Origin of the sequence: Shewanella sp. BC20 (assembly GCF_003129585.1) — a bacterium.
Lineage (GTDB): Bacteria > Pseudomonadota > Gammaproteobacteria > Enterobacterales > Shewanellaceae > Shewanella > Shewanella seohaensis.
Genome location: NZ_NHRI01000011.1, coordinates 115,343 through 170,834, shown reverse-complemented (window position 1 = coordinate 170,834; position 55,492 = coordinate 115,343). Strand labels below are relative to the sequence as shown.

At 48.4% G+C, this 55,492-nt stretch carries 46 protein-coding genes and 1 pseudogene (1 of these 47 only partly in view); 21 read left to right on the top strand and 26 right to left on the bottom strand.

Features of this window, described 5'->3' with window-relative positions; genetic code table 11:
• Positions 1 to 121 precede the first annotated feature (121 nt).
• Positions 122 to 775, top strand: a pseudogene (locus CBX96_RS13020) (multidrug transporter); the annotation flags it as partial.
• 173 nt (positions 776 to 948) lie between these two features.
• Positions 949 to 2,505 carry an EAL domain-containing protein gene (locus tag CBX96_RS13015; protein ID WP_109286996.1) on the top strand — a complete coding sequence of 519 codons (1,557 nt, stop codon included), beginning with the start codon at positions 949 to 951 and terminating at the stop codon, positions 2,503 to 2,505.
• A 62-nt stretch (positions 2,506 to 2,567) separates the two neighbouring features.
• Here CBX96_RS13015 and CBX96_RS13010 read toward each other — a convergent pair whose 3' ends face one another.
• The 4 genes from CBX96_RS13010 to CBX96_RS12995 form a co-directional block, all read right to left on the bottom strand.
• Entirely contained in the window at positions 2,568 to 3,968 is a 1,401-nt protein-coding gene (locus tag CBX96_RS13010; RefSeq protein WP_258294599.1) for an ammonium transporter, read from the bottom strand.
• A complete protein-coding gene (locus tag CBX96_RS13005; RefSeq protein WP_089068421.1) occupies positions 3,965 to 4,303 on the bottom strand; it encodes a P-II family nitrogen regulator in 339 nt (112 codons plus the stop codon). The genes CBX96_RS13010 and CBX96_RS13005 overlap by 4 nt, the downstream gene beginning before the upstream one ends.
• Positions 4,304 to 4,598: 295 nt before the next feature.
• Positions 4,599 to 5,579, bottom strand: a complete 981-nt coding sequence (locus CBX96_RS13000) for a ketopantoate reductase family protein (RefSeq protein ID WP_109286995.1) — start codon at positions 5,577 to 5,579, stop codon at positions 4,599 to 4,601.
• A complete protein-coding gene (locus CBX96_RS12995) occupies positions 5,579 to 5,941 on the bottom strand; it encodes a VanZ family protein (RefSeq protein ID WP_011623900.1) in 363 nt (120 codons plus the stop codon). Before CBX96_RS12995 ends, CBX96_RS13000 begins: the two co-directional genes overlap by 1 nt.
• 162 nt (positions 5,942 to 6,103) lie before the next feature.
• Here CBX96_RS12995 and CBX96_RS12990 point away from each other — a divergent pair, with 162 nt between their 5' ends.
• Positions 6,104 to 6,589: a YajQ family cyclic di-GMP-binding protein gene (locus CBX96_RS12990; protein ID WP_011623899.1), complete on the top strand. Its 486-nt coding sequence runs from the start codon at positions 6,104 to 6,106 to the stop codon at positions 6,587 to 6,589.
• A gap of 90 nt (positions 6,590 to 6,679) precedes the next feature.
• On the opposite strand, the gene CBX96_RS12985 is transcribed toward CBX96_RS12990, so the two are convergent.
• The 4 genes from CBX96_RS12985 to CBX96_RS12970 all read right to left on the bottom strand — a co-directional run bounded on the left by CBX96_RS12985 (position 6,680) and on the right by CBX96_RS12970 (position 9,804).
• Positions 6,680 to 8,077 carry an MFS transporter gene (locus tag CBX96_RS12985; protein WP_011623898.1) on the bottom strand — a complete coding sequence of 466 codons (1,398 nt, stop codon included), beginning with the start codon at positions 8,075 to 8,077 and terminating at the stop codon, positions 6,680 to 6,682.
• A 149-nt stretch (positions 8,078 to 8,226) separates the two neighbouring features.
• Entirely contained in the window at positions 8,227 to 8,547 is a 321-nt protein-coding gene (locus CBX96_RS12980; protein ID WP_109286994.1) for a hypothetical protein, read from the bottom strand.
• A gap of 69 nt (positions 8,548 to 8,616) precedes the next feature.
• On the bottom strand, positions 8,617 to 9,204 hold the full coding sequence (locus CBX96_RS12975; RefSeq protein ID WP_011623896.1) for a peptidylprolyl isomerase: 588 nt from the start codon (positions 9,202 to 9,204) through the stop codon (positions 8,617 to 8,619).
• Between the two features lie 33 nt (positions 9,205 to 9,237).
• Positions 9,238 to 9,804: a YajG family lipoprotein gene (locus CBX96_RS12970; RefSeq protein ID WP_041412552.1), complete on the bottom strand. Its 567-nt coding sequence runs from the start codon at positions 9,802 to 9,804 to the stop codon at positions 9,238 to 9,240.
• A gap of 136 nt (positions 9,805 to 9,940) precedes the next feature.
• On the opposite strand from CBX96_RS12970, the gene CBX96_RS12965 reads away from it, so the two are divergent.
• The 9 genes from CBX96_RS12965 (at position 9,941) to CBX96_RS12925 (ending at position 18,253) form a co-directional block, all read left to right on the top strand.
• A complete protein-coding gene (locus CBX96_RS12965) occupies positions 9,941 to 10,504 on the top strand; it encodes a porin family protein (protein ID WP_109286993.1) in 564 nt (187 codons plus the stop codon).
• A gap of 255 nt (positions 10,505 to 10,759) precedes the next feature.
• Positions 10,760 to 11,791 (top strand): DUF2804 domain-containing protein, encoded by a 1,032-nt coding sequence (locus CBX96_RS12960; protein ID WP_109286992.1) that lies wholly within the window; start codon positions 10,760 to 10,762, stop codon positions 11,789 to 11,791.
• A gap of 44 nt (positions 11,792 to 11,835) precedes the next feature.
• Entirely contained in the window at positions 11,836 to 12,699 is an 864-nt protein-coding gene (locus tag CBX96_RS12955) for a sterol desaturase family protein (RefSeq protein ID WP_109286991.1), read from the top strand.
• Positions 12,700 to 12,896: 197 nt separating this feature from the next.
• Positions 12,897 to 13,532, top strand: a complete 636-nt coding sequence (locus CBX96_RS12950) for a hypothetical protein (protein ID WP_109286990.1) — start codon at positions 12,897 to 12,899, stop codon at positions 13,530 to 13,532.
• A gap of 168 nt (positions 13,533 to 13,700) precedes the next feature.
• Positions 13,701 to 15,098: a UDP-N-acetylmuramate:L-alanyl-gamma-D-glutamyl-meso-diaminopimelate ligase gene (mpl, locus tag CBX96_RS12945; protein WP_109286989.1), complete on the top strand. Its 1,398-nt coding sequence runs from the start codon at positions 13,701 to 13,703 to the stop codon at positions 15,096 to 15,098.
• A gap of 1 nt (position 15,099) precedes the next feature.
• Positions 15,100 to 15,759, top strand: coding sequence for a flavin prenyltransferase UbiX (locus CBX96_RS12940; protein ID WP_109286988.1), 660 nt, complete (start codon positions 15,100 to 15,102; stop codon positions 15,757 to 15,759).
• A 7-nt stretch (positions 15,760 to 15,766) separates the two neighbouring features.
• Entirely contained in the window at positions 15,767 to 16,297 is a 531-nt protein-coding gene (hpt, locus tag CBX96_RS12935; protein WP_011623888.1) for a hypoxanthine phosphoribosyltransferase, read from the top strand.
• A 250-nt stretch (positions 16,298 to 16,547) separates the two neighbouring features.
• Positions 16,548 to 17,486 (top strand): ABC transporter ATP-binding protein, encoded by a 939-nt coding sequence (locus tag CBX96_RS12930; protein WP_109286987.1) that lies wholly within the window; start codon positions 16,548 to 16,550, stop codon positions 17,484 to 17,486.
• Positions 17,483 to 18,253, top strand: a complete 771-nt coding sequence (locus CBX96_RS12925) for an ABC transporter permease (RefSeq protein WP_011715945.1) — start codon at positions 17,483 to 17,485, stop codon at positions 18,251 to 18,253. Before CBX96_RS12930 ends, CBX96_RS12925 begins: the two co-directional genes overlap by 4 nt.
• Positions 18,254 to 18,343: 90 nt before the next feature.
• Here CBX96_RS12925 and CBX96_RS12920 read toward each other — a convergent pair whose 3' ends face one another.
• From CBX96_RS12920 to rluA, 3 genes are all read right to left on the bottom strand, one after another.
• Positions 18,344 to 22,210, bottom strand: coding sequence for a S8 family serine peptidase (locus tag CBX96_RS12920; protein ID WP_109286986.1), 3,867 nt, complete (start codon positions 22,208 to 22,210; stop codon positions 18,344 to 18,346).
• 206 nt (positions 22,211 to 22,416) lie between these two features.
• Complete coding sequence (gene asnC / locus CBX96_RS12915; RefSeq protein WP_011073571.1) at positions 22,417 to 22,878, bottom strand: transcriptional regulator AsnC; 462 nt, start codon at positions 22,876 to 22,878, stop codon at positions 22,417 to 22,419.
• A 95-nt stretch (positions 22,879 to 22,973) separates the two neighbouring features.
• Positions 22,974 to 23,651 (bottom strand): bifunctional tRNA pseudouridine(32) synthase/23S rRNA pseudouridine(746) synthase RluA, encoded by a 678-nt coding sequence (rluA, locus tag CBX96_RS12910; RefSeq protein WP_109286985.1) that lies wholly within the window; start codon positions 23,649 to 23,651, stop codon positions 22,974 to 22,976.
• 187 nt (positions 23,652 to 23,838) lie between these two features.
• Here rluA and CBX96_RS12905 point away from each other — a divergent pair, with 187 nt between their 5' ends.
• Together CBX96_RS12905 and CBX96_RS12900 are read left to right on the top strand one after the other, a co-directional pair.
• Positions 23,839 to 25,755: a U32 family peptidase gene (locus CBX96_RS12905; protein WP_011625287.1), complete on the top strand. Its 1,917-nt coding sequence runs from the start codon at positions 23,839 to 23,841 to the stop codon at positions 25,753 to 25,755.
• Between the two features lie 141 nt (positions 25,756 to 25,896).
• Positions 25,897 to 26,271, top strand: coding sequence for a PH domain-containing protein (locus tag CBX96_RS12900; protein WP_011623880.1), 375 nt, complete (start codon positions 25,897 to 25,899; stop codon positions 26,269 to 26,271).
• A gap of 62 nt (positions 26,272 to 26,333) precedes the next feature.
• Here the strand turns inward: CBX96_RS12900 and CBX96_RS12895 are convergent, their stop codons facing one another.
• Positions 26,334 to 28,595, bottom strand: a complete 2,262-nt coding sequence (locus CBX96_RS12895) for a toxin-antitoxin system YwqK family antitoxin (protein WP_109286984.1) — start codon at positions 28,593 to 28,595, stop codon at positions 26,334 to 26,336.
• 146 nt (positions 28,596 to 28,741) lie between these two features.
• On the opposite strand from CBX96_RS12895, the gene CBX96_RS12890 reads away from it, so the two are divergent.
• The gene (locus CBX96_RS12890; protein ID WP_109286983.1) at positions 28,742 to 29,071 is read left to right on the top strand and encodes a cupin domain-containing protein; all 330 of its coding nucleotides are present in this window, start codon (positions 28,742 to 28,744) and stop codon (positions 29,069 to 29,071) included.
• Positions 29,072 to 29,095: 24 nt separating this feature from the next.
• Here CBX96_RS12890 and CBX96_RS12885 read toward each other — a convergent pair whose 3' ends face one another.
• From CBX96_RS12885 to CBX96_RS12870, 4 genes are all read right to left on the bottom strand, one after another.
• Entirely contained in the window at positions 29,096 to 30,268 is a 1,173-nt protein-coding gene (locus CBX96_RS12885) for an AAA family ATPase (RefSeq protein ID WP_109286982.1), read from the bottom strand.
• A gap of 59 nt (positions 30,269 to 30,327) precedes the next feature.
• On the bottom strand, positions 30,328 to 31,491 hold the full coding sequence (locus CBX96_RS12880) for a membrane dipeptidase (protein WP_109286981.1): 1,164 nt from the start codon (positions 31,489 to 31,491) through the stop codon (positions 30,328 to 30,330).
• Between the two features lie 110 nt (positions 31,492 to 31,601).
• On the bottom strand, positions 31,602 to 32,045 hold the full coding sequence (locus CBX96_RS12875) for a SufE family protein (protein ID WP_109286980.1): 444 nt from the start codon (positions 32,043 to 32,045) through the stop codon (positions 31,602 to 31,604).
• Positions 32,046 to 32,112: 67 nt separating this feature from the next.
• On the bottom strand, positions 32,113 to 33,360 hold the full coding sequence (locus tag CBX96_RS12870) for a SufS family cysteine desulfurase (protein WP_109286979.1): 1,248 nt from the start codon (positions 33,358 to 33,360) through the stop codon (positions 32,113 to 32,115).
• A 269-nt stretch (positions 33,361 to 33,629) separates the two neighbouring features.
• On the opposite strand from CBX96_RS12870, the gene CBX96_RS12865 reads away from it, so the two are divergent.
• Positions 33,630 to 35,330 carry a methyl-accepting chemotaxis protein gene (locus CBX96_RS12865; RefSeq protein WP_109286978.1) on the top strand — a complete coding sequence of 567 codons (1,701 nt, stop codon included), beginning with the start codon at positions 33,630 to 33,632 and terminating at the stop codon, positions 35,328 to 35,330.
• Between the two features lie 109 nt (positions 35,331 to 35,439).
• Here the strand turns inward: CBX96_RS12865 and CBX96_RS12860 are convergent, their stop codons facing one another.
• The gene (locus CBX96_RS12860) at positions 35,440 to 37,089 is read right to left on the bottom strand and encodes a DEAD/DEAH box helicase (RefSeq protein WP_109286977.1); all 1,650 of its coding nucleotides are present in this window, start codon (positions 37,087 to 37,089) and stop codon (positions 35,440 to 35,442) included.
• Positions 37,090 to 37,484: 395 nt separating this feature from the next.
• On the opposite strand from CBX96_RS12860, the gene CBX96_RS12855 reads away from it, so the two are divergent.
• The 4 genes from CBX96_RS12855 to cyaB all read left to right on the top strand — a co-directional run bounded on the left by CBX96_RS12855 (position 37,485) and on the right by cyaB (position 43,131).
• Positions 37,485 to 38,531 carry a DUF3626 domain-containing protein gene (locus CBX96_RS12855; protein ID WP_109286976.1) on the top strand — a complete coding sequence of 349 codons (1,047 nt, stop codon included), beginning with the start codon at positions 37,485 to 37,487 and terminating at the stop codon, positions 38,529 to 38,531.
• A gap of 247 nt (positions 38,532 to 38,778) precedes the next feature.
• Complete coding sequence (cydD, locus tag CBX96_RS12850; protein WP_109286975.1) at positions 38,779 to 40,716, top strand: cysteine/glutathione ABC transporter permease/ATP-binding protein CydD; 1,938 nt, start codon at positions 38,779 to 38,781, stop codon at positions 40,714 to 40,716.
• Positions 40,713 to 42,464 carry a cysteine/glutathione ABC transporter ATP-binding protein/permease CydC gene (gene cydC / locus CBX96_RS12845; protein WP_109286974.1) on the top strand — a complete coding sequence of 584 codons (1,752 nt, stop codon included), beginning with the start codon at positions 40,713 to 40,715 and terminating at the stop codon, positions 42,462 to 42,464. The genes cydD and cydC overlap by 4 nt, the downstream gene beginning before the upstream one ends.
• Before the next feature lie 52 nt (positions 42,465 to 42,516).
• Positions 42,517 to 43,131 (top strand): class IV adenylate cyclase, encoded by a 615-nt coding sequence (cyaB, locus tag CBX96_RS12840; protein ID WP_109286973.1) that lies wholly within the window; start codon positions 42,517 to 42,519, stop codon positions 43,129 to 43,131.
• Between the two features lie 51 nt (positions 43,132 to 43,182).
• On the opposite strand, the gene CBX96_RS12835 is transcribed toward cyaB, so the two are convergent.
• From CBX96_RS12835 to CBX96_RS12795, 8 genes are all read right to left on the bottom strand, one after another.
• Positions 43,183 to 43,362: a helix-turn-helix domain-containing protein gene (locus CBX96_RS12835; protein WP_011623867.1), complete on the bottom strand. Its 180-nt coding sequence runs from the start codon at positions 43,360 to 43,362 to the stop codon at positions 43,183 to 43,185.
• 95 nt (positions 43,363 to 43,457) lie between these two features.
• A complete protein-coding gene (locus CBX96_RS12830; RefSeq protein ID WP_109286972.1) occupies positions 43,458 to 44,192 on the bottom strand; it encodes a DUF599 domain-containing protein in 735 nt (244 codons plus the stop codon).
• A gap of 647 nt (positions 44,193 to 44,839) precedes the next feature.
• On the bottom strand, positions 44,840 to 45,916 hold the full coding sequence (locus CBX96_RS12825; protein WP_219930418.1) for an LPO_1073/Vpar_1526 family protein: 1,077 nt from the start codon (positions 45,914 to 45,916) through the stop codon (positions 44,840 to 44,842).
• Entirely contained in the window at positions 45,888 to 46,085 is a 198-nt protein-coding gene (locus CBX96_RS12820) for a hypothetical protein (protein WP_109286970.1), read from the bottom strand. The genes CBX96_RS12825 and CBX96_RS12820 overlap by 29 nt, the downstream gene beginning before the upstream one ends.
• Positions 46,086 to 46,796: 711 nt before the next feature.
• The gene (gene putA, locus CBX96_RS12810) at positions 46,797 to 49,991 is read right to left on the bottom strand and encodes a bifunctional proline dehydrogenase/L-glutamate gamma-semialdehyde dehydrogenase PutA (RefSeq protein WP_181382201.1); all 3,195 of its coding nucleotides are present in this window, start codon (positions 49,989 to 49,991) and stop codon (positions 46,797 to 46,799) included.
• A gap of 258 nt (positions 49,992 to 50,249) precedes the next feature.
• Positions 50,250 to 50,798 (bottom strand): TIGR04211 family SH3 domain-containing protein, encoded by a 549-nt coding sequence (locus CBX96_RS12805; RefSeq protein WP_164717988.1) that lies wholly within the window; start codon positions 50,796 to 50,798, stop codon positions 50,250 to 50,252.
• 194 nt (positions 50,799 to 50,992) lie between these two features.
• A complete protein-coding gene (locus CBX96_RS12800) occupies positions 50,993 to 52,282 on the bottom strand; it encodes an inorganic phosphate transporter (protein ID WP_086902064.1) in 1,290 nt (429 codons plus the stop codon).
• Positions 52,283 to 52,307: 25 nt separating this feature from the next.
• Entirely contained in the window at positions 52,308 to 52,988 is a 681-nt protein-coding gene (locus CBX96_RS12795; RefSeq protein WP_011623862.1) for a TIGR00153 family protein, read from the bottom strand.
• Positions 52,989 to 53,219: 231 nt separating this feature from the next.
• Here CBX96_RS12795 and CBX96_RS12790 point away from each other — a divergent pair, with 231 nt between their 5' ends.
• Positions 53,220 to 54,731 (top strand): inorganic triphosphatase, encoded by a 1,512-nt coding sequence (locus CBX96_RS12790; protein WP_109287000.1) that lies wholly within the window; start codon positions 53,220 to 53,222, stop codon positions 54,729 to 54,731.
• A 53-nt stretch (positions 54,732 to 54,784) separates the two neighbouring features.
• Here the strand turns inward: CBX96_RS12790 and CBX96_RS12785 are convergent, their stop codons facing one another.
• Positions 54,785 to 55,492, bottom strand: partial view of an ion transporter gene (locus tag CBX96_RS12785; RefSeq protein WP_089068997.1) — the 3' portion only. 117 nt of this gene lie beyond the right edge of the window; 708 of the gene's 825 nt are visible here — the last part of the coding sequence; its start codon lies off the right edge, out of view — the gene reads right to left on this strand; it ends in the stop codon at positions 54,785 to 54,787.

Below are 55,492 nucleotides of genomic sequence, written 5' to 3'. Positions count from 1 at the left end.
CGATATCTAAACCGATTGTAGTAATCTTCATAGGTGGACCCGTCCTCTTTCTGATGAGTTTTAGCGACTACATCGTGGCCCATTGCGAGGCCGATTTAAAGTGGATGGGTCCATTCCATTATCCATGATGCAGATCCTTGCGACTGGCTTGATGGTTAAGTTGTTTCAACAACAAAATTTTGCCATCGGTGCCGGGCTTGCCAAGAGTGAGGCCATTGTCGCCGCGATATTAGGCACCTTCTTTTTTGGCACCCATTTATCGTTACTCGGTTGGATTGGGGTGATTTTAGGTGGCGTTGCCGTGTTTTTATTGAGTGCCAAGCAAGGGCTTAGGCAGTTATCCCTAAGCACTGTGCTGCTCGGCATTGCTAGCGGCAGCGCCTTTGCACTGACCTCTTTATGGGTGAGGGAAGCAAGCCTAAGGTTAAATGTCGGCTTTCCCCATAGCGCCGCTTGGGTATTGTTATGCGTGATCTGTTTGCAAACCTTAGTGTTAGTCAGTTATTTAGTCCTAAAGGATAAGGAAACGTTAATCGCCTTAATCCAACGGCCTAGGTTAACCTTGCTGACGAGTACCGCCAGCTGCTTTGGCTCTATTGGTTGGTTTAGTGCCATGTCTTTGCAGGCCGTACCCTACGTGAAAACCCTAGGCCAAGTAGAAATCTTCTTTATGATGTTGATTTCGGCATTCTGGCTCAAAGAGAAAGTGAAAATTAAAGAGTTGCTCGGCCTTATCTTAATCGCCTTGGCGGCGATATTAGTGATGTGGGAATAATGCGGCAATTGATGGCAAAGTCGGTATCGATTAGTGAAGTTGCGCAGGCCCGATAATCGATTAATCAAAACATAGGGCAAGAAAGACCAAATCGGCTATATTTTTGATTCTTTAAGTCGCTAAGATACTGTCGATACAAAAAATAACAATCGATTCAACGGGGATTTGTTACTATGCCAGTCCGTACGATTCTTGCCCAAATTTCGATGCGTCACACCTTCTCTTTATCCGAATTGACATTAAAACACTGGCTAACCTTACTCCTGTTGCCCATCTTTTTAGCTTTGCTATTGAGTTACTTTATCGCGGACTATTTAAGCCATAATAAAGCCGCGGAGATTGGCCGTTTCAATTTGGAGCGTCTAGAGGCAATCTTAGACTTATCGGATGAAGTGGGTGAGTTTGCCAAGGACTTAACTGAACAAGATTGTGGCAAGTTAGCAGAATATATGTATTTTCAGCCTTATTTTCGGGGCGTATTACTCTTCAATGCAAACGCGTTTTACTGCTCGTCGACTACGGGAGGGGTGAATCTCCCCTTAAATACCTTACTTCCTGCGAATAGTTTGCAAGATGGCGCGCAATATATCGTGCCTGAGACGCCTGCTCGACTGGGTGTACCAGCGATCATCACGATTTATAAGAATGAGAATACGCAATACGGCGCCGTGGTTGTTTCCGAAGGCCAATACCTTATCGATAGTTTTATTCAGCCGGATGTCTTTCCTCGCGCGGTGAAAACCGTTGTGCTTGGCTTACATGGGGCGACGTTGCCCTCAAGCCCGCAGTTTAGTGGTAACCAAGTTATTAGGGTATTGGCGAAGGATCAGTTTGATGTGCATCAGGATTTTGTCATCCTGCTGGAGATCTCTAAGGGATTGTTTTGGCATTTTTATTGGATTGCCTTTGCATTATCACTGCCGCTGATATTTACCCTGATCATACTGTCTAGCCTATTGTTGTCGAAGCGTAGTGGGCGTCACTCCCTTGCGGACGACATTAGAAGCGGCATTGAAAATAAAGAGTTTTTCCTCGTATACCAACCTATTGTGGGCAGTGAAGATGGCAAAGCCAAAGGCGTTGAAGCGCTGGTGCGTTGGCAACATCCGCAAATGGGTTTAGTTCGTCCTGATTTGTTTATTCCCATCGCCGAAGAAAGCCAATTAATCGTGCCATTAACCAATTATATTTTTGAACGGGCCTTGGCCGATTTTAGCTCGATGCAAGTGGAACCGGGTTTTAGGGTCGGTTTTAACGTGGCGCCCGAGCATTTTATCCAAAGCGATATCGAGGCTAAGTTTCGTTACCTTAGGGATGCGTTTGCCGAAATCGGTGTGCAGCCGTTAATCGAAATCACCGAGCGGCAATTATTAACGGCGGATATGTGTGAGCGAATTGCGGCGCTACGTGAGCTGGGGATTCTGGTGGCGATTGATGATTTTGGTACTGGGCAGACAACCTTGTCGCTGCTGCAAACCTTTACCTTGGATTACCTTAAAATCGATAAATGCTTTATCGATACCATAGGACAAGATTCGGTGACCTCCCATGTGCTCGATACCATCATCGAACTCTGCCATAAGATGAATTATGTGGCTGTGGCCGAAGGGGTTGAGACCCAAGAGCAGGCGGACTATTTAATCAGTCGTGAAGTGCACTTTTTGCAGGGCTATTTATACGCTAAGCCGATGAAATTAGATGAGCTTATGCAATGGCTGAAGGTTCATTAACAAGCAGTATCAGTAAACTTGCCATCAGGACGTGAGTTCTGATGGCAAGTCTAGTCATCGAGCTACAGGCTATAGCCTGTTTCTTCGTGTTCGGAAAGGTCTAGGCCATTCACTTCCTGCTCTGTGCTGACGCGAAGTCCGCCGAGGATTTTGCCAATCACCACAAACAATAACCAAGTTACAATCGCTGTATAGGTGAACGTAGCGATAATGCCAATGGCCTGTGCCCCGAGTTGGTCAAGCATAGTGTGGTTAACACTGGCAAAGCCATAACCGCTGAAGATCCCAAGCTGAGTCGAACTAAATACTCCCGCCAGCAAAGTACCGAGAATACCGCCGACACCATGCACAGGGAACACATCGAGTGAGTCGTCAATCTTAAGCTTTTGTTTAATGTAGACAGTTGAAAAGAAGCAGACCACACCACCAAGAAAACCGATAACTAACGCGCCAGCAGGGCCGACATAACCCGATGCTGGAGTGATAGTGCCAAGGCCTGCCACCATGCCTGTGACTATACCAAGTGCACTGGCCTTACCGAATTTATACCACTCGATACCTGCCCAAGTGATGGCGCCCATCGACGCGGCTAGATGGGTCGCGAGAATCGCCATGGCCGCAGTGCCATTGGCGCCTAAAGCGCTGCCGCCATTAAAGCCAAACCAGCCTACCCACAACATGCCCGCGCCTGTCACTGTCATGGTCAGGTTATGGGGCATAATGGCCGAGTTTAAGAATCCCTTACGCGGCCCTAACACTTTTGCCGCCACCAGTGCCGCCACCCCAGCGGTAATGTGTACGACGGTACCGCCAGCAAAGTCATACAGGCCAAGCTCGGCCAACCAGCCGCCGCCCCACACCCAGTGGGTGATAGGTGCATAGACTAACAGCAACCAAGCGCTTGAAAACATCAGTACGGCGGAGAATCTCATCCGCTCGGCAAAGCCACCGATGATCAGCGCTGGCGTGATAATCGCGAAGGTCATCTGGAAAAGCATAAATAAAGGTTCGGGAATATCCCCACTGACACTGTCGCGACCAATGCTGGCTAAAAAGGCTTTACCCAGCCCGCCGATAAAACCGTTGCCGGTATCGAAGGCGATAGAGTAACCCACCACAAACCACAGCACGGAGGCGATAGCGGCGATAGAAAAACACTGCATTAAAATCGATAGCACGTTTTTACTGCGCACCAGACCGCCGTAAAACAGCGCCAGCCCTGGGAGTGTCATCAATAGGACGAGGGCCGATGAGCTTAAAATCCATGCCGTGTTGGCGCCGCTGAGCTGCGCCTCATCGGCCAAAGCCGTGCCCGCAAAGCCGCTAGCGAACAGCGCCAATAATGCCTGATAACCCAATTTTGAATAATGGGCGTTTGGCTGAGCGGACTGAGTGTGCTGGCTGGTTTGGGTATTTGTGCTGCGCTCGAGCGTAGCGTTAAGTGCGGTTGTCTGTTGGGTCATATTGCATCACTCCCTTCCTCAGCGGTGCGCACGCGGATCACTTGCTCGAGTGGAGTGACGAATATCTTGCCGTCGCCGACTTTACCCGTGTGAGCCGCGGCAACGATGGCTTCGATGACCGCATCTTCCTGCTCGGAATGGATGGCAATTTCAAGCTTCATTTTGGGGAGAAAGTCGACCGCATATTCGGCGCCGCGATATAGCTCTGTATGTCCCTTCTGGCGGCCAAAACCGCGTACTTCGGTCACTGTCATACCTTGGATACCAAGTTGCGTCAGTGCTTCACGTACATCATCAATTTTAAAGGGTTTAATAATAGCGGTGATGAGTTTCAACTTTATTCTCCAACGAACTTCAGACGTAAGTGAGGTGAACAAAGCAGGAATCAGGCCATAACAATAATGTTTTTATTATCATTATGTTAACAAAGTGGCGCACTCAAATAGACAGTGTTTTTGCCGCAAAACAGTGCAAAAACAGGTGATTACGCCCTGATTTGGTGCGCTGTGATGGTGCATTTAGTATCAAAATGCCAATTCGAGTGCATTTAAAAATGCTGGAATATCGCCGAGTTTTATTAAGCTCGGTTGGATAGGGATAAATCCATTTAAAATCAATTAAGTATATTAATTAAGCTTGTGGCGTTATTGCCGACAGCTGTTTAATGGCTTGGCACATTTGGGCATTGGTGGCTGCACTTAAACCGTGCGCGCTGGCGCGGTCGCAAATATAACCATTAATTTGTGCAATCTCGGTTGGCCTATGGTGTGCTACATCTTGGTGCATCGACGAGAAATTCGCGGCCGTGAGTTCAATCACCCGGTACACGCGCACTTCAAGCATTTGTCTATCCAGCTCGATACCATCGTGGGCGGCCACCTCGACCAGTTCATCTAAGATACTGGCTATGGTCTGGGTAAATTCTGCTTGAGCCAAGGTGCCATTGTGGCATTGATGCAGGGCAGTCAACGGATTAATCGCGGCGTTTACCGCAAGCTTTTGCCAAAGACTCGGGATAATTGCCTCAACCCATTCACTGCTGGGGATAGCGTTGAGCAGCCCATCACGCAGTGTGTGTGGTAATGCGGGTCCGGTAAAATGGCCAAACTGGGTCAAGCCTTGACCGGTTTGTTTGACTTGCCAGCGGGACTGGCGCAGCACGCCTTGGGAGGTAGTACCAAGGCTTAAGCCGCGACCCTGTAATTTGGGCGCGAGAGCCAAGTGTGGACCCATGCCATTATGCAATAACAGGATATGACACTGGGGCGAGAGTTTGTCGAGTAAAGGGCTAATAGCATCAATGACTTGATAAGCCTTAACGCACACAATTAGCAGCTTAACCTGCTGTAAGCCAGTGCCGTCTAAACTGAGTTTAGGCACTCGGTATGAGACTGAGTCGGCACTTGCATCCGTTGATGGCAGAGGGCAAAACACGAGGTCTTGCCAATCCGTCGCCTCAGAAGTGGATACTGATTCACGCGCTATCAGGCCTACGGCTAATCCCGCCGAATGCAGTTGATGGCAAATCAATTGCCCCACGGCGCCAGCCCCTAAAATCGCGATATCGGTGATTTGAGGCTCCATAGTGGATGACGCACCTTGGCCGAACATTATTCTTCCTTGAGTTGGGCGGCGCTAAAGTATTTTCGATAGGCCCAAAGACAGAAGTAAAACAAAGCGATACCAGCAAAGTCCGCTAACACATCGCCCACAGAGGCGCTGCGGTAGGGTAAACGCGATTGCACTAGCTCAATCAAAATCGCGTAGGCGGCGAGTACCAGCGAGAGCCAGTACCACTTAGGGCGAAAGGCGAGAAAGGTCAGATAAGAGAGACAGAAGAAGCTCCCAAGATGGCCTACCTTATCGATATTGGGGATACTTTGCGAATAGGTTGGTCTGGAAAACACCAGATAACTGATCACGACAAAGGCTACGGCTAAAGCCAATTTGAATAGGGTGTTTTTAGTTATCACAAATACAATTTGATTATCTTAGTGTGACGCCATAATAGGAAAATGTGCCGCCAAAGTCATCCATAACCCGAGTTTTATCTTGCTTGGGTAAAGTTAACCTTCAACTTGGGGGAGGGAGTCGGTAAACTATGGGCATTTACAATCACCTAAGGGGCGGCAACTATGCCTTCATTTGATATTGTGTCTGAAGTGGATGAGGTTGAATTACGTAACGCGGTCGAAAACTCCCGCCGTGAACTCAGCAGCCGATTCGATTTTCGTGGTAAAGATGCCAGCATCGAATATAAAGATCATGTGGTGACTCTCACCGCGGAAGATGATTTCCAGTGCAAGCAGTTGGTCGATATTCTGCGTACCCAATTGAGCAAGCGTAACGTTGAGCCTTCGACTATGGATGTCGACGAAAAGTCGGTACACAGTGGCAAAACCTTCTCCCTGAAAGTGCGCTTTAAGCAAGGGATCGAGACGGATATCGCCAAGAAAATCGTTAAGATGGTCAAGGATAGCAAGATTAAAGTGCAATCTCAGATCCAAGGCGACACAGTGCGTGTGACGGGTAAAGCCCGCGATGATTTACAAGCTGTGATGGCGTTAGTGCGTCAAGCGGATCTGGGGCAGCCTTTCCAGTTCAATAACTTCCGCGATTAATCGCAAAGCCTAGCCAGCATGTGATTCACCTCGAGTCACTGTGCTGATAGACATTCAAAAGCCCCTCGCTATCAAAGACGAGGGGCTTTTTTATTGCTTAGATTCGGCGTTGTCTTTGCTGCCATGGGGCACGTATCGATTCACTAAATGAATAAGCAGTAACACGGGAAAACCTATCACACTGGCAGCGACAAAGAAGTTCACATAGCCATAGGCATCGACATAGGCGCCCGAGAAGCCAGCAATAAACTTAGGGAAAAGCAACATAATCGAGGAGAGCAGCGCATATTGGGTCGCACTGTAGCCGCTGCTGGTGAGGCTCGAGAGGTAAGCGATAAAGGCGGCGGTGGCAATACCGGCGCTAAAGTTATCGACCGAGATAGCAAAGGTTAAAAATTGGACGTTGTACCCAATCATCGCCTGCCAAGCAAACAGCAAATTGGTGACGGCGACCAAGAGGGCGCCAAGGAATAAAATCTTCATGGTGCCGAAGCGGGCTAATAGGATACCGCCAAAGGCTGCGCCAACTAAGGTCATGATAAGGCCATAGATCTTACTCAGATAAGCAATTTCTTCTTTGCTAAATCCCATGTCCACGTAGAACACGTTGGCCATAATCCCCATCACAATGTCCGAAATGCGATAGCAGGAAATCAGCAAAAGAATCAAAATGGCGCTGCGACCATAGCGTTTAAAAAAGTCGATAAAGGGCAGTATGCTGGCGGTATAAATCCATGAGAGACTCGCCGCAACGGGCTTGGGGTAACGCTCGCTCAAACGTTGTTTTACCGCTAATTCTGTCTCATCGGCGGCGCGGGTATCGACCTGTGGCTCGCGGCTAAAAAGCGTTGTTAACACCCCGACAAACATCAGTCCTGCCATCACCAAATAGGAAGTTTGCCAAGCGAGCAGATTATATTCGGTATTGCCGGGTTCAACCCAAGCGGCGATGCTGAGTGCGCCAGCGGTCGCCACAATCATGGCACTGCGATAGCCCACTTGATAGGCGGCAGCAAGCGCGGCCTGCATTTTTTCGGGGGCAGATTCGATACGAAAGGCGTCAATCACAATATCTTGGGTGGCGGATGCAAAGGCGACCATCAGGGCAAATACGGCCAAGCGTTCGAGATCTTGCAGTGGGTCGCTAAAGGACATACCCAAAATGGCGCCGACCAACAGCAGCTGGGCGAACAGCATCCAACTGCGCCGACGACCTAAAAAGCGCGTCAGTATGGGCAGAGATAATCTGTCCACCAAGGGCGACCAGGCCCATTTGAAGGCATAAGCCAGCGCTATCCAACTGAAATACCCGATAGAAGTACGGTCGACTCCCGCTTCCCGCAGCCAAAAAGACAAGGTTGAAAAGACCAACATTAATGGCAGGCCGGCAGAAAAGCCGAGTAACAGCAGTATCAACACGCGCTTATGGTAGTAAACGCTAAAGAATTCTAAGATGCGCCGATTTAAACCGATGACGAACATAAGCATGAGCCGAGGAGTCGAATCCGCCTAGCTTACGGGTAAGATGCGGTGGGATTCAAGGATTAATGCGTATCCTTTTGATGCTCGATGGGTTTCTGTGCGGCTGGGGGGAAATAAAAAGACCCAGCAAGCTGAGTCTTTAGAGAGTGTATTACTCAAGGTCGAACACCAACGCACCCTGAGGGCATTTGGCCTCCCAAACTAAGGAAGTCACAGCACGCATGCAACTGCTGACACAGGTACTGATTGCCGCGGATCATCCAGTCTGGCCACTTGTTAAAACTATGGAGCAAATGCCAAAACACGGTTTCTGTTTCTGTTTGCGCTTCACAACTTGGAATGAGTAATTGCCATTCCTCGAGTGTGTCCCAAAGATAGAGCTGGACTTCATGGAAATCGAGCTCGTCACTCAAAAATGCTTTGCCATACATAGCAAGTTGGGGCGCTTTATTATCGATAAATTCTTCAATCGTCACCCTTGCCTCCTTTCTGTTGCCTTTTGAGTATAGACAGAGGATTAGGGCTTTTGCTCAAATTTTTTTCGATTATTTTTTTGGCAGTAATTTAGCTGTTTTCAATATGATAGGTGTTACTGGCACATCGGGCCAATTGAGTTTTGCATTGGTCGTGGTCTCGACCACGGCCATGGCTTCCAGCACTTGTTTGCCCTCAATCACTTCACCAAATACCGCATAACCCCAACGACGTTTGGATGGATCCAGCTTAGTGTTATCCGCCACGTTGAAGTAAAACTGACGGGTAGCAGAGTGGGGATCGTTGTCGCGCGCCATCGCAATCGTGCCCATGCTGTTGGATAAGCCGTTGCCAGACTCGTTAAATATCGGTTTTCCTGCGGGTAATTCTTCTAATTGTGGGTTTAGTCCGCCACCTTGAACGACAAAGTCACTGATAATGCGATGGAAAATCGTGTTGTTGTACTCGCCTTTGACCACATAGGTCAGAAAGTTATCGACGGTAATCGGTGCGCGGGTTCTATCGAGTTCGACCACAATCTTACCTAGGCTGGTATCAAACTCGACTTGGGGATATAGGGTATCGGGTTGAATGTCGATTGCCGCCCAACTGCTATAGCTGGCACACAGAACTAAGAGTGCAGATATCCAACGAAACATTATGATTTCCTTATTAATTATCGATTAGCACTATTATTGTTGCAGGAACTGGTTTAACTCAGGGTCATTCAAAATTTCCCCGGTGAGTTGGCCGAGTAACTTGTTCATATCCAGCTCTAGAGTGGCAAAGTCTGGCGTTAACGGGCCTTTTAAAGTGCCCTTGGCTTTATAGCGTTTGACCAATTCTTGACTGGAATTACGGGCTTGCACGGCAATCAGTACGCTGTGTTTGGCTTCATAACCGAAGGTCTTTTTGGTGACATCCATTTGCAGTTCTTCTAACTGGACTTGCACAGAGTTGGTCGCGCTTGGGTCAATCTGGTAGCCCGCTTGGGTAAAACCGTTACGGAAAACTTCATCGAGCAATAATTTTGGTGGCTCACTCGGGCCGACGAGGCGGGTCTTAGTGCCTTCTTCGATAAAGCGCGCCACGTACTCGACGTTACGGGTATCAATGGTATCCAATGAGATCTGTACGGGTCTGGTGGTCTGTTGGCTAATATCGGGAACCTGTGGGCTAAATGCCATATGAGTTGGATTTTGGCTCGCGCAGCCCACGAAGAGCAGGGGGAAAGTCAGCGTCAATAATAACTTTTTCATGGGGGATCTCATGCAAGTAAAAAGTGGCTACAGCATACCAGAAATCCCCCCCGTTACCACAATGCACTCGGGTTCAGTCCTTATACAGGTGCAAAGGTTATGATGTGCCTACATCTGCATACTGAATTTAAACAATATGAAATACTTAACAATTAATACTTGGCTGTTGTCGTTCGCACTGTTGACGGGCTCTGTCGTGTGCAAGGCGAATGCTGGCGATTCTCCCCATGTGTTAGGTGGCAGCTTAGGCTACGGCACCCAAGAATTTGAAACTAAGAGCGGCAAATATGATGCGGGCGATACCTTCACCAGCGACTTGTATTATCGCTATATGCTTAACGACAATTTTGGCGTTGAAGCAGGGTATTTAACGGGCTCTGGTGGTGTGGCAAGTGCGCTCGTTAGTACATTCAGCGAGATAAAAGATTTACGCTTCCAAGGTGTTAGAGCTACCGCCTATGGCGAATATGCGCTCTCCCGTGGTAATAGTTTGTACGCCAAACTCGGCGCTGCTTACACCCAAGTGAGTTATGAGATGGATAAGCAAGAGATGGATTCGGACGATGTAGGTTTTTACGGCGCGGTCGGTTGGCAATATCGGTTTCAGTCGGGCTTTGGGCTAAACCTTGAATACCAATATGTGCCAATGAAAGAACTCGAGCTACAAGGGGTAAATTTCGGCATGAGTTATCGTTTCTAACGACTTAGGTTTACGGAATTAGGTTTACGGAAGCATTCGCTATCAATTTGCGGATAAGTTTGTGTCGATTAAGCGCCTTCGGGCGCTTTTTTTATGATTCGCAGGTGAGATTAAACCGAACTCTTGCCGGCAACAAAATCACAACAATTTGAGCTTGCACTCTTTTAATGCAATGGGCGACAGGTTAGAGTAAAAATTCAACATTAAATAAGAGAGCATAAATGCTCCTTCGACTGCACAAGCAAAGGCGAGTTTATGTCTAGGATTATTACCCAAATCGCCCCCGACAGTTTAATCAATGCCAAAGGTCAGCCACATTTCGGCCATTTCGATGGCATAGTTGGTAGCTTAGGTTTAGCGGATTTTGCCTATTTCGATACCATGGACAAGCGCGCATCGGCCTGGGCAAAACGGTTTGATTTTAAGCAGTTCCAGTTTATTTCGATTATCACGCCGCGCTACATCATTGGCATCGCACTGGCGGATATCGCCTATCTGGGGAGTGGTTTCTGTTATTTATATGACATTAAAAACAACAGCTTAACTCAACAGGACTGGCTGAAACCCTTTGGGATTGGCTACCGGATGACGCCTTCACCCGCCAATGGGGTTGCTGCAATCGGCGGTAAAGGCGCTAGCGTGACTTTTAAGATCCAACAGGGGAATTGGCATTTAGTCATTGATACTAAAAGCATTCAAGCCGATTTAACCCTGCATGCCTTACCTTTAAGTTTACCTATGGCCATGTGTAGCCCCACGGGATACAACGGCTGGACCTATACCCAAAAACACAATGGCTTATCGGTCAAAGGACAACTCACCATAGACCATGAACCGCAACCATTGAATTTTGCCCTTGCAGGTTATGATTTTTCCGCGGGCTTTATGCGCCGTGATACTAGTTGGCGCTGGGCATCCATCAATACCCAAATTGATGAAGGGGTGATTGGATTAAATCTTGCTGCGGGTGTTAATGAAACCGGTGCCAATGAAAACGTGTTTTGGATCAATGGCGAGCGCCATTTACTCGGACCTGTGCAATTTGAGTTTGACCGTCATGGTCAGCAGGGCACAGATCTCTGGCGTATTCATAGTCACGATGGCCGCGTCGATTTAGAGTTTACGGCTCGAAATTGCCGCAGTGAGAAACGCAATTTTATCTTGCTGAAGAGTAATTTTCGCCAATATCTGGGGCTTTTTAGCGGTTTTATCATTGACAATCAGGGACGTAAATTCCAACTCAACAATGTGTTGGGATTGACCGAGGACCATTACGCCCGCTGGTAGGCGATTTACGCTTTAATACAATAATAACAATAGGATAAAGGTATATGGATATCGCCGCGTTAATCAATCATCCCGAGGTGTTGCTGCTGGTACTGGCTCCACTGTTTTTTGTCTGCATTTTGCTGGAATGGTATTTCGGCGACAGAAGACAAAAACTGCCAACGAGTGCCCGTTACCACACCAAGGAAGTGCTGTGTAATTTTAGTCTCGCCGCCATGCACCAAGGCGCGGATATCCTCACGGGGTTGCTGATCGCTAAGTTGTACCTAGCGGTATTTGGTTGGAAATTATTCGATATTCAAATGGGTCCACTCAGCTTTGTGCTGCTGATGATTGCCCAAGATTTTTGCTATTACTGGTTCCACCGTGCGAGCCATAGAGTACGGTGGATGTGGGCGGCCCATGTGGTGCACCACAGCTCGGAAAATATGAACTTCAGCACCGCGTTTCGTCAGAGTTTGATGTATCCCTTCGCTGGCATGTGGGTGTTTTGGTTGCCGCTGGTGATCTTAGGCTTCGATCCTAATTGGGTGGTTTTTGTGGTGCTGTTGAACTTGGGATTGCAGTTTTTTGTGCATACTCAAGCGGTGAGAACACTTGGCCCCTTAGAATGGCTGTTTAATACGCCTTCCCATCACAGGGTGCATCACGGGCGTAATCCACAATATATCGATAAAAATTACGCCGGTATTTTAATTATCTGGGACAAACTCTTCGGTACCTTTGTACCCGAGGGCGAGACAGTGATTTACGGGATCACTAAACCCGTCAACAGTTTTAATCCACTCAAAGTGACCTTTAGCGAATGGCGCGATATGTTCAGCGAGGTGACGGCGCGGGGGCTGACATTCTCGGAGCGCTGTAAAATCCTCTTCGCGCCTCCAGCCAGTCAGCAAAAGGATGAGTGATTTAGCTCAATACGCGAATCAGCAGCGCTCAACGAGTGGTTAATCTTCACTAAATAGTGCAAATGGCTAATAGGAGTCAAACCTTAGCCTTGCTAGCCTACTTTTCTTTTTTTGCAAATTTATAGATGAAAAAATGTACAGCCCCATGCTTTGGTGGTAATTTTTTGTACAAGGGATTCATCTGAGTAGGTTGCAGTATGGTTGATGAGCCGCATTTAACCTTAGAGGAATTAGCTTGTTTTAGAGAGCTATTTTCTCCTAATCGCATAACCCATAACGCCGAGGATGTTCATCCTGAGCCCTTGGTTAACCATGTATTAACGGTCAAAACCGATGTGCCGCAAGCGCTGGCTTCGCTATTGGGGAAGGCCAAGTTGACCCTGCTGGCCGAAGTCGGCCCCTACAAACTCTGGTTTCCCTTAGAGATGCGCCTCGATGATTTTGGCCAATTGCAGCCCACCTTAGGTGTTCCCGAAGTGTTCGACGCCACTGGGGCGGAGCGGAGTTGGCGTTTGACTCAGCCAGAAGATGTGTGGATTTTCGACCAAGATCAGGGTGAACAATGGTCTGTGGTATCTTTGTCGAGTTCTGGCATGGCGATTCGTGCTAAATCCCAGCAGCAGTTTGAGCAGTTGGTCGATAGCCAAGAACTGCAGTTACAGTTACCCGATGGTGAAACCATGCGGGTTAAAATCGAGCCTATTCGCCACGAGCAAGGACTAGCGATTGTCAGGTTTCAGGCCGAAGCCGAAGAGCGAGAAGCCCTGCGTCAGTTCCTTTTTAATCGCCATCGCAGTCAATATCCAAAGCTCTATGCCAGCTTGCGCGGATAAGTGAGCTTGGTGGCACAATTCTGTTAGCTAAACTTCACTCAATTGTAAAAATCCCTTTCTCTATCAGTATCTTTGCCAAACAAGTGGCTTTTCCGAGATCCTAAACTGCCAATCTGCAGTGCTATGGATTAGAATAGCCTTGAATTCAAAAACATCAGAGCGAGCGGTATGCACGTACATATTTTAGGAATTTGTGGAACCTTCATGGGTGGCCTAGCACTCTTGGCTAGGGCAAAAGGGCACAGAGTGACAGGCTCGGATGCCAACGTCTATCCACCGATGAGTACGCAGCTTGAAGAGCAAGGTATTGAACTCATTCAAGGTTTTGACCCAAGTCAGTTAGGTGAAGCGGGTAGTTATCCCGATCTTGTGGTGATTGGTAATGCCATGAGCCGAGGCAATCCTTGTGTCGAAGCGGTATTAAACCTTGGGATCCCTTACACCTCTGGACCACAGTTTTTAGCCGATCATATTCTGCCTGAACGTTGGGTGTTAGCCGTGTCTGGTACCCATGGAAAAACCTCCACTTCAAGCATGTTGGCGTGGATCTTAGAGGATTGTGGTTATCAACCCGGTTTCTTGATTGGCGGCGTGCCGCAAAACTTTGGCGTGTCGGCCAGTTTAGGGGAATCGGCGTTTTTTGTGGTCGAAGCCGATGAATACGACAGCGCCTTCTTCGATAAGCGTTCTAAATTTGTGCATTATCATCCTCGTACGCTGGTGATCAATAACCTCGAATTTGACCATGCCGATATTTTTGCCGATTTAGCGGCGATCCAAAAACAATTCCATCATCTGATCCGTACCGTGCCAGGGCAAGGCAAAGTGATTTGGCCTGCCGATTCCCACGCGGTAAAACAAACCATTGAGATGGGCTGCTGGAGCGAGCAAGAGACCTTCCACACCGCTGAGGTGACTAAGGGTTGGCATGCTAAGGCTTTAAGTGATGATTGCCACGAGTTTGAAGTCTTCTTCGACGGCGAATCCCAAGGTGTGCTCGAATGGGCGCTGATTGGTCAGCACAATATTGAAAACGCGCTAATGGCCATCGCGGCCGCGCGCCATGTTGGGGTTAAACCGAGTGCAGCTATCGCGGCATTAACTCGCTTTGTGCCGCCGAAACGTCGTCTGGAGCTGTTGGGCACTGTTCACGGCGTGAGCGTATACGATGATTTTGCTCACCATCCAACGGCGATTGCGACCACTATTAAGGGCATGCGTGCCAAGGTTGGTCAAAGCAAAATCACTATCGTATTAGAGCCTCGCTCGAACACGATGAAGAGTGGGGTGCACAAAGACACGCTGGCTCATTCCATGCTGCAAGCGGACGAAGCCTTTTTATACCAAGCCGATACTATCGATTGGAACATGAAAGAGGCGATGGAAGCGGCGGTGATCCCTGTGACTGTTCTGCATCAAATTGATGATGTTGTCGCTAAAGTCTCTGCCTCGGCAAAAGCGGGTGACACTATCGTGGTGATGAGTAACGGCGGCTTTGGCGGCTTACATAAGAAACTGTTGGCGGCGCTCGAAGTCAGCCCGCAGTTTGTTCAGCAGGCGGACTAATATGGCCTATGCCAAATCTGAGAAAGCCATTAGCTTAGCCTGGACCGGTGCCTCGGGCGCGCCCTATGGTTTGAAATTATTAGAATGCTTGTTGGCCTCGGGCTATCAAGTGTTTTTAATGATCTCAAGCGCCGCCCGTGTGGTGCTGGCCACTGAGCATGGCTTGCAGCTCAGTGCGAACAGCGATAAAGCCAAGGCACAATTGCTCGATGTTCTGGCACAGAAGAAGATAACTTTATCTGGCGAGTTAGTGGTATTAGGCAAAGATGAGTGGTTTTCGCCGCCGGCTTCAGGCAGTGCAGCCCCTAAACAAATGGTGATTTGCCCTTGTTCGACGGGGACTCTGGCGGCTGTTGCCACCGGTATGAGCAATAATTTGCTCGAACGGGCGGCGGACGTGGTATTAAAAGAGCGCGGTCAGCTGATCTTGGTTCCGCGGGAAACTCCGTTTAATGCCATACACTTAGAGCATATGCTAACCCTGTCGCGCTTAGGTGCCACTATTATGCCAGCGGCGCCGGGCTTTTATCATAATCCCAAATCCGTAGAAGATCTGGTAGACTTCATGGTCGCTCGAATCCTCGATCATTTGGGCGTTGACCATGCATTAACGAGTCGCTGGGGTTATGACAAACACTCCCCCAATGACATCGACAATTGAGACTGATATGAAACACACCACCGAAGTGATGATCTCCGCCGAAGAGATCAGCCAAAAATTGGATCAAATGGCCGAGCAAATCAATGCCCACTATGCCAACAGCGAGCGTTTGCTGATGGTGGGATTGTTAAAAGGTTCAGTCGTATTTATGGCTGATCTGTGCCGCCGTATTAAAGGCCATGTTGAAATCGATTTTATGTCGGTTTCGAGTTATGGCAATGCCATGACCAGCTCACGGGATGTGAAAGTGCTGAAGGATGTGCAATCGGATATCGCGGGCCGCGACGTGCTGATTGTGGAAGACTTAATTGACTCGGGCAACACTTTAAACAAAGTGCGCGAAATGCTGTTATTGCGTGAGCCAAAGAGCTTAGCCCTGTGCACTCTGTTGGATAAACCTGAGCGCCGTGAAGTGGATGTTAAAGTCGACTTTATCGGTTTTACGATCCCCGACGAGTTTATTGTGGGTTACGGCATCGATTATGCTGAGCAATACCGCAACTTGCCTTATATCGCCAAAGTGGTGCCGCTCGAATAAGCCCGATGCGTTATGACTCAAACTCCCGCCTAGGCGGGAGTTTTGTTTTGTGCCGAAAGTTGGCGACGTAAATGTTGTTTGGGGGCACGTATCCGCGTTTGGTGATCTATTAGTTATTTTTAATAAATTAATCTGTATTGATTCAATCAACTAGAGCCATAATTCGTTTTTATACAGCTTGGCGTGTTGCATTTGTTGTTTTCGACACCATCTTATTGTTTTGTTCATTCTTTCAGGATCAGGTAGCACTATGGTCAATCATGCCCATGCTCTCGTACTCGAGGGGCTAAAAAAAACCTACAAAGGTGGTGTAGAAGCGGTAAAGGGGATTAGCCTTACCGTTGAACAGGGAGACTTTTTTGCTCTACTCGGCCCGAACGGCGCAGGTAAGTCGACCACTATTGGTATTATCAGCTCCTTGGTGCAGAAAACCGCTGGCTCTGTGCAGGTGTTTGATTTTGATATCGATAAGCAGCTCGAGGAAGCCAAGCTGTGCATAGGTTTAGTGCCACAGGAATTTAACTTCAACCAGTTTGAAACGGTACTGCAAATCGTCGTGAATCAGGCGGGTTATTATGGTGTGCCTAAGGCCGTGGCTCTTGAGCGAGCCGAAAAATACTTAAGCCAGCTGGATTTGTGGGATAAGCGCAATAGCCAATCTCGCACTCTCTCTGGGGGAATGAAGCGGCGATTAATGATTGCTCGCGCCCTGATGCACGAACCTAAGTTACTGATCTTAGATGAGCCAACGGCGGGGGTCGATATTGAGTTACGCCGCTCAATGTGGGAATTCCTCAAGCAAATCAACCAGCAGGGCGTGACTATCATTCTAACCACTCACTACCTTGAAGAAGCTGAAATGCTCTGTCGCAATATCGGCATTATCGATAAGGGCGTGCTGGTGGAATGCACGAGCATGAAGGCCTTGCTGAGCAAGCTGAATCTCGAAACCTTTATCCTCGACCTACGCCGCGACATCGATGTCGCTCCCACTCTTGAGGGCATGGTGTGCCGTTTAACCGATCCGCATACCTTAGAGGTGGATGTGGCAAAGGATCACAATCTCAATGATGTGTTTACGCAGTTAACCGCCGCTAAGGTAGAGGTTTTGTCGATGCGTAACAAATCCAATCGTTTAGAAGAACTCTTCGTCGAGTTAGTGAAGAAAACCCAAGGAGCTAAGGCATGAAACAGCTGTATTTTATCGCCTTCAAAAGCATATTAACCAAGGAAATCAATCGTTTTACCCGGATTTGGATCCAGACCTTAGTTCCGCCAGCGATCACTATGACCTTGTATTTTTTGATTTTTGGTAACTTGGTCGGTAGCCGCATTGGCGATATGGGTGGCGTATCTTATATGGAGTTTATCGCGCCAGGTTTAATCATGATGTCGGTAATTACTAACTCCTATTCGAATGTGGCGAGCTCTTTCTATAGCGCGAAATTTCAGCGTAATCTCGAGGAGTTAATGGTCGCACCCGTGCCTCATTATGTGATGATCGCAGGCTATGTGGGGGGCGGTGTCGCTCGGGGCTTATGCGTTGGTTTAATCGTCACGCTAGTCGCCATGTTCTTTGTCGACATCAGCTTGCACCATGCAGGCCTTGTGGTCATGACGGTATTTTTAACCTCAGTGCTGTTTTCCTTAGGGGGATTAATTAATGCGGTATTTGCCAAGAGTTTCGATGATATCAGCATCATCCCGACGTTTGTGCTCACGCCCTTAACCTACCTCGGCGGAGTATTCTATTCACTGTCGTTGCTGCCATCCTTTTGGCAAGGCGTTTCGGCACTGAACCCTGTGGTCTATATGATCAACGTCTTCCGTTACGGTTTCTTAGGTTTTGCCGATATCAGCATCCCGCTTTCTATTGGCATTATGGTGGGCTTTTGTGCCGTACTTTGGGGCGTTGCGTATTACCTCATCTCGCGGGGAATAGGCCTGCGTTCGTAATCCGGTTCTGTTGATACCATCGAGATCCTACGCATCTACACAATAAAAAAGGGAGTCATATAGACTCCCTTTTGTTTATAGATGAACTGCTTACTTCATACGACGACGCATTGCCGCCAGAGGTAATAACAATGCAGTTAACCAACCCAGAGCACCGCCACCACCATTGTCAGTATTTTTATCTGCAGCAGCAATTACAGTCACTTCACCTGTGTTGCTATTTAATACACCATCATTAGCAACCACAGTAAACGTATAACTTCCTTGTTCTTTAGGTGTGAAGCTGATGTCTTTGGTTGTTTGGTTGAAAGTGACCGTTGGGCCAGATACTTGTGTCCAGATATAGGTGAGAGTGTCACCATCTACATCTTTTGCATTGGACATTACCGTCATTTTTTGTCCTACAGGTAAAGTATCACCAGTTGGTGAAACGGTCGGTGCATCATTAACATTGGTTACTGTAACCGTCACCTTAGTTGCACTTGAAATATTGCCGTCAGAATCCTCGGCACTATAAGTAAATGCATCAGTTCCAAAGAAGTCTTTCTTTGGAACATAAGTGGCAGTTCCTTCATTCGATATGCTCACAGTTCCATTTGTTGGCATATCAACAATAGTAGCTTTCGAAAGAGCCCCTACAGGATGAATATCTAGAATGCGTTGAGCATTTGCTGTTATGCCGTCACCAGTGATAGATGCGCGAGCAACTTTTTGAGCCGGAGTGCCATCATTTGCTAGTACATCAATATCAACAGCAGTTTCTTCAGCTGTTTCAGCCATATCCATGCTACCGAAAGATTGTTCTGTCGTCTTGACTTGGTAGTCGATAGTGACATTACCAGCAGTCGTTGTTTTCAACGCTAACGAATCACCAGTAGTGATACTACTTCCTGTGCCATTGTGATGATAAGTTGTTCCAATCGTGCCACCGATATTCTCGGCACCGATAGTAACACTGGCAGGCATATTTGGGATGTCGATATAGTTAAACACAACTTCTTCGCTGTCACCTGTTTTTATCCAGATGCTAAAGGTGTAGGCTGTACCAGAAGTATCACCATAGAGCTGGCCTTTATTCCATTCAAGTGCAAGCCATTTAGCGCCTGCACCATCAGTAAAGACGCTCGCGGCTAGGTTGCCACCACCTGTATCACCCGCTGTATTATCCGATAAGTCAAAATCTGACCAGAATGGCGCTAGAATATTGTTAGGGTTACTATCGTCAGGTAGTTCTTTGTTAGCATAGGTTCCACTCGCGCTGCCACCGCCAACAATTGCCAATCCGTTATCTGAGATAGTTATTTTGTTATAACTTACGCCGTTGTACTTAAAGCTAGGAACAGTAAAGGTGAAGGATTGTTCATCACAACCATCCGAACAGGCAATTGGCTCTACTCCCAAATCAACAATACTTGGGAATCGTTGTGCACCTTTTACCGTGGTCATTTTAGGTAAGTCGAGCTTACCAACCCAAGTCACTGAGCCAAGGTCTTCGTTAATTTGTAATCCATTTTGTGTTGCACCTGTAAGTGTGACTTTTACGTCGTCTTTAGAGGTGAGCTTCGTTCCTACTGGAGTTTGCGCGGTAACAGTGACTGTATTTTCAAATACGGTATTGTTGATCGAAGCTACAATGGGAATAACATCACTTGCATTAATATCTGTTTTAGAGGTGTAGGTTGAAATCAGGTTAGAGTCACTTGATTCTTTAGCTAAAACTGCTAGCGGTAAATGAGCATCTTGTAAACCATCCGCACTGGTAATCATGATATTACCGAAGATCCACTCACCGTATTCTGCAAACGTAGAGTCAACTGTCACTGTAAAGGTGGCAGAAGCTCCGGCTGCTAATTCGAGGCTTGCTGGAGATACTGTAATTCCTGTGCTATCAGAAGAGGCGGATAAATTCCAAGATGTTTTGGTATCGGCTTTATTGTATACGGTGCGAGTGAAGGTACACGGACCAACACAAGAATCTGATGCAATAGATGGTTTATCAAAAGTAAGAACTGCTTTCGCGGCAGCATCTAAATCCATACGTCCAGCACCCATATCGAATGGTGTCGCTGGCGTAACAGCATCATCATCAAGAATGCCATCAAACTTAGCTGTTGATGTGAGGGCTGTCTTAATATCGTTTGCACTCCAATCTGGATGAAGTTGGCTCATCAGTGCTGCAGCTCCTGCAACATGTGGACTTGCCATGCTTGTTCCTGAGATCATATTGAAGTCTTCACCGCCATCGTCAGGTGAGAATGCGGATAGGATATTTGTACCTGGAGCTGCAATATCTGGCTTTAAGATATTTTGGTTACCATCAGGGCCGCGAGAGCTAGTGCTATTGAGGTTATCAGCAAGCTCAGGAACCATAATACGTTTAGTATTCGCAACGATTGTGCCTGTGGTTGCTGTGTCACCCATTGACTCAATTATGGCCAAACCAGCATCCTTAGTTATCATTACGGCAGGGAAATCTTCCCCAGGCATTGACATGATAAGTGGTGCGCCAGCTACGCTGTTATAAACAACAACGGCTTTAGCACCTGCAGCTTTAGCATTGGTAGCTTTTAAGGTGAAATTACAATCACCTCGAGAGATTAAGGCGATGCCATCTTTAAAAGAATCCGCTGCAAAAGCGTTACAGCCATTCGCATTTTCAGCATCTAAATTTTTTGCAGCAATTACAGTACCAGTAATATCTGCTACTAAGTTAGCATCTGAACTAGGAATGGCTAAGAGATCATCACCACCTGTATTGAAGCTATTAGCAAAATAGCGTCCAGTCGTTGTGTTTGCCACTGTGATACCTGACTCTATACAGCCTGGACATCCGATCGTTTGTGGACCATTACCGTCGTTACCTGCGGCAGTTACAACAACGACCCCGGCAGCTTCGGCTGCTTCAAACATGGTTTTGTAAGGGCTGCTAGCTGGATCGCCACCAGGGCCTCCACCCCATGAGTTGTTGATTACGTCAGCACCATCATTTACGGCGTGCTCTAACGCTTCCATTAGCATAATGTTAGAACCACTACCACCAGTACAATCTGCCTTGCTAAAGAGTGCTTTATAGACCATTAAATAGGCTGCGGGTGCAACACCTGATAATTTGACGGGAATCTCTTTATATGTTGTTGATACCTTATTACCAACAGCCGTGCCCGCAACGTGCGTACCATGGCCGCCATACCCGAGAGGGCTCATATATTCGTTTGGACATACTTGGAATGTTGGTTGTGACCAGCGCGCAACAATTAACTTATTGTTACAGAAAGAAGCATCTACAGTTGAGCAGTAGTCGTCCTTCGGTAAATTACCGCTTGGGGCTGTAAAACCTGCATCGGCGAACATTGGGTTTTCTGGACGGATACCACCATCAATGACCGCAACTCGAATACCTTTACCAGCATTCTCCATACCAGAAACAGCATTCCACATGGCTTGGGTATTAATGACTTGGTGGGATGCATCCATACTAATTTCGTACATACTTTCCGGATAAACAGATTTCACGCCAGGCATTTTTGCCAAAGTGTCAGCGGTTAGACCTTGACCTACTACAGTTACACCATTGAATAAGGTTTGAAATTGACGCTCTACTTTAGCATTAGGAATAGTCTTGGCTAAAGCTGCTGCAAAATTGTTCTGTTCTTTCGCTAAGTAATTTGAATAACTTTTCACCTCGGAAGACTGAATATTCAGCCTTTGTCCCTTTTGGGTAGTAGCTGTCGCAGCGTAAGAGCCTATACCGCCCTTATATTTGGCTAGAGCTGGTGATTCCATTTCAACGATAAAACGTTGTGGAGCAGTAAGGTTAGTTCCAGCTAGTTTAGGTTTGGTATATTGGTCTTGAGCGGTGATTTCTGGTGAGTAAGTTTCAAAAATGAACCCACTGTTAGCAACTGCTGCACTTGATAATAGTGCCGCCGAGATAGCGATAGATAATTTTGTCTTCACAACTTCATTCCTTGTCAATTAATGCTTTTGGTACTGACAATAGTACCGTGTAGCTGAATTGTTATTGTTATGCTGCGCATTTAATGGCTAGCAATTAAGTTGTAACACAAAAATATCGTGCGGTTAACACTTTAGTGGAAAAAAGACTTAAGTCATCATTTTGCGATATAGCATTCTGTTTGAAGGCTTTTTTGTGAGAGCCGTAACTAAGGCTTCACCGCTCTTGTGATAGGGTTTTGCAGGCTGATAAGGGTTTCAGTCGATTGAATTTCGTCGATGGATTGGATGCGGTTAATCAACACGTGTTGAAGGCCATCAATGGATTGGCACATGACTTTGACAAAAATACTGTAGTTGCCTGTGGTGTAGTAGGCTTCTACCACTTCTTCGAGGGCGTTTAGCTTGGCGATGGCGGCGGGGTAGTCGCCAGCACTTTTGAGATTAATTCCAATAAAACAGCAGACATCATACCCGAGAGCCTTGGGATTGATGGTGATTTGGGCACCGGTGATAATCCCTGCTTGTTTCATTTTCTCGACACGCACATGGATAGTCCCCGCACTCACGCCGAAACGTTTGGCAAGCTCGGCGAAGGGGGTGCGCGCGTCTTGCATTAAGGCTTCGAGGATATGGTTATCTAGCTGATCACGCTGAAATGCGGTTTCCATAAATAAACTCTCTATAACATAATGAATTGTCATAAAGTTACGTTTTTTTATGGTGAATGGCTACTGCTTTTAGGTGTTTTTATTGTTTTTAGTGATCATTGCTCACCTTCTGGCTCGCAAAAGGGGGCATCGGCACTGAACGTCATGCTCTCACCCGTGTACGGGTGTTTAATGGTGAGCTCTGCGGCGTGGAGTAATAATCGCGGTGCTAGGGATTTTGCTAAAGGATCGGCATAAAAACCGTCGCCGAGGATCGGATGCCCCAGCGCCATCATATGTACCCTGAGTTGGTGTGAGCGCCCTGTAATCGGCTTAAGCTTTACCAGAGTCGAGCGTTTGGCGCGGCTTAAAACTTCAAAATGAGTCAATGATGGCTTGCCAATGTCGTGGTCAACCTTCTGTTTTGGGCGATTGGGCCAGTCGCAGATCAGCGGATAATCCACACTACCCGTCGCATTTTTAACGTGTCCCGCGACTCTGGCGAGATAGGTTTTGCTGGTTTCTCTATCGTGAAATTGGCGTTTTAGCTCGCGCTCGGCGCTACGAATGAGCGCAACCACCATGACACCCGAGGTCGCCATATCGAGGCGATGGACGATTTGGCAATGGGGATGCTCGGCTTTGACTCGGGCATACACACTGTCGTAATGGGCGGGATCGCGACCTGGCACGGACAATAATCCCGAAGGCTTGTTGACCACGATAATGTCTTTATCTTGGTAAAGCACATCGAGCCAGGGAGTTGTCGGTGGTTGGTAAATAAAATCAGTCATAATCGCGCCTATTAAACAATGCGCGGCAAAGATACTCTGCTCGGCTCTGGGGTGCAAGTTTGTTGTCTCTGCTCCTTATATCACCTCGCTTTAATCCAGCGAAAAATGATTTGCAGATAGAGCTGGATTTGAGTTTTTGTTATACTCGTCACCTTTTTCGTGATTGTTCATTTTGAGCCTGTGAAGTATGAGCCAGCCAGAGATTTACACACCTGAGACACTTTCTCACGTTAATAACCGCTTAGAGTTATTGGCGCCTGCAAAAAATGCCGATTATGGCATTGAAGCCATTCGCCATGGTGCCGACGCGGTTTATATCGGTGGTCCCGCATTCGGCGCGCGTGCGACCGCGGGTAACAGTGTGGAAGATATCGCCCGTCTGTGTACTTTTGCTCATAAGTATCATGCGCAAGTGTTTGTGGCCATTAACACTATTCTGATGGACGATGAACTCGAGACCGCTGAAAAGCTGATTTGGGATGTGTATAACGCGGGCGCCGATGCACTGATTGTGCAGGACATGGGCGTATTGCAACTTAACCTGCCGCCGATTGCGCTGCATGCGAGTACGCAAATGGATAACCGTAATCCCGAGAAAGTCGCCTTCTTAGAGCAAGTGGGTTTCTCACAAGTGGTATTGGCGCGTGAGTTAGGCTTAAGCCAAATCCGTGAGGTTGCGGCTCACACCAATATGCAGATTGAGTTCTTTATTCACGGCGCCCTGTGTGTGGCCTACAGCGGCTTATGTAACTTAAGTCATGCCTTCAGTAACCGCAGTGCAAACCGCGGTGAATGTTCGCAAATGTGTCGTCTGCCGGGCAATCTTAAGACCCGCCAAGGGGATGTGTTGGCGCAAAATGAGCACTTACTCTCATTAAAAGACAATAACCAAACCGATAACCTCGAAGCCTTGATTGATGCCGGTGTTCGATCCTTCAAAATTGAGGGGCGTTTAAAGGACTTAAGTTACGTTAAAAACGTGACCGCCCATTATCGCCAAAAGCTTGATGCCATTATGGCGCGTCGCCCTGAGTTTGTAGCGTCATCCCATGGCCGTACTGAACATACTTTTACTCCGGATCCTGAAAAAACCTTTAACCGTGGCAGCACAGATTACTTTGTGAATGAGCGTAGCCAAGGGATTAAAGACTTCCGCTCGCCAAAATATATCGGGCAAGATGTGGGGAAAGTGGTCGCCATCGGCAAAGACTTTATTCAAGTCAGTTCAACCCACGAGTTTAATAACGGCGATGGTTTAGCGTATTTTCCGCCAAATTATGCGATGGCCAAACAGTCCGATGACAAATTGCAGGGACTGCGTGTTAACCGTGCCGAAGGTCATAAGCTGCATGTATTGCAGGTGCCGCGCGATCTGCGTGTCGGTATGACCTTATACCGTAACCATAACCAAGCCTTCGAGACTTTACTTTCTAAGGAGTCAGCCAAGCGTATTATCGGCGTCGACATGCGTTTAACCGATACTGCTACGGGCGTGGCGCTGACCTTAACGGATATTTACGGTCTTAGTGCAACGGTTGAGCTTGCAGTCGAAAAGACGCCCGCCACCGACGCTGAAAAAACCTTGCAGACTATCCGTACTCAATTGTCGAAACTGGGCAGTACCGATTTTACGGCGCGCCAGATCAGTATCGAAACCGCCGAGCCTTGGTTCCTGCCTGCATCTGTACTCAACGGCCTGCGCCGTGATGCGGTAGCAGCATTAGAACTTGCCCGTGTTGAAGGTTACCAGCGTCCAAAACCTTGGAAATATAACCAAGATGCCGTTTATCCATTCAAACACTTAAGTTACTTGGGTAACGTGGCAAACGAAAAGGCGAAGGATTTTTATCAGCGCCATGGCGTGATTGAAATTCAGGACACCTACGAGAAAAACGGCGTAACCGAAGACGTGCCGTTAATGATCACTAAGCATTGCCTGCGATTTAACTTCAATCTCTGTCCTAAGGAAGTGCCGGGCATTAAGGCGGATCCTATGGTGCTTGAGATAGGTAACGATGTGTTGAAGTTAGTTTTCGACTGTCCAAAATGCGAGATGATGGTCGTCGGTGAAAACCGTCAGGTTCGCGGTCAAAAAGCCGTTTAATTCAGCTTGAATGGTGATCAAGGGAGCATTGAGTATTCAATGCTCCCTTTTTGTTTTTAGGGCCGTTGCCGCTCTCCATGTTGCCACTTGGTTAACTACAGGATATTTTATTGAAAAATTTCAATAATAAAGGATGTCAGCATGGGATTGTTAGATGGGTTACTGGGGAATGCGTCTGAGGTCGATTTACAGGAACTAGCCGAAGAGTTGCGCCCAATTATGGGGATTCAGGAAGAATTAAAACTGGCCTATAAAGTGATCCGCGATCTGTTTGTATTTACCAACAAACGCTTGATTTTAATCGATAAGCAAGGACTGACGGGCAAGAAAACTAGTTATCACTCAGTACCCTATAAATCCATCACCCATTTCGAAGTGGAAACCACAGGCCATTTCGATATGGATGCCGAGCTTAGGATCTGGATCTCTGGCCAAAGTGATCCTCTGGTCAAAGAGCTCAAACGCGGTACCGATGTGGTGGGGATCCAAAAGACCATAGCGACGTTTGCGCTTTAACCCCTCACTTTTGCGATAGAGTTATCAGCAGGTCATCGCCTAATTGACTTGCTGATATTCAATCAATTCAAGACTCTATGATTTGAACCGCTGGACTGTTCTATCGGTTCACCATTCATCGTATAGGTTTCGGATAATTCGAGCCGGCCTTGTTTATCGTACTGATTGTGGATCCCTACCCAAAAGTGCTCTTGTCCCCGAAAATGTAAGTTGCCTTCTTCGGCGATTTGACGATTCGGATGATAGCGTTTCATGGCATAGAGTTGGCTATCTGGGTCAAATTTCAAATGGTAACTAAGGATAGGCGCCGACGTTTGGGGCTCCTTAGTATCGTTAGACTTAGCCATTGCTTCGACAATGTTATTGTCATCGACCTTGGTTTCCGCTGCCATCGTCTGTTGCTGCTCGGCGGCATCAAAATAGTGACGGGTTTCATTGAGCTTGCCATCGTCACTGAGCCAGGCTTCGCGCTGCAGTTGGCCTTGCGGTGTAAAACGTTGCCAGTGGCCGACATCCTGATAATCGTTATCTATCACTTTTACAAAGCCAGACTCGAGCAATTCGCCTTGTTTTGAAAAGGCTTTTGAGCTGAATAGGTTCTCATCTAGGCGAGTGAGCAGCCAACGGATAGCCCCATCCTCATAGTATTCGATGCGAGTATCGGGGTGGCCCGTTTGATAATATTCCCGTTGATTATCCTCAAGAAGATAGCCACAACGGGTATTGGAGTGGCTCTCAAAGGATTCGAGAACCCCTTGCTGGTTATAGGAGGAGCTTTCCTTAAGGTAACCTTGGCCATCACGGACAAAATATTCAGCAATCGTCTTGATAGTACCGTCTTCATAAAACCAGCGGGCCGTACCATCGCGATTGCCTTGAGTGTGGGGCAAATACATTTGAATTTGCTGGTTTTCATAATATTCGATAAAGGGCGCGATGGAGAGGTTACGCTGATATTGGCCCTCGGCTGACAATACACCGCTTGCATAATAGCTGCGAAAAAGGCCTTCTCTTAGACCCTTTTCAAGGTAAATCTCAAGGGAGAGTTGACCATTTTCATGGTACCAAGTGGCAAGCCCCTGTTCATGGCCATTTTCAAAGGGGATGCATTGTTCAAGCTGTCCGTTTGGATACCATTTCTCGCTGTTACCATGGGCGACGCCATCAACAAAATTGAGTTGATTTGCCAGCACGCCATTGGGGTGCCATTCCTGGCGTAGACCGCGATTTAACCCCTGTGGATTGAGGTGTTCCCGCCAGGCGAGTTGGCCATCTTCGTAATAGGTTTCGAGGCTTTTGCCCGCTGCATCGAGATGAACTTCTTGCTTAAGATTGCCGTTGGTATGGTACCAAAGCTCTTTAACCAACTCCCCCATGTCATAGGTTAGCTCGGCCTGCAGCTTGCCATCTTCATAGTAGATATGCTCTGTGCCATGGATTTTTCCCGCCTGCATGGGGCGTATCAGCCACAGGGCGCCTGATTCATAATGGCGAGTTAACTGATTGATATAATTATCTTCGCTATCCTTTTCGGCGGTTTCTTTTATCTGACCATTGCTATAGTAGCGGGTCAGTAACATTCCCTCGGTGTGGCGATCCTCGACTTGATTGATTTTGCCTTCATTGTCATACCAAGTCTGGCGTCCGAGCTGTTGCTCCTCAATAAAATGTCCTTCGAACTGCAATACACCTAAGGCATTGAATTGGCGAGTGATACCGTTGCGCTCACCAAAGTAATTGCAATCGACGGCCTGAGTGAGGTTGGGGGATTGGGTGACAATTCTGAGTAGATTTTGACCTTGCTCTGTCTCAATCTGATGGAATGTCCGTTGCAGTTTGCCAGTGAGACTGCCGAAGTCCTGCATATCGCCTTGTACTCTGTACCCTGCATCGATATAAAAACGGCAGATCACTAATTCATGCGGGTTTACCAGTGCCACTTGCCAACGGGCTTGAGTTGTCGCTGCATCAGAATCCAGCGCTAGGCTACAGGTCTTATCCTGACCGAGATAAAAATCTTGCACAGGGCCGTGTATCTCGATGCGGTCAAATTGGGTCTCGTGAAAGGTGCAGGACTCATGCTCTCGCTCCCAACCGAGCAGTTCGATCGTTTGCGGGCTGTCGAAGTCGTGGCGGGTAAATTCTTCGTGAGTTTCTGAATGAGTGGCTTGCGCCGGAGTCGCTTGAATGGCAAGACTAAAATAGGGTTTAAAGGTACTGGATGGGAGTGGATTGGGAGAAGTTTGAAGAGGTATGTCTTGATGGGCGCAGCTTTTTTCTTTGGTATTAAATAATTTAGCTTTAAACGCGCGAAACAACGACATAGGTCAACTTCTCCATATCCATATGATACAACTGTCTTATCTTGTCATCTCATAAGGCTCTTAGCCCTAAGAGCGCCTATGATAACGGTTTATACTTTGGTTTCTCAATAGATTATCTTGCCCTCGAGCCATGATAAGGATTCAAGATGCTACAAAATTTTTATCAGTCACTCCCCGGTGATTTATCACAAGAAGTGTTCGAAACCCTTGCTGGTAATGGCAAGGTGAAGATAGAGCGCATTATCTCGCAAGGCCATACGACGCCAGTGGGGGAGTGGTACGATCAATCTCAATATGAGTGGGTGATGTTGCTTAAAGGGGAGGCGCAGCTCGAATTCGAAGATGCTCGGTTAGTTACCCTTAAACCTGGGGATTATCTCACCCTAGCGCCGCATCAAAAGCACAGAGTCGCTTCGACCAGTTCAGAGGGCGAAACCCTATGGCTGGCAGTATTTTACGATGCTGAAACGGTATAATGCAAAGACGCTATATCTTGGCGGTTATTTGAGTTGCCATTGCCAGCTCGGCGTATTGAGTAAATCCTGCCCCACAATTTGGGTTTGCCCTAGATTTTTATCCAGTGCCAAAGTATTGCAGTGCTCAAACTGGCTTAAGGCATTAATCAAGCGGTTAGCGTGGGACACGACCCAAAGCTGACACACCTCGGAAGCCTTGGCGATAAGCCGAGCCAAAGCGGGCAATAAATCGGGGTGCAGACTGGTTTCGGGCTCGTTTAATACCATTAGCTCGGGTGGCCTTGGGGTGAGTAATGCGGCGATAAGCAATAAATACCTCAGGGTACCGTCGGAGAGTTCACTGGCATGCAGTGGTCTTAATAAGCCCTGCTGGTGGAATTCGAGTTGGAGTATCCCGCCCGCTTGGGGCGTGATACGCACTTTGGCCCCCGGAAAAGCATCGGTCACAGCATGATCGAATGCGGCTTTATCGCCAATCTCAAAAATAGTTTGTATGGCAGAGGGAAGATCTCGACCGTCATGGTGCAATACGGGCGTGGCGCTCCCGAGCTGCGGACGACGCGCCGGGGCTTCGGCATCGGTTCGAAAGTGATCGTAAAACCGCCAGGCGCGAATGCTGTCCCTGAGCGTTAATACTTCAGGGCTACGTTCAGGATCGGCAAGTTCGGTAAAAATACTGTCACCGCTTTGCAGATGGGCGCTCAAGGTGAGCCAACCTTGTCCCTCTGGGCTGCGACTCTTCACCATAGGACCGCGCCGCTCCACCAACACGCTGGCGGAGCGATATTTGGGGCCATTCCAAATCGCCTCACGTTTAATTTGCGGATCTAACCCAAACAGGGTGGTGGAGTCGGGTTTGGGGAGGCCAAGTTCAATCAGATAACTAAAATCTTCGCCCGCAAATCCCAATTTTAGGCGTTTTGGCGCTTGTCTGACTGTCGCTTCAATTGGCGTATCGCCCGCTAACATGCCCTTAGTGAGATTTTCTGGTCCTGCCCAAAAACAGGAGTCTAAGCCGCCTTCCTGCGCCAAAGCATTAACAACGCCACCCTGCGCTGTTTGAGCGAGTAGCCGTAAGGCTTTGTATAAATTGGATTTGCCACTCCCGTTAGCGCCGGTCACTAAGTTTAAGCGCCCAAGGGGTAAGACTATCTCCCGCAAGGTACGATAGTTAGAGATGGCTAGGGTGGTCAGCATGACGGTCCGTTTTCTCGAGTAATTTTTCGCAATTTAACCCTGACTGAGTTAGCGCGGGCTTAGATGAGTACCTGATTGAGCACTCTTTGCCAGTTTCCGCCCATAAAGCGGTCGCGATCGGTCGACTTAAAACGGGCCTTAGCTAAGGCATCGTCGATACGGCTCATACGCTCGATATGGTTTAGCTCGGGAATGACCACATGCCTTGGCTCTGCATCAAACCCTAACACTTTTTTAGCCCTTAGGCTGTACCACCATTCCTGATATTCCTTCACGCCCTGGGCATTGTCGTTATTCAGGGCTAACAGATTTTCTTGGCCTCTGAGAGGATAATCATTGGCGATGGCAACACAATCGACCCCGCCGACTCGGGCGACATATTCTAACTGGCGGATATAGTCATCGACAGTTGGAACGGCATTATTGGTGAGCCAAAAGCTCATCATAAAGACCCCAAATACGCCGCCTGAGTCAGCAATGGCGCGGATCACTTCATCGGGGCTACAACGGGCATGTTTGACAATGCCCCGCGCCGCGCCATGGCTTTGGACTATGGGCGCGCGGCTGAGTTTGGCTACATCTAACGCGGTTTGGGCACTCGAGTGGCTGACATCGACTAAGATATTGGCATGATTGAGTTTTTCAATCAGTGCACGGCCATGGGCGGTAAGAGGTTTATTGAGCCCGCCATCGGCATCGTTATCGAGGGCGCCGCCCGCAAAGGTATTGCCGTAATGGTGGGTAAGTTGCAGTGCTCGCAGACCTTGACTGTGAAACTCATCGACACGGGCCCATTGGTTGGCCTCGCTGTCTTCTTCCACGCAATCCGCGCCTTGGATCTGGAAGAAAACCGCGGTGCGATTGCTCTCTCTTGCCAGTTTGATATCGCGTCCAGTTAAGCCTTGTAGGAGAATGTCTGAGTGTTCGCTGACGCGTTTCGCGGCTTGCTGGATGCTTTCCATACAGGCTTTGTAAGTGCGTTTGTAGTTTAAGGTGCCATCGGCTTGTTCAATGGTTTCGATGGCAGAGATATCACATAAAAAGGCATCGAGCCCCGATGCGGGAACATCGGCTAAGTCATCGGGCAGAAAGGATAAACCATCTATATATAAGCGCCGAGAGCGCGGCGCTGCAAGGCTGGAGAAACTGGCAAAGGGGCAAAGTAGCGTGGCGGCGCCAATCCCTTTTAACAGCGTTCGACGATCTTGATTGACAGCCTTCATGGGCGTGCGCTCTCCTTCAGATGAAGCTAATTTTTACTTCTTTATACCCTGTTAAGGCGTAGAAGTCTTTGATTAAATCCCTCTTTTGCCGATTTAACTCGCAGATTGATTTAGGGTTTTACCGCATCAATCATCGCCTTGGCTAAGGCATGTAAGCCATTGGTGCGCGAGGGGCTTAATTGGCCCTCTAGCCCTAATTGTTTGAAATAGGCGGAAGGGTCGAAGGCGAGTATCTCGTCGCTCTGTTTGCCGTGACAGGCACTGAGCAGTAAACCGATTAACCCCTTCACAATGCGTGCATCACTATCGGCCAGAAAATAATGCTTAGCGTCTCGCTCTAGATGGTACAGCCAGGCATCACTCTCGCAGCCTTTGACTTGGGCGGACTCAAGGCGAAACTCATCCGCTAAACTCGGTAAGGTTTTACCTAATAACATGATTTGGCGATATCTTTCCTGCCAGTTCGGCGCTTGCTCAAAACGGGCTAACAGGCTTGATGCCTCCTCAACGGAGTAATCAAACTCGGTGGTAGCGGGCATGATTGGCAATGTCATGGCGAAAATGTCCTCTTGTTTAGCGTGTTGCCTGATGGCGCAATGATGTTAGCCCTTAGCCAGCGGATTAGAGCAGCAAGTCTTTGACTGAGGCTAAGGCGGCAATAAAGCGGTCGATATCGGCTTTATTGGTGTAGATACCAATCGATGCTCGGCAGCAACCCTTCAGGTTAAGGCTTTGCATCAAGGGCATGGCGCAGTGATGGCCACAGCGCACGGCAACGCCTTGTTGGTCTAATAAAATCCCGACATCTTGATGATGTTCATCGCCCAGATTAAAGGCAACCGCACCGAGATTATCACTATGGGCTGCATAGAGATGCACATCTCCGAGGGCGCGTAGCTGCTGCTGTAAATACTGCAGTAGTTCTGTCTCGTGGGCCTGAATCTCTGGCGTGAGGTATTGTTGCAAGAAGCGGATAGCGGCGCCTAGGCCGATGACTTCACTGATGGGTGGGGTACCCGCTTCTAAGCGATTGGGTAGGCTGCCAAATTCGGTGCCATCGAAACTCACTCGTTTAATCATCTCGCCGCCCGTTAACAGTGGCGTGAGCGTCTCTAACTTATCGAAACGGCCATAAAGCACACCAATGCCAGTCGGGCCATACATCTTATGACCGGAAAAGACATAAAAATCACAATCGATAGCGGCCATATCTAAGCTTAAGTGTGCAACCGCCTGTGCCCCGTCGACTAAGGTGATCGCCCCCTGCGCCTTGGCTTGTTGCACTAACTCGACAACAGGGTTCACAGTGCCTAAGGCATTAGAAACATGGCACAGGGCGACTACTTTGGGCTTGAGGGCGAGCAGCGCTTGATAGGCATGGCGATCGAGCCTGCCATCCAGATCGAGAGGAATAGGTTTAATGATCGCGCCCGTGCGTTTTGCCAATTCTTGCCACGGCACTATGTTGGCGTGGTGGGCGGCGGTATCAATTAAAATCAGATCGCCCGCAGCAATCTGTGGCGTTAAGCCATAGGCGACTAGATTGATCGACTCTGTGGTGCCGTGGGTGAAGATGATTTCTTCGCGGCATTTTGCATTAATAAACCCTTGTAACTCATCGCGGACTTTCTCGTAGCTAGAGGTCGCGCGCGCCGATAACTGGTGCGCCGCACGGTGCACATTGGCATTGTCGTTCAGGTAATACTGCGCCATGGCATCTAACACGGATTGCGGCTTTTGGCTGGTGGCCGCGGTATCGAGATAACACAGGGGATAGTCGCCCAACATTTGCGAGAGGGTTGGAAATTGCGAGCGGATTTGGCTATGGCTATAGGGCAATGTTGTGTCGGTTGAGGCTGAATGTGTCATCTAGGGCTTAACGCAATAAAAAGGCTTTTGGATCTTCGGTTATCTCTCATCTGAATGCAAGTTTTCATCGGTTGGAGGCGTGTGGTTTGCAAGGGGACGCTAGGGCCTGTAAGGGATTGACACTCAGTCGCCTACTTGGATTAGGTGAATCGGGGATGCTAAAGGTTTTATTTTTCGTTTATAAGCGCTTAGCCTAAGCGGCAAAGCATAAAACTCCAACTATGCTAAATACAGACAAAGGGATCCTTGGTAGTTGGAGTTCAAAGCTTATGCTTGGTTTTTTAAAAGATTTACGGATCAAATATAAGATGGGCAGCCTTATCGCCCTCATGCTGCTACTGATGTTGTTATTAGCGGCTTTTAGCCTACTAAAGATGAAGCGGGTGACGGATGAAATCCACACTATTACCGCCGAAAACCTCCCCCTAGTGAAGCTATCGAGTGAGGTCACTATTTTGCAGCTCGAGAGTTCGATTAGCCTTGAAAAGGCTTTTCGCGCTTCAGAGATCCCAGTCTCAGCCCAGGAGCGATTAATTGAAGGCTTTATTGGTGAAGTGATTCAACATAAAGAGCGAATTAACGGCGAGTTACTCTCCACACAGACCATGCTAAATGAGGCGTTAACCCTCCCTCAACCGCCTGAACTACGTGATAAAACCCAACAATTGATCCAAGAAGTCACCGACATCATTCGCGTTTACCGCGACTATGATGCCCAGCTAGCGACAGTGGTGAATGCGATACAGCAACATACTCAGGCCACGGCGTTGGTGCAGCAGGTGAGCGACCTTGAGCGAACTCAATCCCAATTCAACACCCAGCTCAGCCAGTTTGCGCAGCGTTTAGAGCAAATGACCCAAACCGCGGTATCCATCACTGAGGATGAGGAGAAAAGCGCGATTTACGGCCTGATGGTGATTTCGTCGGTCGCCCTCATCTTGGGATTAGGCATAGGTATGTTATTTAGTCAGTACATAGTGCGGTCTATTACACGCTTGCGTAATGCCGCCGCCATGATGGAGTCGGGCAACTTTAGCCGAGTGCTTCAAGCAGAATCTAAGGATGAGCTTGGCGAGTTAACCTTGAGCATGAATCAAATGGCCTTGACCCTAAGCCAAACCGTGGGGCATGTGATTGGGCGCAGCGAAGAAATCGCCTCTATGGTGACAGAGCTCAATGCGGTGGCAGAAAATAATCGCAGGGCAATACTCAGCCAACAGGAAGATACTGACCAAGTTGCCGCCTCGATGACACAAATGGCGGCGACCATTACCGAGGTTGCAAGCAGCGCCGAAACGGCATCCTTTTCGGCGGGCCAAGCGGAAGGTCGAGCCAAGGGCAGTTGCGCCGTTGTGGAGGCCAGCGAGCGGATCACTCAGCAACTAGTGGAGAGTGCCCAGCAATCGAGCCAACTTATCCAGCAACTCCAAGCCAGCACAGGCAAAATTTTAAACTTTGTTTCCGTGGTGGATGCCATTGCGGGGCAGACAAATTTACTGGCGTTAAACGCCTCCATTGAGGCGGCTAGGGCGGGCGATCAGGGACGGGGTTTTGCCGTGGTTGCCGACGAGGTGCGCGCCCTCGCGACGCGCAGCCAAACCGCCACCCAGGAAATCAGTCAGCTTATTCAAACCTTAGTGCTTGATGCCCAGTCGGCCGTCGACTCATTTGGTAAAAATGAGCAGCAAATCAATGAGTCATCGCTCCAAGTTAAGCAAATTAAACAAAACTTGTTTGAGATCTTAGATGCCTTAACTCAGCTCTCGCAGGCCAATGCTCAAGTGGCCACCGCCAGTGAGGAGCAGGCGGTGACCGCCGAAGATATCAGCGAACGCTTAAATACCATTCGTGACTCGGGAGAATCCGTGCTTAATAGCGCATTTGAAACGGCGAAGGCCAGCGAATCTCTTTCGCAGCAGGCCAACACCTTACGCGAAGCCATGCAGCAATTTAAGGTGCGTGAAGCCTAACAACTCTAGGATTTTAGGTAAGTTAGTACTCAAACAAAGATGCCCAGCACTCAGTGCTGGGCATCTTTTTTACGCATCCTATTACGGGGCTTTGGGGCTCGAAATCGATTTAGGATTTTACGCGATTAGGGCGGTTATCGGGTCGATGCGAAGGCTTTTTGTGCTCACCGCTGGCGGAATTAGCATTCGGCTGAGCGCGGCCTTGGCGGCGTGAGTCAGAATGTTGTTTCTCGCTGCGAGCCTGTGGACTAGGTTGTTGCGGCGCTGAATGAGGCTGGCCTTTGGCTTTATGTTCGCTATTAGCTGGGCCTTTGCCGCGCGAAGGACGTTTATCCTGTGGTTTTGGCGTGCGGCCAGCTTCGGTACTTGAGTGCGTATTTTTGTGCTCAGCGTTTTTTGCCGCTTGAGGACGCTTATGCTGGCCTTGATTATTGCGCTGGCCTTGGTTTGGATTTGAGTTCTTTTGCTGCGCAGCGCTGTCGCCGCTGTCTGGCGTTTTACGACCATCGCGGCCTGTACCGGCTCTTGGCGCGGGTTTACCTGCGCTGCGATGCTTACGTTGGCTCGCAACGGCTTTGATTTTGTTCTCTTTACCATGGGCATTTAAGGTCGATTCGGGGAGCGCATGCACAGGGCTAAAGCCTTCAACCTCCTGCCTTTCAAGCACGCGATTGATCAAACGCTCAATGTCCCTGAGTAGCTTAGTTTCTTCGCTACTGACTAAGGATACCGCTTGGCCTAAGGCGCCAGCACGGCCTGTGCGGCCAATGCGGTGCACGTAATCCTCGGGAACATTTGGCAGATCGAAGTTCACTACTTGTGGTAATTGGTCGATATCGAGTCCGCGCGCCGCAATATCGGTCGCCACAAGCACGCGCACTTCGCCACTCTTAAAGTCGGCTAAGGCTTTGGTACGTGCGCCTTGGCTCTTATTGCCGTGGATTGCGGCGGCGCTGATCTCGGCTTGAATAAGACTCTTAGCCAGTCTGTTGGCGCCGTGTTTAGTACGTGAAAACACTAAGACTTGCTGCCAGTTTTCTTGCTTGATGAGTTGGATAAGCAGCGCCGATTTTTGATTCTTATCGACGGGGCAAATCCATTGTTTGACTGTGTTTGCCGCGGCATTGCGTGGCGTAACTGAAATTTCTACTGGTTGATTTACTAGGCCTTTGGCCAGCTCGCGGATTTCATCGGAGAAGGTTGCCGAAAACATCAGGTTTTGTCGTTTAGCGGGCAACATGGCGAGGATCTTTTTGATATCGCGGATAAAACCCATGTCGAGCATGCGATCCGCTTCATCCAGCACTAAGACTTCGAGTTGATTAAACTTCACCGCTTTTTGCTGCTCAAGATCTAATAATCGTCCAGGCGTGGCGACCAGTACATCTACCCCGTGGCGTAGCTTTTGAATTTGGGGATTAATCGGTACTCCACCAAAGACGACCGCTGAACGCAATGGTAGATATTTACCATAGGTTTCAACACTTTCACTGACTTGAGCCGCTAACTCGCGCGTGGGGGTTAGCACTAGGGCGCGGATTTGTCCCACCTTGGCTTTATTGCCTTTAGAGAGTAATTCGAGCAACGGCAGGGTAAAGCCTGCGGTTTTTCCTGTCCCCGTTTGGGCCGCAGCCATCACGTCTTTACCCGTCAGTACGGCGGGAATCGCCTGTGCTTGAATAGGAGAGGGTGTGTCATAACCTTGTTCAGTCACGGCTTTTTGGATCGGTGCAGATAAACCTAGGGAGGAAAAACTCATTAATGGGTCTCTTGTGGCAGCAAAGTGTCGCAGCAGTAGTATGGCCGAATTGGCGGGCGTGCAGCTTACATGAAGAGGCGCTAGATCGCCATGTTTGAAAGTGGTTTGTTGTCTATCTGGCGCAAAAGCCGATTCAGGAGTGGCTAATTTATCGACCTATCAGTATCTTGTTCAGTATTTAGGGAAAGATCACGCTTGTGTTAATTTCATTGCTTCTAAGTAATCTAACTTGGGGTAAAATTAACAAACATCCTCAATAGGTTGCAAAGACGTTAGTCATCAATCGGATTAGTAAAGATAACTGGGAAATTTTCCCTTTGTAGCTTGAATTCAGCAGCATTGAATTCTTAGGATGAGTCCTCTTAGGTATATTGACGCTCCATGGCGGGTGGATTATGACAGCAATACAGCATATTGAACGCCTCGCACGTGGTCGAAGTGAACAGGCCGTGGCGGTTATTCGAAACGTGCAGCAGATGTCCAACATTCCCATGCAGGAGATGCAAGCGGCGCTGAAGCAATTGTTACACTGTGGCCGAGTCGCACTGCATTTTCATCCCGACAGAATCGATAGCCGCGGTATCACAGTGGCCGAAGGATTATTGCGTGATGGTCAATACCGCAGCCAATTCGAAACCCATATCTCCAACGGACAGTTATCCCCTGAGTTAGGTGGGCCAAGGGATCATTGGGAAAATCAACTCTTTGGCGATGCTTACAAGGGGACTAAGTCTCGGCCTAAGTATGGTGCCTTGGATTTAGGCATGTGGCAGGATGGCCCAGCCCCGCGTTTTGGCAGCTGTTATTTGCTGACCCATTCGCAGTTGCTCACGCGCTCGACGTTCACTTATTTAGATTCCTACCGTAACCCGAAGGAAAAGGGCACTTTATCCTGCTTTGATGATGTATTAGCGGCGCTGCTCACCGAGAGTTTTGAGCGCCACTATGCCTTGGGGAAAGTGGATTTTAAACCACTCAACGTGATCCAATATTTGGCGCATCAACTGAACTCCTCCCTGCTATCGCGCTTTGAACGGCCGATGTCGAACAATCTCGACCATTATATTGAGGCGCAGATCCACGGTGATGTGTCCCTCGATGAAGACATTGCCATGCTGGTGGCTGACCCTAGTTTTAAAGGGACTGAAATCGGTGCCACCTTGAGCAAGCTCTGTGATCGCTATGATATCGAGCTGCAATATCATAATGGTTTTAGCCTGCACACGGCGCAGATCCCCAGTGATTTCCGTGGACCGACTATGCCATCTTTGGCGAGTCGAATTGCTATCGACGAGCGTGTCGATGCCTATGCCATTGGCGTGGCGGCGCGGGATTTATACCATTCGTCCCAGCATTGGCGCGATCGGGGGAACCGCGCTCAGGTGGCACATGAGCTCAAGCTGCTCTGGCATGTGTTAGTCAAATACGGCGCTCAGCAATAATTAAGGCCGATTGATTAAGCTGGCGACAAGGGTTGGCTCTGGGTTCCCGCACTTTGGGAATTTATTGATCTTTATCTCATTTTTGTGAATAGGCTAACAAAAGCTTCCGCTAAGGTTTCATCTACCTTGGATGCCTGCGATACTGCGTCCCTATCGAACCTTTTCAACACTTGCAAGCCCCTCGGGGTCACTCAGTGTTTAGCCTATTTCTACAACCTACTGCTTTGCTAGTTTCTGTTGGAGCACCATGGATAAGTCGTTAGAAAAGTCCCTTCTCGTTTGGCTCAAGTCGCAAAAAAAGGCCTGTGGCTGGTTTGTTAAGCTCTCCGTATGGTGTGGAATGTTAAGTGCTATTGCATTGATAGCGCAGGCTTATCTGATAGCCACACTCCTCGATGGCGTCATTGTTGGCAATGCCTTGCAGGCTTTTACTGATGGCGCGAATAGCTCGCCAATCCAGCCTGCTGTGGGGGCAAGCGATTATCTGCCACATTTTATGGCCTTGATTGGCTTAATGTTGCTGCGAGCAATACTTGCCTATGGCCGCGAGCGCGCCAGTTTTGAAGCGGGCAAACGCTTACGCCAACAGATCCGCGGTGCGGTAATGGATAAGTTAACTCGGCTCGGCCCCGCGTTTATTAAAGGTAAACCCGCAGGCAGTTGGGCGAGCATAGTCTTAGAGCAAGTGGAAGATTTACAAGATTTTTATGCCCGTTATTTACCGCAAATGACCCTTGCTGGTGTGATCCCTTTATTGATCCTCATCGCAGTGTTTCCCATCAACTGGGCGGCGGGGCTGATTTTGCTATTAACCGCGCCACTTATCCCGCTGTTTATGATCCTTGTCGGCATGGGCGCGGCCGATGCTAACCGTAAAAACTTCAATGCCTTAGCCAGATTAAGTGGCCACTTTATGGATAGATTGAAAGGGCTTTCGACCTTAAAACTCTTCTATCGGGGTGATGCTGAACTTAAGGTTATCGAAAAAGCCTCGGAGGAGTTCCGTAGCCGTACTATGTCTGTGCTGCGCATGGCCTTTTTAAGCTCGGCGGTGCTAGAGTTTTTTGCCGCGGTATCGATTGCCGTATTGGCGGTTTACTTTGGTTTCAGTTATTTAGGTCACCTCGATTTTGGCTACTATGGCGCGCATGCTCAACTTGGGCCTAATGCGAATGAAGGTTTACCTTTCAGCCTGTTTGTCGGCTTGTTTATCTTAATTTTGGCGCCTGAGTTTTATCAGCCCCTTAGGGATATGGGCACTCACTATCACGCTAAAGCGCAGGCGATTGGCGCGGCCCAAGCATTGATGACGCTGCTGGAACACCCTGAGCCAGATTCTTCGCAGGAAAAGATAGGGCAGCAGACGCGACTCGATAAGCTGACTCACCTTAGCGTAAAAGATCTAGAAGTCTTTAGTACCGATGGCAGCCGTTTACTCGGCCCCATCAGTTTTGAGTTGAAGCAGGGCGAACATTTGGCTCTGGTTGGTCCAAGCGGCGCCGGTAAAACCAGTTTACTCAATGCCTTATTAGGATTTTTGCCCTATAAAGGCAAGCTGCTAATCGATGGGGTTGAGCTTGCAAGCCTAGATCTTGCCCATTGGCGACAGCAGTTAGCATGGCTTGGGCAGGAGCCGCAGTTATTCCATGGCACAGTGCGAGAAAACGTCGCCTTAGCCAATCCCGAAATGACGGATGAGCAGGTTTGGCAATTGCTGGAGCAGGCCAATATCCATGAGTTTGTCCGCAGCCAACCCCTTGGTTTAGCCACGCCGATAGGCGAGCAGTCATCAACCTTATCGGTCGGACAGGCGCAACGTATTGCGCTTGCGCGGGCATTGGGACAGGCGGCGCAGGTCTTTATTCTCGATGAACCGACGGCGAGTTTAGACAGTGTCAGCGAACAACTCGTTAGCCGCACGTTACAAGCGGCGATGGCGGGCAAGATGGCCATTATGGTGACCCACAGGGTCGATCAGCTGGACCATATGTCGTCCATCCTAGTGCTCGATAAAGGCGAGATAGTCCAGCGGGGGGATTTCGCGACACTGTCAACTGAGGCGGGGTTATTCCAAACCATGTTGCATGAAAATACCGAGTCGCTGGCCGATATTGGGCTGGAATCACCCATGCCCGATACTCACAGCGATATCGCGTTAGGGACAACAAAGGGAGCCGCACAATGAAAATACTCCTTCCCTTTATTCGGTTGTTCTCCCACCAATGGTTAATGATGGCCGTTGGGCTTGTACTCACCCTAACCACACTCATGGCGGGGATTGGTTTATTGTCGCTGTCGGGTTGGTTTTTATCGGCGACGGCGGTGGCGGGATTAACGGTTATTGGCTCCCAATCCTTTAACTTTTTTACTCCTGCGGGTGGCGTGCGTTTCCTTTCTATCGCGCGAACGGCCAGTCGTTACGGTGAACGTCTCGCAACCCATGAGGCGACCTTTAAATTACTGACTGAACTCAGAGTTTGGGCGTGGCGAAAACTCTTCCCACTTAGCGCTAAAAATCTGCAGGGGCTGCGCCGCGCGGATATGCTCAATCGCCTCGTGGCGGATATAGATACACTCGACCATCTGTATTTACGATTGTTGACGCCGATGGCGGCTTCCTTGCTTATGACGGCGTTGTTATATCTGTTCCTCGCATGGTTTGATGCCAAGCTGGCCCTAAGTTTATGCCTGTTTTTAGTGGTGGTTTGGCTGCTGCTACCACTGCTGTTTTATCGGCTTGGGCACGAGCCAAGTCGCAATATGCTGGAGACCAAACGCCAATATCGGGTGCAGTTGCTTGAGATGCTGCAGGGCCAAGCTGAGCTGAGTTTATTTGGTGCGAACGCCAGATACAGACACAAGCTCGATGAGGCAGAACAGGCGTTATTTGCCAGCCAAGGGGCGATGGCGAATATCACCGCCTTGAGCCAAGCCATGCTGATCCTCGCGACAGGCTCGGCACTCATCATGATGCTATTTTTAGCCGCCAATGGCGTGGGCGATGCGGTGCCTCCCGGCCCTATGTTCGCCTTGATGGTGTTTGCCACTATGGCCTGCGTCGAAATGATGATGCCAATCGCGGGCGCTTTCCAACATTTGTCGGGCTGCGTGCTGGCGGCGACACGAATTCACGAAATCACCGAGCAAGAAAGCGATATTCGTTTTAGCGAAGATTCAACGCTCAAGGCGACATCGGGCGGACTGCAGATGACGGATATCCATTTTGGTTACCACGATAACCAAAGCGTACTGCAGGGCTTATCCTTAACGGTACAGCCCGGGCAAAAGGTGGCGTTATTGGGCGCGACGGGCTGCGGTAAATCCAGTTTATTGTCCTTAATCACCCGTGAATGGCAGGCGCAGCGTGGCGAAATTCGCCTAGATGGTCAGCCGCTGACGAACTATAGCGAGGCCGCCTTAAGATCGGCGATGACAGTCGTGAGCCAGCGAATTTACCTGTACGCGGGCACGCTGCGGGAGAACCTTGCTATTGCCTTACCTGTGCCAGAAGGGCAAAAGCGTACCGCCAATGACGAGCGTTTTATCCAAGTATTACAGCAGGTTGGTTTAGGCGAATTACTTAAAGGCGACAAGCCTCTCGATATGTGGATTGGTGAGGGCGGACGGCAGTTATCGGGCGGTGAGCAGCGCCGTATTGGCGTGGCAAGGGCATTACTGCGTGATGCGCCTTTGTTACTGTTAGATGAGCCAACCGAGGGCTTAGATAAACGCACCGAGCGGGAAATCCTAAGTTTACTGCTTGAATTTGCGAAGGATAAAACCCTGCTAATGATCAGCCACAGATTAACGGCGATGGCCAAGATGGACCAAATTCACCTCCTCGCCGAGGGGAAAATAGTGGCATCGGGCGATCATCAGCAGTTACTTCAAACTTGCCCCGCCTATCATGCGCTCTATCGTCGCTTAGCTTGAGTCTGGATGTCGAATGGGTGAGAAATACGTGCAGCAGGAGTGAAGCTTTTATATGAGTAACCCAATGCCAGCAGACCTTGCGCCAAAAGAATTGGCAGCAAAAGAATTCGCTCCGCAAATTAACGCCCATTTTAACGGTAAGTTTGAGGTAGAGCTTAAGTATCGACTCACGGACCGCGAGGCCTTTTGGGCGCGTTTAAGTGCCAAATCCCCCGAGGTGATGCTCGAGGATAATCTTGAGCATGACTGCTATTTTGATGCACCAACAGCATCCTTAGCTGCTGAGCATAAAAGCCTGTGTATTCGCGAGATGCAGCCCTCTGGCATCATGCTGTGGATAGTGAAAGGGCCCGAGAAAGACCGCTGTGAGGCGGTTAATATCACGAATGCCAACAAGGCCAAAAGTATGCTGCGGACGTTAGGCTATCAATGTGTGCTTGAGATTAAAAAACGTCGCAGCGTGTATTTTCTTGGGGAATTTCATTTAACGCTTGATTGGCTCGAAGGCTTAGGTGACTTTGCCGAGCTTGCTATTATGACTAATGATGAAGCTAAGCTGCCAATCTATGAGGCGCAGCTCCTCGCCTTAGCCGCAGAGCTTGGGCTAGAGGAATCACAGCGGGAGTTTTTATCTTACAGACAGTTACAGATGGCTATACAAGGATAAGCGAGGCATCCCAAGTCCATTTGGGGATGAATCGATAAAAGGCGCGGCGGCTTATCTTCCTAAGCGCTGCGAAAAGGCTAAGTAACGTTTGACCTCTTCTTCGGGGAATCGCAATTCTTCACCGTCTTTCACGCTGCTAAGCAGGTTTTCCCGCGCATAGCGTTTGATCGTTGCCGGACTCTTATCCAGCAACTTGCACACTTCATCCACAGTTAACAGATTATCACTCATGGCTCACTCCCATTATTGATTGGTGATTAACCCAATGAGTATAGAACAAGAATCAGACTGCGCTTTGGCTGGCGCAGTCTTGGGTTGGCTGGCGACTATTTGGATTGACGCTGGGTTTCTCGCGCCTGATATTCGCTGCCTAAATGTGCCTTGGCGGCGGTAATGGCTATTACGGCGCGGGATTTAAATTCGCGGCGATACAGGGTGACCACCACAAACAGGCTAGCCAAAATAAACAGTATCGGGTGCACAAACCAGCAGAGCACGGCCATCGAAAAGTAGTAAGCCCGCAGGCCATAGTTATAGGAGTGGGCGGCTTGGTCTTGCACCGTTGCCATTTGCCGCGCGTAGGCTTTGAGGTTGTCGTTGGCGCCTTCGCTATCCATTGGGCCTGCGCCTATCATCACGTTCACAAAGCCGTATTGGCGCATCGACCAGGTAAATTGGAAAAACGCCATCACGAAGATCACCACTAATAGCGCCAACTTCACTTGGACTAAGGAGTGGTTCGGCGGCGTAGCATAGGGAATAGTGGCGATCACGGCTTCGAGGCGTTCAACTTGGGCAAATAAGGTTAATACCCCCGCGAGCACGAACAGTGTGGTTGAGGCAAAAAAGGCAATATTACGCTCAAGATTCGCTAATAACGCTGCATCGCCAACCCGCACGCCTCGGGTCATCAGCTCGAGCATCCAGTAAATTCGATGTTTATGCAGGCCACGGGCAATACAGTCGGTATCCTTCGCCTTACGTCGGGCAAAAGCGGTATAGCCAGCCCAAGAAACGATAAACCACGTCAATGCAGAAATATCTAATAGCGAGAATGTCATAGTTGCCTTGAGAAAGTGACTTTGAGAAAGTAAAAAATCGGTTGATTGAATGGCGATTATGAAGGTTTTTATCTCTTAGGCGCAATCCCCTCATATCGCTTTCAAATCTCGCCTATTCACAATTTGAAGCCGCTCACATTGGCTTTGAAACCTCTTGCTCAGTGAGGCTCAATTTTGAGGAAATTGTTGTCAGGTAAGTGAGTGAGAAAAATGTGTAGGGGTTGTGTCACAAATCTCGAATCATGGCCTTTCGGCCGAGGTGAATCAAAGTCGTGGGGCTTCACCCCACACCCGACCAAAAGGGGAAAAACGCCTGTTCCCCTTTTGGAAATCCCCCGGCGTCCCTAGCGAAGTTACATGCATTGATGAGTGGCTTCGTGCTTATTCGAAAATCGCTAACGCTTCCGATGGTTCCGCTTTACATCCATGTAAAGCACTCCAGTTTGGCAATCCCTGCCTCTCGCTCATAAGCGCGAAAATCACCGATTTTCATTCGCCCCTTCCCCGAAAGCTACGCAGACGTCCTGTCTGCGTCACGCGATTTTCTTCAACGCCCTTCAGCAACTTCGCAGGGGAAGGTGAACTCCTGACGCAATTGTGCGAGCTATTAATCCCCGAAGATCTGTGCCTATCCTGTCTTTTAAGAATTATTGTATCCATATAGATAAATCCATTGTATCGCCAATTTTCCTTCGGTAATTTGCGTGCGCTATAGCAATTCCAACACTAGTTAACTCAAACTTATTGAAAGGTGACTTGCCCCAAGTCTCGAAGATTCTTTCCATTTCCGGGATTGCATCTGTCAGCATCTTCTTTACTTCATTTGCAGGTTTTGTTGAAGATTCGAAAAGCTGTTTTAGTTTTTGCTTTGTCTCATCCTCAAGACCATTTTCGCTGGCAATATTCTCAAGTGTTTCGTCATCCAGCACACCGATTTGCAGTTTTTCATTATCATGAAAGCACCGAATTATTAAGCCTTGCAGGTTTATTCTTTCGCCAACTTTCTCTTTTAGTTCTTCTTCACTAAATCCATTCGAGAAAAATGCTTTATAAGTTGTTCTTAAATTTCCTTCAAGCTGCCCATAATTACCTGCTCGAACATGACCGCAACCAAGGTATTCAGCGTGAGTATAATCCGAATGTTTATCGGATAGGTTTTCAATAAAAGGGACTATTCTTCTTCTAAAATGAGCCAGCAACCCTTCATAGTTCAGTACATCGAGTCTTCGAGTGCTGATCAATAGAAAGTTGAGTGTTAAAGTATCAAATTGCTCTAGAGTTAATTTAGGTGCGATACCCAAGGATTCATCTAATACGATTTGAACCATATTTCTTTTTGGGGCTGCAGCTCTGTCAACAAGAATATCGACCAAAAGATCGCCCAATTCTTTATCGCCACTAATTGCATACTGTTTTTGAACGGTAAACAAAGCATCTTGCAATGCAGGTGTTTCAAACTGCTCAAGTGATTCGGGGTGGCGTTTGCTTAGTTGAGCAATTACTTTTTCAGTTACTTCCTCTGCCCGCTCTTGTGCGATGATTGCTGCTTCTTGCTTTAGTTCAATGAAATTGGCTTTGAATACGTCGTTTGCAATTTCTTTTGCATCTGAATATGAAATACCCTGATTGACAATGACCTGTTGACCTTGAAGGTTTGTTGAATTATCTCCAGCATTTTGTTTTTGATCTGATTTATTAATCATTTTTCTGAGTAAATTCAACATTTTTGCCTGCTTGTATATTAAGAGAATTGGCACCTGATTTTTGAGTTTGGGTTATTCCAGAGGATTTCTTCTTTTTAAAGAATGCAATCATTCCACCTAACACAGCGATACCAGCTCCACTAAATACCCATTGATAATGGTCAACTAATAATTTCCATATGTCGTTCAAGGTTAAATCCTTATGTTGAGCTGAGTAATTCTAACGTCTTAGTATTTATGCAATGCGTTGCTTGCATGGCATTAATCGTTTCTTGGACTTGGCCACTGCCACATCCATGTCAATTGATATAAATGATGCTATAGGAATTTGCTTTTTTGCGGTAGCGGTTTTTTATACAGTTTTGTCGGTAATTACTTGATATCGTTTTGGCTTTTTCATTCTTATACGCTCACGTCTTAATGATGGGAAAGGCACCACTCTCTTGTTATTAGCTGCTAACACCGAAGCAACAGAATACGCCTCCCCTCGGAGTTGCCGCAGGGCGAATAGACAAATTGCGTGAGTTCGGTTATGGATGACCGACTAGCTTTCGCAGGTGCAGGGACGCATCCTTCGGAAGCGATAGCAAATTTGGCAATGAGCACAAGGGGCTTTCAACTCCGTTGGGGCGTCTTGGAGCATCCAAGGAGGATAGGACGAGCAGTCCTCCTTGGTCGGGTGTGGGGTGAAGCCCCACGACTTTGCTTTTAATTGATAAACTCAAATGAAAAATGCGAAGACTCCCATAATACTCAGATATCAAAAAATCATCCCCAAAATGATGCCAAAGTAATTGATTGATATAATTATTTATGGAATTGCATTTAGCTGTAAGTATTTATTCGCCAATAAAAAAGCCAGACTGAGTCTGGCTTTCGTTTATCAATAAGTCGTTAGGACTTAGGCGTCGCTATCACCCAGTGACAACAGGGTCGCATTACCACCGATAGCGGTGATGTTATTAGTGCGAGTCTTTTCAGTCACGAAGCGAGTTAAGTAGTGTGGACCACCGGCTTTTGGACCAGTGCCAGACAGACCTTGGCCGCCGAAAGGCTGTACGCCAACGACTGCGCCGATTTGGTTACGGTTGATGTACACGTTACCTACGTTAACCTTGTCAGCGACTTCGAGGGCATGGCCTTCGTTACGGCTGTGGATACCTAAGGTTAAGCCAAAGCCTGTGCTGTTGATTTCATCGATCACATGGGCAAGTTCAGATGCCTTGTAACGGATCACGTGCAGGATTGGACCAAAGTGTTCTTTTTCAAGCACTTTGATTGAGTCGATTTCAACGGCCGTTGGCGACACAAAGTGGCCATTCTCGGTACCCGCTGGCAGAGACATTTGCTTGATAAGCTTACCGACTTGCTTGATATGGTCGATATGGGCGTCAAGATTAGCCTTCGCGGTCGCATCGATAACTGGGCCTACGTCGGTTTTCACTGAACTTGGGTTGCCAATCACTAACTCATCCATTGCACCTTGGAGTACATCGATAACGCGGTCGGCAATATCTTCCTGTAGGAAAAGTACACGCAGCGCCGAGCAGCGTTGACCCGCACTGGTAAAGGATGAAGACACTACATCGTTAACCACTTGTTCTGGCTGAGAAGTAGAGTCAACCACCATAGCGTTTTGACCACCGGTTTCGGCGATTAACGGAATAATTGCGCCTTCACGGTTTGCCAGTGTGCGGTTGATGAGTTTGGCTGTGCCAGTTGAACCGGTAAAACATACGCCGCCGATGCGCTCATCAGCCGTCAGTGCGTTACCTACGGTAGCGCCAGTGCCTGGTAGATATTGCAGCACGTCTGTTGGAATACCCGCTTGGTGTGCAAGCTGCACTGCGCGGTAACCAATGATTGAAGTCTGTTCAGCAGGTTTAGCAACGACAGTATTACCCGCAGCGAGGGCTGCCGAAACTTGGCCTAAGAAGATAGCTAATGGGAAGTTCCATGGGCTGATACAGACGAACACACCGCGACCTTGGAGGAAGAGTTCGTTTAACTCACCCGTTGGGCCTGGGAGCAGTTCAGGTTTTGACATCAGCTTCTTAGCTTGCACCGCGTAGTAGCGGCAGAAGTCAACGGCTTCACGTACTTCGTCGATACCGTCTTGAATGCTCTTGCCGGCCTCACGGGTACACAGAGCAATCAGTTCTTCGCGGTTTTCTTCTAACAGATCCGCAAGCTTTTGCAGGGCAGAGGCGCGCACTTCAACAGGAGTACGAGTCCAAGTTGCAAACGCCGCATCGGCAGAGGCGACAGCTTGTTCGATAGCCGCTTTGTCGGCAAAGGCCACTTGACCCACGGTTTGGGTGGTATCGAATGGGCTCACCACGGTTTTGTGCTCGCCAGTTAAGGTTTGACCATTAACCAGAGGGCCCGCTTGCCACTGCGTCGATTTGAATTTGTCTAAGGCCGCGAAGAATGGCTCTGCTTCTGAAATGATGTTCATATTGAGTCCCTTGGAATTTTTGCGATCGCTACCGAAGATGTCGGTAGGTAAAACGATTTTGTTGTTAGCCAGGGTTTTGTAGCCTGTCAGGGTTTTCAGTGGGTGAACCACTAAAGACTCGATAGGGGTTTTCGGGTCGACCAGCTTGTGTACGAACGAGGTGTTTGCACCGTTTTCCAGCAGGCGACGCACTAAGTAGGGCAGCAGATCCTTATGGGCACCGATTGGAGCGTAGATACGTACCGCTTTCGCGCCAGCTTCCGACAGAATAGTGTCGTACAGCTCTTGTCCCATGCCGTGTAGACGTTGGAACTCGTGGTTACGATCGCCCGCCATATCTGAAATCGCGGCAACGGTTTGCGCGTTGTGGCTGGCAAATTGTGGGTAAATCGCGCCGCGGGTGGCGTCAGATAACAGGTAACGCGCACAGGCTAAGTATGATACGTCGGTACCAGCTTTGCGGGTGTAGAGTGGGTATGCGGCTTCGCCTGCTTGTTGTGCCCATTTCAGCTCGCTATCCCAGTAAGCGCCTTTCACTAAGCGAACGGGGATTTCGTCACCTTGTTCTTTCGCTAGGCGGGTTAACCATACCAGCACCGGCAGGGCGCGCTTAGAGTAAGCTTGCACCACAATACCGAGTAAGCCCCAACCTTTGGTCGCGTCAGAATTAAACAGTTTTTGGAACAGTTTTAATGACAGTTCGAGGCGGTCAACTTCTTCGGCGTCGATAGAAATACCGATATTTAAACCACGAGCTAACTTAATTAAGCGAATAACGGTGTCATACAGTTCGGTCAGTACACGGTCTTCGTTAGCGACTTCGTAACGTGGGTGCAGTGCCGACAGCTTGATAGAAATGGTTGGGCGTGGTGATTCGTTTTCGTTATAGCTTTGCGCGCCTAACTCGGTAATCGCATTGGCATAATCGTTAAAGTATTTTTCGGCATCTTTACGCGTCAGCGCGGCTTCACCCAGCATATCGTAGGAGTGGGTGTAACCTAATTTACGCTTGTCTTCGCTGTTCTTGAGCGCTTCTTTCATGGTGCGGCCGAGAACGAACTGCTTACCCATGATCTTCATCGCCGCCATCATGGCTTGGCGGATCACAGGCTCACCTAGACGATTCACTAAACGGCTTAACAGGTTGCTTGGCGTACCATCGATTTTTTTATCGAGTTTGACGATTTTGCCAGTGAGCATCAGGCCCCAAGTGGAGGCGTTAACCAGTACCGAATCGCTCTTGCTTAAGTGTTCATCCCATTTTGCGCCTGAGAGTTTATCTTCAATCAAGGCGTCGGCGGTGGCCGCATCGGGAATACGCAGCAGGGCTTCGGCTAAACACATCAGGATAATCCCTTCCTGTGTTTCTAGGCTGTATTGCTGCAGGAAGGCATCGATGCCAACCATTAAACCTTTCTTATCGAATTGACGAACTTTGTTGACCAGTTCGTGGGCACGACGAGTGACGCGCTCGATGGCTTCATCACTGGAGGGCACTAGTTTGATTAGCTCTGACAAGTATTGTTCTTCATCGACAATGTAGTTGTCGGTGACGGCTTTGAACAGTTCGTCGAGATTGGCAGAATCGTAGCGGCCTGCCAGCACTTCACTCGCTTTGAACATAGTAATCGCTTCCATCTTGGCCAGTTGTTTTGGGCTCTATTGTTGAAACAAAAATGGGGGGCGCGAAACGCATTTGATATTTTGTATACAATATGAAGCTTTGCGCGCGCAGATTATACAACCAAAATGTGACGGACAACACTATAGCGTGAAAGAATGTGAAGATTGTTTGATTAGCTTGTTACGCGCCAGATGTAACGCTCAATTGACAAAAAAGCCAGTGTTTGAAAACACTGGCTTTTGATTCTAATTTCATCGGATTCGCGTAAAAATTTACATCCAACGCTTTTTATTACGGCGTTGCGGTCTTGGCAGATAAACCAAAATCACCCCGACCACTAAACCGGCGGCGGCGATCAGTCCACCTTCACGCCATAGGGCAAATTGTGCTTCCTGAGCGCTGCGATCCACGGCCACTTTCAAACTATCACGCTCTTGGGTGGTTTTGCTGAGCATAGTTTCGGCTTCGGTCAGCTTGGCTTTAAGCTCGGCCACTTCATCGGCATGGTTATCGGTTGAGCTCATCACTTCGTCCAGTTTAGCTTTGGCTTCAGCCAGTTCACTGGTGAGTGACGATACTTGCTCGCGAAAACTGGGTGCCGAGCTAATCATGTTAGTCGGTATCCAACCTTCACGGCCCTTGTGGTCGACAATTTTGGAGTAATCGCCTTGGGTTTCGCCTAATAAGGTAATTGGTTGACCCGCTTCAATTGAGCCTAAGATACGGTAGTCTGTACTCGGACCATTGAGAATATAAAGAAACACGTTGTCCGAGATATAGCGGGGTTGGCCTTCGGCCAGCAGGTTGGGGGAGAGTAACATCATTCCCACCAGAGTCAGCATTCTTAACACTTTTGTATTCTCATCAACGAAATAGTGACCACATGCTAGGGATTTGAGGCCTGCAATGCAAGAGGGAAGTCATAGACTTCCCTCAACTTTGCCGCATCCATGCTAGCGATTCCTGTGTGTTTGTGCGTTTCTAAGGCAAGCTTGCCATAGTCACCTTGGGCTTCTTAGTTAAAGATACCTTTAATCATAAAGAAGAAGATGATCGACAGACCCGCACCCGCAGGTAAGGTGACTACCCAAGACACAACGATATTACGCACTACGCCGATATTGATAGCAGCAATACCACGGGCCATACCCACACCTAATACCGCACCCACTAAGGTTTGTGTGGTAGAGATAGGTAAACCAGTACCAGAAGCAATAACGACAGTCGAGGCAGCGGCTAATTCGGCAGCAAAACCACGGCTTGGCGTTAAGTGAGTGATGTTTTTACCAATGGTTTGCATCACTCGCTTACCGAAGATTGCCAGACCCATCACGATACCAACGGCACCTAAAGGCAGGATCCACCAAACTAACGGAGACTTAGACGCAATTTGACCGCCACTGTTTACCACAGAGACAACCGCCGCTAATGGACCAATCGCGTTAGCTACGTCGTTTGAACCGTGGGCGAACGCCATACAACAGGCGGTGAGCACCATCAGGATAGCAAACACTTTTTCAACGTTAGCGTACATGGTTTTGTGGGTGGCCTTCTCATCCATTTTTAAACGAGAAATCACCACTTTACCCACGATACCCACGATCAGCGCAATTACACCAGCTAGCATGTACGCTTCGGCACCTTTTAAGTGAATACCAACGTGTGATAAACCCTTAAGGATAGTGACTAACGACATGATAAAGCCCGCAAATGCCATGTAGAAAGGCACATAGCGTTTCGCGTTAGCGAGTGGGTTATCAGTGTTGAAAATCAGTTTTTGCGTGCTTTGGAACAGAATGAAAGCCATAAAGCCAGAGATTGCAGGGGTGATGACCCAAGAGCCAACGATACCACCTACTTTTTCCCAAGCGACTGAATCAGTGCCAACACCCACAGCCGCGAAGCCGATGATCGCACCCACGATTGAGTGAGTGGTCGATACTGGCCAGCCTAAGGCTGATGCGACAACTAACCAAATCCCTGCGGCTAACAGCGAGCCAATCATGCCGTATACCAGCAATTCAGGGGTTTGGGTAAAGTAGCTTGAATCAATAATACCGTTACGGATCGTACTGGTTACTTCGCCGCCGGCTAAGTAAGCACCAGCAAATTCGAAGATCATTGCGATAATAATCGCTTGTTTAATAGTAATCGCGTTGGAACCCACAGAGGTTCCCATAGCATTGGCCACGTCGTTCGCACCAATACCCCACGCCATTAGAAAACCAAACGCGGCCGCAATGGCAATAAGCCACGGCCCATTAGTGGCTAAGACGTTAGCCACCTCCATACCTGCATCAACCATATTGATACCTTGATAACCTTATTTATTAAACGCGAGCCAGCATAAGCTCAAGACGCGAACCGACTCGTTCGGCAAGATCTGCAAGACCGCCGACCCATTCAATCGTTTTATAGAGGAACATCACATCGACAGGATTCAATTCTGATTCCAATGCAAATAGTTGACGACGTAATTGAATTTGCAGATCGTCAGTATCTTCTTCGATGATATCGAGTTCGTTGATCATTTTAGCCACTAAGTCGACTTCACGACCGCGGAAACCTGCTTCAAGCAAATCTTCGAGTTCGTTAATGACTTGTTTTGCAAGACCTACTGCGTCGATACAACGTTGTAGATACGCAATAAATGGCACTTGCATGACCTGAGGGATTAATAATTGACGGCCGATAACACGACCAGAGATATCTTTTGCTTTGTTAGCGATTTTGTCTTGTTGAGTCAGTAGTTCCAATAGATCTGTACGCTCAACTGGCATAAACAAGCCGCTTGGCAGAGTGAGGCGAATTTCACGCTTGAGTGAGTCACCTTGCTTTTCCGCTAAACTGATTTGCTTACGAAGTTGAACTGCGCCATCCCAGTTACCTGTGATGGTGGCTTCGAAAAAGGGGACCAGTAACGATGCGCAATCGTAGACTTTGTCCATGTGCTCTTGAAGAGGCTTGATTGGCGATTTTGCAAACACGCCCAAAATAGAGTTTACTGGCATTGCCGTTTACCTATTTAGATTGTTCCATGATTGGAAAAAGCGGGCGCATGTTACCCTATGCGTCCGCGTATTGAAACTGTGTTTTTTGAGAAAAAATCACAGCTTTATTCTAACGGGTTATATACCAACTTCAAAACCAAATCCTACGGGATTTTTATGACACATTTGTGACATTATGAACTAAAAGTGACGCATCAATGAATCTTTGATGACAAAATGAGCGGTGCCGCAATGAATGCAGAGATAGAATTAAAACTGTTTTTCCTCCCTAAGTTTCAAGAATCCTTGATAAATAAGTTAGATAGCCTGCCAAACGCCACTCCGCAGGGAAAGCGTCGCTTAAGCAACGGTTACTTTGATACCCCCGGATTACAATTACGCCAATGGGACATGGGGTTAAGGGTACGCGGGTTTGATGGTCACAAAGAGCAAACCATTAAGACGGCGGGGCAAGTTGTGGGCGGGATCCATTCGCGTCCCGAATATAACGTCACCATTGAAGCCGACAGCCCAAATTTAAGCCTCTTTCCGGCCAATATCTGGCCCGCGAATGCCGATTTACCCTCAGTGCAAGCGGCGCTTGGCTGTGTATTTCACACCGATTTTTATCGCCGTGCCTGGCATGTGACTCTCGAAGAGAGCCTTATTGAGGTTGCCTTGGACACGGGGGATATTACCGCTAATGGTCAGCATGAAGCCCTCTGCGAACTCGAATTTGAGCTATTGTCGGGGGATGCCAGTGCCTTATTAACCTTGGCGATGCAAGTCGCCGATAGCGTTCCCGTGCGTTTAGGTAAAGCCAGTAAGGCGCAGCGCGGCCATCGACTCGCTGGGCAATCTAAGCCGTTAACCTTGAATGCACTGGAGTTTTTACCGCTGCCAGTGCCAGAGGATCTCAACCTGCATCAGCCCCATCAACAGGATTTAACGGCTACCTGCCAAGTGCTACTGGAAACTGCGCTCGAACGTTGGCAGTTGCTCGAAGCTATGATTGCCGAAGAACAAGACAACGAAGCCGTAATAGCCCTGTGGTGGCGGATGCGCGCCTGTATCCGTTTATTACGGATGACGCTGAGCCAGTTTGGCCTCGCTAACACTACTTTGATACAGCACTTTAATTTGATTGAATCGCAACTTACTTTTATTGAAGAGGCACAGGCCTTAGCAGCCTTGCTCGGCAGTCAAAAAGGCTTATTGGCTCGGCACGACGCCCGTCAAGCTTTGATGCAACAACTACAGCGGCAATTTGAGGCCATGGATATCTCTGGGCGATTAAACTCACTCTGGCAAAGTGTTGAATACGGTCAATTGCAGTTAGCGATTGTCGAGATCCTATTGGCGCTCAGCGCGGGGAATATCGAATTGCCCGCAGAGCTTGGGTTATCCCAGCATGCTGATCATGCGCAGGAAGCCTCATGGCAGGCAGTTCACTCGGCCATGCCAAGCGATAAGACCATGACAGCCGAGGATTATTTGCAGTGCGCGGCGTTACTGGATGAGAGTATTCAAGTAGGGCAAGCGTATGGGCTTTTGTATGAGGCAAAATCCCGCGATGCCTTTAGGGCACCTTGGCAGGATTTAGTGTTAGGGATTAGAACCTTAGCCTGTTATCAGCAATTGACGCTGGCGGCGCAAACCCTTGGCATCGACTTAAGCGACTGGCTTGAGGCTAAGCAGCAAAGCTTACTCTTTGCGATGGAGGCATCGAGACAAAACGCGATGACGCAAACGACCTATTGGTAAATGGCCGATTGGTCATCACCCCATAGAATCAAGCTTAGGAAGGCCATGCCTTCCTAATTTTTTTGGGCTTCCAATGCCTGTTTTAACTCGGCAATTTTGGCCAACATCTGCGCTTGATTTTGCTCCATCTGCCGCTGGTTTTCTTCCATTCTGGCAAGAGCCATTTCGAGTTCGCTTTTAATCTCCGCCTTATGGGCGTCTTGACGTTCTTGGCGCTCACTTTCATCGGGGGCGACAAATACCGAGGCCATATAACCCGAAATCACCCCGAAAAAGCTTACACCGCTGACAATCACTATGCCGCCCACAATATGTCCTGCGGTGCTGACGGGATAAAAATCGCCATAACCCACGGTCGAAATCGTCACTAAAGCCCACCAAATGGCTTGCTCGGCGGTTTGGATATTGGCGCCCTCGGTGCCACTTTCGACAATCAGAATGATGATAGAAGCGAAGGTTAAAATGGTTACCATAGCGACCAATAAGCTGGCGAGAGTGGCTTGTTTGCGCTGCTTTATCAATGGAATAAGGAAAGAACGGCTCATGCGGATTAGGCGTATCACCCGCAGAATTTGGAACACCCTCGCGATACGCAGTGCCTCGATGGCGGGAATACTGGCGATAAAATCAATCCAATGATGGCGCAGATAAAAAACTTTATCGCGTGCGCGAAACAGGCCAACGAAAAAGTTAACCATAAAAATCATGCAAATCGTGGTATCGATAAAAAACAGTAACCGGTAGGTTTCTTTGTCGAGTCG

What these genes read in the sequence shown, in the direction of transcription:
- CBX96_RS13015 (WP_109286996.1), top strand. Translation starts at nt 949, where the DNA reads ATGCCAGTCCGTACGATTCTTGCCCAAATTTCGATGCGTCACACCTTC.
- CBX96_RS13010 (WP_258294599.1), bottom strand. Translation starts at nt 3,968, where the DNA reads ATGACCCAACAGACAACCGCACTTAACGCTACGCTCGAGCGCAGCACA.
- CBX96_RS13000 (WP_109286995.1), bottom strand. Translation starts at nt 5,579, where the DNA reads ATGTTCGGCCAAGGTGCGTCATCCACTATGGAGCCTCAAATCACCGAT.
- CBX96_RS12990 (WP_011623899.1), top strand. Translation starts at nt 6,104, where the DNA reads ATGCCTTCATTTGATATTGTGTCTGAAGTGGATGAGGTTGAATTACGT.
- CBX96_RS12985 (WP_011623898.1), bottom strand. Translation starts at nt 8,077, where the DNA reads ATGCTTATGTTCGTCATCGGTTTAAATCGGCGCATCTTAGAATTCTTT.
- CBX96_RS12975 (WP_011623896.1), bottom strand. Translation starts at nt 9,204, where the DNA reads ATGTTTCGTTGGATATCTGCACTCTTAGTTCTGTGTGCCAGCTATAGC.
- CBX96_RS12970 (WP_041412552.1), bottom strand. Translation starts at nt 9,804, where the DNA reads ATGAAAAAGTTATTATTGACGCTGACTTTCCCCCTGCTCTTCGTGGGC.
- CBX96_RS12965 (WP_109286993.1), top strand. Translation starts at nt 9,941, where the DNA reads ATGAAATACTTAACAATTAATACTTGGCTGTTGTCGTTCGCACTGTTG.
- CBX96_RS12960 (WP_109286992.1), top strand. Translation starts at nt 10,760, where the DNA reads ATGTCTAGGATTATTACCCAAATCGCCCCCGACAGTTTAATCAATGCC.
- CBX96_RS12955 (WP_109286991.1), top strand. Translation starts at nt 11,836, where the DNA reads ATGGATATCGCCGCGTTAATCAATCATCCCGAGGTGTTGCTGCTGGTA.
- CBX96_RS12950 (WP_109286990.1), top strand. Translation starts at nt 12,897, where the DNA reads ATGGTTGATGAGCCGCATTTAACCTTAGAGGAATTAGCTTGTTTTAGA.
- mpl (WP_109286989.1), top strand. Translation starts at nt 13,701, where the DNA reads ATGCACGTACATATTTTAGGAATTTGTGGAACCTTCATGGGTGGCCTA.
- CBX96_RS12940 (WP_109286988.1), top strand. Translation starts at nt 15,100, where the DNA reads ATGGCCTATGCCAAATCTGAGAAAGCCATTAGCTTAGCCTGGACCGGT.
- hpt (WP_011623888.1), top strand. Translation starts at nt 15,767, where the DNA reads ATGAAACACACCACCGAAGTGATGATCTCCGCCGAAGAGATCAGCCAA.
- CBX96_RS12930 (WP_109286987.1), top strand. Translation starts at nt 16,548, where the DNA reads ATGGTCAATCATGCCCATGCTCTCGTACTCGAGGGGCTAAAAAAAACC.
- CBX96_RS12925 (WP_011715945.1), top strand. Translation starts at nt 17,483, where the DNA reads ATGAAACAGCTGTATTTTATCGCCTTCAAAAGCATATTAACCAAGGAA.
- asnC (WP_011073571.1), bottom strand. Translation starts at nt 22,878, where the DNA reads ATGGAAACCGCATTTCAGCGTGATCAGCTAGATAACCATATCCTCGAA.
- rluA (WP_109286985.1), bottom strand. Translation starts at nt 23,651, where the DNA reads ATGACTGATTTTATTTACCAACCACCGACAACTCCCTGGCTCGATGTG.
- CBX96_RS12905 (WP_011625287.1), top strand. Translation starts at nt 23,839, where the DNA reads ATGAGCCAGCCAGAGATTTACACACCTGAGACACTTTCTCACGTTAAT.
- CBX96_RS12900 (WP_011623880.1), top strand. Translation starts at nt 25,897, where the DNA reads ATGGGATTGTTAGATGGGTTACTGGGGAATGCGTCTGAGGTCGATTTA.
- CBX96_RS12895 (WP_109286984.1), bottom strand. Translation starts at nt 28,595, where the DNA reads ATGTCGTTGTTTCGCGCGTTTAAAGCTAAATTATTTAATACCAAAGAA.
- CBX96_RS12890 (WP_109286983.1), top strand. Translation starts at nt 28,742, where the DNA reads ATGCTACAAAATTTTTATCAGTCACTCCCCGGTGATTTATCACAAGAA.
- CBX96_RS12885 (WP_109286982.1), bottom strand. Translation starts at nt 30,268, where the DNA reads ATGCTGACCACCCTAGCCATCTCTAACTATCGTACCTTGCGGGAGATA.
- CBX96_RS12880 (WP_109286981.1), bottom strand. Translation starts at nt 31,491, where the DNA reads ATGAAGGCTGTCAATCAAGATCGTCGAACGCTGTTAAAAGGGATTGGC.
- CBX96_RS12875 (WP_109286980.1), bottom strand. Translation starts at nt 32,045, where the DNA reads ATGACATTGCCAATCATGCCCGCTACCACCGAGTTTGATTACTCCGTT.
- CBX96_RS12870 (WP_109286979.1), bottom strand. Translation starts at nt 33,360, where the DNA reads ATGACACATTCAGCCTCAACCGACACAACATTGCCCTATAGCCATAGC.
- CBX96_RS12865 (WP_109286978.1), top strand. Translation starts at nt 33,630, where the DNA reads ATGCTTGGTTTTTTAAAAGATTTACGGATCAAATATAAGATGGGCAGC.
- CBX96_RS12860 (WP_109286977.1), bottom strand. Translation starts at nt 37,089, where the DNA reads ATGAGTTTTTCCTCCCTAGGTTTATCTGCACCGATCCAAAAAGCCGTG.
- CBX96_RS12855 (WP_109286976.1), top strand. Translation starts at nt 37,485, where the DNA reads ATGACAGCAATACAGCATATTGAACGCCTCGCACGTGGTCGAAGTGAA.
- cydD (WP_109286975.1), top strand. Translation starts at nt 38,779, where the DNA reads ATGGATAAGTCGTTAGAAAAGTCCCTTCTCGTTTGGCTCAAGTCGCAA.
- cydC (WP_109286974.1), top strand. Translation starts at nt 40,713, where the DNA reads ATGAAAATACTCCTTCCCTTTATTCGGTTGTTCTCCCACCAATGGTTA.
- cyaB (WP_109286973.1), top strand. Translation starts at nt 42,517, where the DNA reads ATGAGTAACCCAATGCCAGCAGACCTTGCGCCAAAAGAATTGGCAGCA.
- CBX96_RS12835 (WP_011623867.1), bottom strand. Translation starts at nt 43,362, where the DNA reads ATGAGTGATAATCTGTTAACTGTGGATGAAGTGTGCAAGTTGCTGGAT.
- CBX96_RS12830 (WP_109286972.1), bottom strand. Translation starts at nt 44,192, where the DNA reads ATGACATTCTCGCTATTAGATATTTCTGCATTGACGTGGTTTATCGTT.
- CBX96_RS12825 (WP_219930418.1), bottom strand. Translation starts at nt 45,916, where the DNA reads ATGTTGAATTTACTCAGAAAAATGATTAATAAATCAGATCAAAAACAA.
- putA (WP_181382201.1), bottom strand. Translation starts at nt 49,991, where the DNA reads ATGGAAGCGATTACTATGTTCAAAGCGAGTGAAGTGCTGGCAGGCCGC.
- CBX96_RS12805 (WP_164717988.1), bottom strand. Translation starts at nt 50,798, where the DNA reads ATGTTACTCTCCCCCAACCTGCTGGCCGAAGGCCAACCCCGCTATATC.
- CBX96_RS12800 (WP_086902064.1), bottom strand. Translation starts at nt 52,282, where the DNA reads ATGGTTGATGCAGGTATGGAGGTGGCTAACGTCTTAGCCACTAATGGG.
- CBX96_RS12795 (WP_011623862.1), bottom strand. Translation starts at nt 52,988, where the DNA reads ATGCCAGTAAACTCTATTTTGGGCGTGTTTGCAAAATCGCCAATCAAG.
- CBX96_RS12790 (WP_109287000.1), top strand. Translation starts at nt 53,220, where the DNA reads ATGAATGCAGAGATAGAATTAAAACTGTTTTTCCTCCCTAAGTTTCAA.